The organism is Haloarcula sp. Atlit-7R (assembly GCF_003666065.1).
Classification (GTDB): Archaea; Halobacteriota; Halobacteria; order Halobacteriales; family Haloarculaceae; genus Haloarcula; species Haloarcula taiwanensis.
Genome location: NZ_QXIK01000001.1, coordinates 387,282 through 441,096 on the forward strand (window position 1 = coordinate 387,282; position 53,815 = coordinate 441,096).

The window sequence follows — 53,815 nt, forward strand, 5'->3', positions numbered from 1 at the left end:
CGGCGCGGACATGAACTACGCCTGGCCGACCGCCGAGATCGCCGTGATGGGGCCACAGGGCGCGGTGAACGTCCTCTACGACGACGAACTCGAAGACGCCGACGACGTGGAAGCCCGCCGCCAGCAACTCATCGACGAGTACCGCGACGCCTTCGCGAACCCCTACACGGCGGCCGAGCGCGGCTTCGTCGACGACGTCATCGAACCGCAGGAGACCCGCCCGCGGCTCATCGACGACCTGGACCTCCTGCGGGGGAAACGCAAGGACCAGCCCGACCGCAAGCACGGCAACATCCCACTGTGACGATGGCGGCAGACACTGACTCGGCGGTCGACGCCGAACTGGTCGCGGAGATCGCCGCACAACTCGACGACGCTTCGACGGACGAGGCGGCTGCGATCGCCGTTGCTATCGGCGCACACCTCACCGACCGCCAGCGCGCGGCGGCAGCGGCCGCGGCGGCTGCAGCGGCAGACGACGGTGACTCCTGGGACGGCAAGCAGTGGTCGTTCTCCGGGCGCGTGGAAGCCACGCAGAAACGGTCCGTTCGAGTCCGCTCGGACGCGCCGACCGACCCCTGGAGCGCCGCCGGCCGCGCCGAGCGGTTCTAATCGTGGTCAGTTCGTCTGTCAGGTATTCGGTGACGCCCTGAGCGGGTTTGTGGCCATGTTCCATACTAACATGATTATATATGTAAGATTGGCCGCTATCTGCGCATAGTTTTATGGGCCGACTCTCAGTATGAGGGCGTATGTTCGATAAGGTGCTCGTCGCTAATCGCGGGGAGATAGCGGTGCGCGTGATGCGCGCATGCGAGGAGTTGGGCATCGGCACAGTGGCCGTCTACTCTGACGCTGACAAGCACGCCGGGCACGTCCGGTACGCGGACGAGGCGTACAACGTCGGCCCGGCCCGTGCCGCCGACTCCTATCTCGACCAGGAAGCGATTATCGACGCCGCCAAACAGGCCGATGCCGACGCCATCCACCCCGGGTACGGCTTCCTCGCGGAGAACGCCGACTTCGCTGCGCGTGTTCAGCAAACGGACGGCGTCACCTGGGTCGGCCCCGAGAGCGAGTCGATGGAGGCACTGGGCGAGAAGACGAAGGCCCGCAAGATCATGCAGTCGGCTGACGTGCCCATCGTCCCGGGAACGACCGACCCGGTCGAGGACCCCGAGGAGGTCGTCGAGTTCGGCGAGGAGAACGGCTTCCCGGTCGCCATCAAAGCCGAAGGGGGCGGCGGGGGCCGCGGGATGAAAATCGTCCACGACCCGGAGGAGGCCGAGGAGCAACTCGAAAGCGCAAAGCGGGAGGGAGAGGCGTACTTCTCGAACGACTCCGTCTATCTCGAACGCTATCTGGAGAACCCCCGCCACATCGAGGTCCAGATTATCGCCGACCACCACGGCAACGTCCGGCATCTGGGCGAGCGTGACTGTTCGCTGCAGCGACGCCACCAGAAGGTCATCGAAGAGGGACCGTCGCCGGCCCTGAACGACGCCCTCCGGGAGAAAATCGGTGACGCCGCCCGCCGTGGCGTCCGCGAGTCCGACTACTACAACGCCGGGACCGTCGAGTTCCTCGTCGAGGAAGACCCCGACCGCGAGCCCGGCGAACTGCTCGGCGAGGACGCGAACTTCTACTTCCTCGAAGTGAACACCCGCATCCAGGTCGAGCACTGCGTCACCGAGGAGATAACCGACATCGACATCGTCAAGTGGCAACTGCGGGTGGCGATGGACGAGGAGATAACCTTCGCACAGGACGACGTGGAGATAGAGGGCCACGCGATGGAGTTCCGAATCAACGCCGAGAACGCCGCCGACGACTTCGCCCCCGCGACGGGCGGCAGCCTCGACACCTACGACCCGCCGGGCGGCATCGGCGTCCGCCTCGACGACGCGCTCCGACAGGGCGACGACCTCGTCACCGACTACGACTCGATGATAGCGAAGCTCATCACCTACGGCGGGGACCGCGCGGAGTGCATCGAGCGCGGGAAACGGGCGCTCAAGGACTTCGACATCGAGGGGATTCCGACCGTCATCCCGTTCCACCGCCTGATGCTCACCGACGACCGGTTCGTCGGCGGCACCCACACCACGAAGTACCTCGACGAGCAACTCGACCGCTCGCGCATCGAGGAGGCCCAGGAGCAGTGGGGCACCGTCACCGAGTCCGACGGCGACGAGGACGAGGAGGTCGTCGAGCGTGAGTTCACCGTTGAGGTCAACGGCAAGCGATTCCAAGTCGACCTCGAAGAGCGCGGCGCACCGCCCATCAACGTCGGCGACGTGGACGCCGACGGCGGTAATCAGCCACAGCGGCCACGGGGCGGCAGTAGTTCCGACAGCGGCGGCGGCAGTGCCTCTACCGCCGAGGGTCAGGAAGTCGCCGCAGAGATGCAGGGGACAATTCTGGAGGTCAACGTCGAGGAGGGCGACGAGGTCGAGGCCGGCGACGTTCTCTGTGTGCTCGAAGCGATGAAGATGGAAAACGACATCGTCGCCGAACGAGGCGGCACTGTCAACGACGTGGCCGTTAGCGAGGGCGAATCAGTCGACATGGGCGACCTGCTCTTTGTGATCGGGTGAGCCAGTGGACTGACCGTCGCGCTCTGCAGACGCCTTTTATTCCGGCCGGTCGAAGCCCCACCTATGAACGAAACACGTCATCGGGTACTCGATGCGCTGGCGGACGGCCCCGTCTCGGGGCCGGCCCTCGCCGACGAACTGGACATCTCCCGCTCTGCGGTCTGGAAACACGTTGAAGCCCTCCGCGAGGAGGGGTTCGAAATCGGGAGCAGCGACGCGGGCTACACCCTCGATTCGGTGCCGGAGTTCGGGGCGAGCGCGGTCGAGTACGGCCTGGACGCACCGTTTTCTGTCGAGTACCACGACAGCATTCCGAGCACGAACGCACGCGCTCGTGACCGTGCGGCAGATGGGGCGTCAGACACCGTCGTTCTGGCCGACGAACAGACCGGCGGCCGGGGACGGCTCGACCGCGACTGGCACTCGCCCAGCGGCGGGGTCTGGCTCTCGGTGCTGTTCCGACCCGACGTGCCGATGGCCCACGCGCCGGTGTTCACGCTCGCGGCCGCTGTCGCGGTGACCCGGGCGGCACGCGAGGCCGGGGTCGAGGCAAGCATCAAGTGGCCCAACGACGTGCTGGTCCGCCACGGCGACGCGGAGCGGAAACTGGTCGGCATCCTCACCGAGATGGAAGGTGAGGCCGACCGAGTCTCGTGGGTCGTCGTCGGCATCGGCGTCAACGCGAACGTCGATCCGGCGGACTTGCCCGCAGAGGCGGAGCCGACGAGCCTGCTCGCTGAGCGAGGCGACTCGGTCGACAGACGGCTGTTCACCCAGCGGCTGCTGGAGGAGTTCGACACGCTCCGACAGGACCCGGCGAACGTCGTCGAGGCGTGGCGGGAGTCCGCCACGACGCTGGGCAAACAGGTCCGGGTCGAGACGCCGGGTGGCACCATCGAGGGTGAAGCTGTAGACATCCAGTTTCCGGGTGCGCTCGTCATCGAGACAGACTCTGGGACAGAAATCGTTTCCGCGGGCGACTGTGAACACCTCCGCCCGATTACGGAGTGAGCGCGACGGCGAAAGACGCGTCACTGTGGGACGCCGGCAGGCTGCTCGTCTTCCGAGACATCTTGCGTCGTCGTCTCTACCGGAACAGTGACAACGGGGACGTGGGCTGACCGGACGACCCGTTCGGCGACGCTCCCCAGTAGCAGGCGGTCGATACCGCCGCGTCCGTGGGTCCCCATTACGATGAGGTCGCAGTCGTGCTGGCTTGCGTAGTCGACGATTTCTCGACTCGGGCTTCCCTCGGCCGTGGCCCGTGTGACAGTCAAATCGTCGGCAACGAGACGCTTCACCATGTCCAGCGCCATCTCGCCCTCGCGATGGAGCGAGTCGGTGACACTCTCCCACGTCGGCTCGTTCGGGAGCGTCGAAAACCGGCCGGTATCAACGACGTACAGCGCGTGAATCTCGCTGTCGTGAGTTGTTGCAAGCGTTTCAGCGTGTGTGAGCACCGCCCGTGTCCCCGGCGACCCGTCCGTTGGCACCAGTATCCTGTCGTACATACTGTACTGTTGACTGGCTGAACAGATATAGCTTGGTAACAGGTAGCACACAACAGCCGAACAGACGCTGGCTCAGTTCAACTCTCGGTTCCGCTCGGCCTCTGTTGCTCCGGAGCCGTTCAGCGACGGCTCGTCGAGAGCCTGTTCGAGCCGTCGTTCGAGTTCGGCTTCGGATATTTCCCCGTTGGCGTAGCGCTCTGAGAGCCGCTCGACGGGGTCTATCTCGCTGGCACTGGCCGCATCTGTTGCGTGTGCGGCCTGCGTTCGTGACGCGTCAGTCGCCGACGCCGTCGCCTCGTCCTGACTGAAGACGGTCGACGCGGCCCAGTATACAGCATAGCCGATAGCCGCCAGAACCCCGATGGTGGCGGCCAGCGAGAGCAGTCCCAGAACGAGACCGATGAGACCGAAGAACAGCCCGAACGCAAACCTCACAGCTGCGATAACAACGAGGAACGAGACAAGCCCTAGCAGCCCGTACAGGAGTATCTTCAGCGGTGTGCTCAGGGCGCGGTCAGTGGTGGAGGGCATTGCTCGGAAATACTATTCCCGCAGTAATAAGAATTATTCCGCACCGGGGTGGACGACGCGCTGGACATCAGCCGTTCCTGCCCGGCGGACGACAGCCCGAACGGGGTTTCGCGCCCCGGAGAGGTTGTCGGAGTCGCCATCGAGCACGAGCAGGCGTGCCGGGTGGCCGGGCTTTACGAGTCCGCCGCCGAGGCCCGCGATCTCGGCCCCGTTGACCGTCGCCATCCGCAACACCTCGCAGGCCGAGAGGTCGTACAGTTTCGCGGTAAACTCCATCTCGCGGAACATCGACGGGCTGTTGAGCATGACGTTGTCCGTCCCGAGCGCGACCGTCGTCCGGTCGGCCAGTTCCTCGACCGGCGGGCGGCCCACGTCGGTGACGACGTTCGACCGCGGGCAGACGACGACCGGGACTTCGCTGTCGGCAACCCGCTGGAGGTGCAGCGGTTCGGCGTGGACCATGTGGACGAGAAAGTCCGGGTCAAGGTCAAGCGCGGGATTGATATCGGAGCTGTCGACCTCGCCGGCGTGGATGCCGAACAGTTTGCCGGCCGCTCGGGTGGCGCGGCGCTCCGCCCCGAACTCGCTGTCGTTGGCCCCGCTCGCGCCGAACCCGTCAGCCAGTTCCATCGCGTCGGTCGTCTCGCGGCCGAGAATCACGCTCTCTAGGGACGCGTCCGCCAGCGCGTCCCGGATGGCCTCGACGCCTTCGACGCCGCCCTCGCGGAACTCGACGAACGCGCCGGTCCCGGCCTGTTGCATGAACGACAGCGACCGCGCCATCGCGGCCACCAGTTCGTCCCGGTCGGCATCCCGGAGCAGCCGGTGTTTCAGACCGTCCGGCGGCGCGACCAGTTCTTCGAGCGAGAGCCCCTCGCCGGCCTCCTTCGCAATCGAGTCGCCGATGTGGGTGTGGGCGTTGACGAACGACGGCACCACGATGTCGTCGCTGTCGACCGCCGTCTCCTCGATGGCGGCTATCTCGCCGTCCTCGACGACGACGCGGCCCTCGACGGCCTCGAACGACCGTCCCGTCAGAATCGTCCCTTCGAGAATCACACTCTCTGTTCGCCCGTTCTCTCAGTTAAACTCATCGAGGGTCGCATGGATACCGGTCCGCACGTCCCGGACCCTAGCTCCGTCGAGGTCGAGCCCCAGCTCGCGGATGGCCGCCGTGCCGACCCGCTCGCTTTCCCCCTCTGGCGCGTAGACACCGAGCCGCCACTGGTCGCGCTGGGCGGCGCGGATGGCGTTGACAAGCGTCGACTGCTCGCCGAGCCGGCGGACTTCGCCGTTGACGAGGACGCGGCTGCTCGACTCGGTCATCGACGGCTCCGGCGGGATATCGAGGATAACGGCGTCGCTGTCGACGTTCGCCTCGTCGGCGATGGCCCGTTCCATCGCGCCGACCGCCTCGTGGTCGGCCGTCAGAACCTCCTTGGGCACGGCCTGCCACTCCGCCCAGACGGCGCGTTTGTACAGGTCCCGCTGGCTCAGCCGCCGGGCGTAGGCCGCCGTTGCGTCGCACTGTCGCAGCGCCACGAGCAGGTCGTTGTCGTCCCACCGGCGCAGCGTCTTAGCGGTCGTGTCGGTCGCGGCGAGCAGTTCCTCGGTTCCGCGGCGCAGCATCGACTTGGCGATGCGGGCAACGTGGTGCTGGTAGACGGTCGGGTTCATCAGCGCCCGCGCGAGCAGGAGCGATTCGGCCGTCTGGACGTTCCCCTCGTCCAAGACGAGTTCGCCGTCGACGAAGCTCAGTTCCCGGACCAGCCGCTCGTGGTCGATAGTGCCGTAGGGGACGCCGGTGTGGTGGGCGTCACGGACCAGATAATCCATCCGGTCGACGTCCAGTTCGCCGGAGACGAGCTGGCCCAGTTCGCCCTCCCCTGCGACTAGGCCGGCGACGCGGTCGGGGTTGAGCCCGTGTTCGGACAGCACCCGCGCGACCGGGCCGTCGCCGAGGAGTTCGTCCACGTCGTCGTGGTACTTGCCCGTCCGGCGGTGGATGAGCGCCTCGACGTTGTGGCTGTACGGCGAGTGCCCCACGTCGTGGAGCAGGGCCGCGGCGCGGACCCGTTCGGCCTGCTGGCCCTCGATGCCGAGGTGGGACAGCGCCCGGTCGGCCAGGTGATAGACCCCCAGCGAGTGCTCGAATCTGGTGTGGTTCGCCGAGGGGTAGACGAGCGTCACGGTGCCGAGCTGTGAGATGTGTCTGAGCCGCTGGACCGGCGGCGTGTCGAGCAGCGCCGCCGCGACGCCCTGAACCTCGATGTGGTCGTGGACGCTGTCCTTGATTGTGGTCATCGCCGTAGTCTACGACGGCGGCCGGCAAAATCGTTCGCCACCGCACGGGCGGCGCGGGGTCGCCTACCGGGGCACCCAGCCGTAGATGTGGTTCAACATCACGTAGGTCACGAGTCCGAGGAACAGGCTCAGCCCCCAGGCGGAGACGGCGATGCGGCCCACACGAGCATGGACCGTCTCTCTGAGTTCGGCCGGGGAGTGTGTCAGCCCGAGGACGACGGCGTGAACGACGACGGGCACGGACACCGCGGACAGCAGGATGTGGATAGCCAGCATCACGATGTACGCCGTCCAGACGAACCCTTCGGCGACGATTTCCTTCTCGAAGCCGCCACCGACCTTGAGGATGTACAGCGTCAGGAACACCATGATGAGGGTAAACGCCGTCAGCATCGCCGCGCGGTGTTTCTGGACCTGGTCGTTCTTGATGAAGTAGACGCCGGCGACGATTGCCAGCAGCGCGACGCTGTTGACGACGGCGATTGCGTCACCCAGCAGGATGACGATGCCGTTCGAGAGCTCGGGGAGGGGTAATACGCCACCGAACGCGCCGAACACGAGCGCGTAGCCAACGACCGAGACGACGGCGGTGACGAGCCGCGGACGAGCGCGGGCACGCGACTGGAGTGTATCTGCGACGGCCATACTAGCAGGTCAGGACCGGAGTGGTAACTGTGTTCTGAAACGGGCGAGCACGACAGCGCAGTTGCGCGTCACAGCGGTGACTACAGACCTACAAAAGCGTGGAGAACCGGATGGAAACGCTGCCGAAATCAGGCGAACGTCCGGGAGACGTCCTCGTCGTCGGTCTCCTCCTGCTGAATCTTCTCCCAGGCGTCGTGGAAGTCCGCCATAGTGACCTCGGTTCGGTCGTCGCGGATGGCGAACATCCCAGCCTCGGTACAGATGGCTTTCACGTCAGCACCGGAGGCGTCCGTTATCTCTTCGGCCAGTGCCTCGAAGTCCACGTCGTCGGAGACATTCATGCTGCGAGTGTGGATCTGGAAGATCTGTTTGCGACCTTCGAGGTCGGGGTTCGGGACTTCGATGAGACGGTCGAAGCGACCGGGGCGGAGGATGGCGCGGTCGAGCATATCGAAGCGGTTCGTCGCCGCGATGATGCGGATGTCGCCGCGGTCGTCGAAGCCGTCCATCTCCGAGAGCAGTTGCATCATCGTCCGCTGGACCTCGGCGTCGCCGGAGGTCTTCGACTCCGTCCGCTTGGCCGCGATAGCGTCTATCTCGTCGATGAAGACGACGGCGGGCTCCTCCTGCCGGGCCAGTTCGAACAGGTCCCGGACGAGTTTCGCGCCCTCGCCGATGAACTTGTGGACCAGTTCGGAGCCGGCCATCTTGATGAACGTCGCGTCTGTCTCGTTGGCGACGGCCTTTGCCAGCATCGTCTTCCCGGTGCCGGGCGGGCCGTGCAGCAGAACACCACTCGGCGGGTCGATGCCCACGTCTTCGAACATCTCAGGGCTCTTCAGTGGCATCTCGACGGTCTCGCGGACCTCCTCCATCTGCTCTTCGATGCCGCCGATGTCGGCGAAGGTCACGTCCGGCGACTGGTCAACCTGCATCACGCGGGCGCGAACGTCGGTCTCGTCGTCCAGTTGCTTGACGATAGAGAGGGAGTTGTTGACGGCGACGCGGTCGTCGGGTTCCAGTTCCTCCCGCATCTCGTCGGTGACCTCGGTCAGGGCCTCTTGGTTGTTGCCGTGCTGTTTGATAATCACGCCATCGCTGGAGAGTTCCTGAACGGTCGCGACGAACAGCGGTGACTGTTTGAGCTTCTTGTTCTCGTGTGTGAGTCGTTCGAGCTTCTGCTGGTACTTGTTGTTCTCCGCGTTCGCGTCCAGCAGTTTGTCGCGCATCTCCTCGTTCTGCGATTCGAGCACCTCTAGCCGCTCCTGCAGCGCCTCGATCTTCTGTTGCTGAGACGCGTCATCGTCGTACGGCATATCGACCTCGTCGACGGTGTCGGTCATTACGACGCCTTTAGTGGGTGTATCGTTATGAGGCTTCGGGTCACCTCAGAAACTGTACCGCCCGGTGTGTGCCCTGTAGGGGCTGTTACTGGCCGCTCCCCGTCTATAGGTCTCAAACCGGCACGTTTCTTTGCCCCCACTGGAAACATCTGTCTATGCCAACCGACCGCGAAGAAGTCATCATCGTGGGCGGGGGCGTCGCCGGGCTGTCGGCGGCGATCTACACCGCTCGCGCCGGCCTGTCGACCCGGATCATCTCGACCGGCGAGTCGATACTGAACCGCAACGCACATCTGGAGAATTATCCCGGATTCCCGGCGGGAATCAACCCCCGGCTCCTGCTCGAACTCATGCGGGCACAGGCGCGGCGCGCCGGCGTCTGGTTCATCGACGGCGAAGCCGAGCAGGTGGCGGAGACTGCGGGAGGGTTCGACGTGACCTGTGCCGGTGGCGACTCATACAACGCGACATACCTCATCGCTGCGTCCTGGTCGGACCCGTCGTATCTGAACGGGCTGGACATCTCGCTCGTCGACCGGGGGTCGAAGCAGTTCATCTCGACCGACGAGCAGGGCCGGACCGATATCGAGGGGCTGTACGCGGCCGGCCGGCTGGCCGAGCAGCATCACCAGACCATCGTCGCCGCGGGCCACGGCGCACAAGTCGGGCTTACACTGATAGAGGACTCCGACGTCGACTTTTATCACGACTGGACCGCCCCGGAGGGGTATTTCACCGGCCGCGACCGACCGGTTCCGCCGGGCTGTGAAGAAATCGACGAGACAGAGCGCAAGCAACGTGAACAGGAGTCACTGGAGGTCATGCGGCGGTACTTCGAGGAGCCGATGCCGGGCGAGCCGACGATGCACCCGAGCGTCGATCAGGAGTCAGACTGACCCTGTTCGAGCGAGCGTGCGACCGCCTGCAGTCGCTCGATCCGCTCGGCTGTCGGTGGGTGGGACCGTGTTTCGATGGCCAGCGAGTCCGTCGGCCCGTCGGAATCGAACCCGTACGGGAGGAAACACAGGCCGCGGACGCCCGCGTGCGCCGAGCGCTTGTCGGTCCTCGGGCGGTCGTCATCTCCGTCGAGCGTCTCTAACGCCCCGACGAGCGCGGCGGGGTCGCCGGTCAACTGTGCCGCGCTCCGGTCGGCGGCGAACTCCCGAGCGCGCGACAGCGACCGCCCCAGAACAACGACGGGAGCGGTGAACACGCCCAGCGCGACGCCGCCGAACAGGACTGTCACCGCGAACAGGAACAGGAACCCGAGCGTGAACGAGAGGCTTCCGAACGGGGCCTCAAGCACCCGGGCGCTGCACACATATGCGAGACCGAGCGCGACCAATCCGGGCGCGTAACGACTCTCGCCCGGGAGCAGGTCCGCAAGCGGGTCGTACTCGCCGTTTGTCAGCGACGGGAGGAAGCTGGCCAGCGTCATGACAGTCGCGTCGCGGTTGGCGACGTGCATGAGTTCGTGGGCCAGCACGGCGTCGAGTTCGTCGCCGTCAAGAACCGACAGCAGTCCCTCGCTGACGACCACCGTCGCGCCACCGAGCGTTCCGATGGCGAAACTGTTCGGTACCTCGGCGTCTGTGACGGCAATCCGTGGCGGCGTGAGGTCGGCCAGTTGCGCGAGCCGCTGTACTCGCTCGTGGAGGGCGGGGTACTCCTCGGGGCCGACGATGCGAGCGTCGACTTCAGCCATCGTCTGGGCACTGGTGTATCGAAGCTGAGCCCAGACAAACGCCACGAGTGCGGGGACGAGAACAGCCACCCACCAGGCGATGCGTGCCGACGCCCCACCGAACGGGAGGGAGGTGGCAACGGCGTCCCGAACCGGCGCAAGCCAGGGTGTCAGAAGCACCGCCGCGGTAGCGACCACAGCGATGTCGACGGCAAGGAGGAGCAGGAGGGTCCACAGCATCCGGCGGGTCAGTGTCCGCATAGTGGTAGTTCTGCTATACCCACAGCGGATGAAAGGTTTTCTGCTCAGACAGTCTAGCAGTGAGGGAAAGTATTTACTCTGCCGCCGGGAACGGGGCCGTAGTGTCAACAAAGCTGGTACGTGCCGCCCTCGCCCTCCTCTGTGCGGTCGCTGTCCTGTTCGGCACAGCGCTGTTTCCCGGCGCGCTCGGCGTCGAATTCGAGTCGAGCGGCCCCCTCGACAGTCGAGCGAGCGAGCCGGTCACGCCCGATGGAACAGCCCCCGGCGAAGTCGACGGCGGGCCGACACCGGTAGCGACCAGTGATGGGACAGAGACGCCGCCGGGAGCGACGAGCGATACTCCATCGGCGACAGCGACGCCAACACCGACGGAGACGGCGACAGAGACGCCGGTAGCCGGTGAAGGCGAAGACAGCGGGTCTCCAGTGCTGGTGAAACTGCTCGGGCTGGCGCTTATCGGCGGGTTCGGCGTCGTCGCAGTCAGTGTTATTCGTGCCGCATCGGACGCCGAGGGTGACGGATCGACAGCGGCTGGACTCCACCTGCATCCGATTCTGGATACGCTGTTCGGGACAGTGGTCTCAGCAGTTTCGGACGGCGCGGTGGGGCGGACTCTCGCCCGGATTCCGAAGGTGACGACCGCCGCGCTACTCTCGGGATCGTCGGCGCTCGCACGAGTCGGGGCCGGTCTCGCTGCCGTCTCCGGCGGTATCCTGTCCGGACTGGCGACGGGGTTCGGGTCGGTCGGCACGATGTCACTGCGGGGCGTCGCCGGTCTGCCGAGCGCGCTCGGGTCGCTCTCAGTTGCGCCGTTCAGAGCGCTGAGCGGCTTCGGTGGGTCCAGCGGCTTCCTTGCCTCAGTTCGGAGTGGCGTCGACAGCCCGTCGCTGTTTGGGTCGTCGGATACAGCGTCCGGGCGGACAGCGGCCGCCGAATCGACGGCAGAGGCGGGGCCGGACATCGATTCACTGTCGGTGCGGGAGGCATGGGCACTGCTGGCTGACCGTGTGTCAGTCCCGGACCCCGAGACGGCGACGCCAGGGGAGTACGCTCGCCGGGCTATCGACAGCGGGCTTCCGGAAGCGCCCGTCCGCCAGCTAACGACCCTCTTCCGGGAAGTCGAATACGGCAGGCGGTCGGCGACCGGAGAGCGAACAGAATCGGCTCGGAACGCCCTCAGAGACCTCTTCAACCGAGGTGACAACTGATGAATGGCGCGGAATCGCGGAACGAGCAAGCGGGAACCGCCCGGGCGACCATCGATGTCAGCGTCGACCACCCGACACCGGGGTCCAGGTTCGTCCGATACACCCTGCTGGGACTCGCTGCACTTGCCGGCGCTGTGTTCGTCGTCACCTTCCCATCAGTACTTCCGAACGTCGGGAGCGGGTCGGCCAGGCAACTACAGCTCGTCGCAAGCGTCAGCGCCGCCGCCATCGGACTTTTTGGCCTGTACACTGTTGTTCGGACACAGGACTCGACGCTGCCGCCGGTACGAGGGAAACAACCGCGTGAGCCGTATCACGACGGTTCGGGCGACGAGTCGACAGAGCTGCTCGATGAGCTACTGGAACCGAAAGCGACACAGGCAGACTCCGGCGCGCTGGTCGGCGACGACATCGACGAATTGCTCGAAAAAATCGACGGGCGTGTTGACCCCTACAACGGCCTCGAAGCGAGTCACGCGTCGGAAATCAGGAACAGACTCCGCGAAGCCGCGCGACAGGTGCTGGTCGAAACGGCGGAGCTGTCGACAGAGGCAGCAGCCCGAGAAGTTCGGGCTGGGTCGTGGACGGACGACCGCCGGGCAATAGCCTTCCTCGGCGGCCCGGACGCACCTGCCCCACCTATCGAGATGCAGCTACGGGACTGGGCCAGCGGTGCGGGGTTCGACCGAAAGGTCGAGGCGGCGGTAACAGAGATACGACGGCTCCAGCGGGGTGAGCAGTCGTGAGCACGCGCGAGACTACACAGCGCAACGTCGGCGTCTCGGCCGCGCTGGTTGCCGGCGGAGCCGGCATCGTCACCGGGAACCCGGCGGTTTTCATGGTCGCGGCAGTGGCGCTGGTGTATGCGGCCTATCAGACGGCTATCGGCGACCCCGAACCGACGCTCACAGTCGAGCGGCGCATCGAGCCGACCGACCCGCTCCCCGGCACAGAGGTGACAGTGACGCTGACGCTCACGAACGACGGGGGCGCGACCCTGCCCGACGTTCGCGTCCTCGACGGCGTCCCGGAGCGGCTCGAGGTCATCGACGGCTCACCGCGGTTCGGGACCCACCTCGAAGCCGGTGCGTCGGATTCGGTCACCTACACCGTCGAAGCCCGGCGTGGCGACCATGCGTTCACCGACGTGGCAATCGCCTGCCGGAACCTGACCGGGACCGTCGAATTCGCCGGGCAGGTCACCGCCGAGACGACGCTCTCGTGCAGTGCCAGTGTGGACACCGTTCCGCTTTCGGGCCAGACCCTTTCACAGTCGGGGCGTGTGCCGACGGACGCCGGCGGGAACGGGCTCGCGTTCTACGCGATCCGCGAGCATCAGTCCTCGGACCCGATGAGCCGCGTCGACTGGAACCGCTTCGCGAAGACGAATGAACTGGCGACAGTCGAGTTCAAGGAGACACGAGCGGCCACCGTTGTCACGCTGGTAGATTCGAGACATCCCGTTGCAGGCAACGCAGGCGCGCCCACGGCCGTCCAGTTCTGCGTCTACGCGGCCCAGCAGGTCGGCGCGGCGCTTCTGGCGACGGACAACCGCGTCGGGGCCGCCGTCTACGACAGTTGCGAGACGCTGCAGCCATCGGCTAATCGGGCACAGGAGCAGCGATTAGAGGCGTTTCTGGAAGCGGTTGTGGACGGGTCGGCCGACAGGCCGACGGGGACCCGTAAGTCGTGGCTGCTCGACACCGACACCCGTACTCGGCGAATGCAGTCGCCGACCGAGACCGCAGACCGGTACGGTATCACTGACGGCGGGGACGCGGTGGCGACGCTCGACCGCTCGATACCGAGTGAATCACAGATCGTATTCTGTACACCCCTGCTCGACGACCGGGCGGCCGATTCGGCGAAACGACTCGCCGCGTACGGACACGCGGTTACGGTCGTCAGTCCGGATATGACGACCGGCGACAGTCCGGGAAGTACCGTCGAGCAAATCGACCGAACAGCCCGCCTCAACGCTCTTCGAGGCTCAGTTCGAGTCGTCGACTGGACGCCCACGGAACCGCTCGCTAAAGCCCTCATTCGCGCGACGGAGCGGTGGGAATGACGGAACTCGACAGTCGACCGGCGGCATCGAGCGCGGCGCTGGCCGGGACAGTCGCGGTGCTCGTTTCGCTCGTCCTCGGTCTCGCTGTCGCGGACGCGATACCAGTGCTGGCCAGCTTCGTCGGCGGACTCTGCATCGCGGCCGGAGTCTGGGCGCTCCGCAGCGATGCCCACAAGCGTATCGCCTGCGGCAGCGTCGCCATCGTCATCGGTGCGGGCGTGTTCTGTGGGACCGCGCTGCTGGCGGCTGACTACCGGTCACTCGTTGCGGCGCTCGGGTTCCCGCTGGCCGCCACGCTCGTCGTTATCGACGCGAGTAGCGGGTTAGTGCCGCCGGCTGAGGCGTCGGACGAACTCTCGACAATGCTCGACGAGAGTTTCGTGATGCTGGTGGCCGGCATCCTCATCACAATCGTCTGTGCCGTCGCGGCTGCCGTCAGGCTGCCCTGGGTGCTCGTACATGTCGTCACCGGCTTCTCTCTCCATCCGCTCGTGGGCTTCGTGACGCTACAGGCCGGGATCCTGACCGCCCTGTTGTTGCTGGACCGGGCGACGGAGACGCTGGAGTCGTGGATTCCGGCACCCGCGGCGACGACAGACCGAGCGCTTGGGCGGCTGGACCTGCTGGGACGAAGCTGGTGGGATATCGACATCTCGCTCAAAGCCGCCGTTGGCCTGCAGTTGCTCGTGGCGTTTATACCGACAGCACAGGGACTGTTCGACCGTTTTCTCCACAGTCTCCCGGTGCTCGGGCCGGCTCTGCGGGTCGCCTTCAGTGGCCTGCTCCATCTCCCCCTTGCAGTCGGGCTCCTGGCCGTACTGTGTATTCTCGTCGTCGAACGGCTCCGGCAATGGCTGCTACAGTGGCTGGGGGACAACCCCGGACGGTTGCTGGCGCGGCAGACCGGTAGTATCATGCTCCCTGTGGTGCTGTTGCTGGGCGCGCTGATCCTTACAGCCGCTGGCGTGACCCGGCGAATAGCGCCCACGTATGCCGGGGGCGGCCACTACGGCTCGGCTACTGTGTTGCTCCTCGGCGTCTTGATTTCGGTCGTCGTCCTCCGTGGACTCGTCACACTACTGGCTGAGCTGGTCGATTCAGAGTTGCTATCCCGGCAGACGGCAGGGTTCGCAGCTGGAAGCGCGCTCCTGTTCATCGTGACGTTGTTCGGGGCTGAGCGCGGACTCGCACCGATACTCGTCCTCGTCGGGAGCGCGGCGGCGCTACTGGTCTGGGACACCGGCGCGCACGCAAGCAGTATCGGAAAACAACTGGGCCGGGACGCCGACACGACCGACAGCCAGTTCGTCCACGTCACCGGAACTGCGGCGATCCTCGCCGGGGCCGTTCTCCTTGTGCTGGTCGTTCGATACGTACTCATCCCGGTCGCGGTTCCGACTCCGTCGACCGGACTCTCGTTCAGTTCGGTAGTCGCACTCGGGCTGGTTCTGCTGGCGATAGCCGCGTTCAGCCTCGCACTGAACGCGCACGACGGGAGGCCACGTATCAGCAGTGACGAGAGCGGCAATCGGAGTGAGCAGATCGCGGGCGACAGCGACTAGTGCCGCCGGAGAGACAGGGGCTTTTACCCACGCACCGCGAACCGGCAGGTATGCTGACCGGAGTCAACGTCGTTCTGGGGGTGTCGGGGTCTATCGCGGCCGTCAAGACGGTTGAACTCGCACACGAACTCCGACGACAGGGGGCGTCCGTCCGGGCGGTGATGACCGACAGCGCGACGGGTATCATCCATCCGTGGGCGCTGTCGTTCGCGACGGACAATCAGGTGATTACCGAAATCACGGGCGACGTCGAACACGTCGACCTCTGCGGGCGCTCGGGCTGGGGCGATGTATTCTTGCTCGCGCCTGCAACGGCAAACACTGTCGGCAAGGTCGCCGCGGCAATCGACGACACGCCCGTGACGACGTGTGTGACGACCGCTCTCGGCGCGGACGTGCCGGTCGTCGTCGCACCGGCAATGCACGAGCCGATGTACGACCACCCCGGCGTACTGGAGGCAATCGACCGCGTCGAGTCCTGGGGCGTCGAGTTCGTTGACCCGCGAATCGAGGAGGGGAAGGCCAAAATCGCGACCGAGGGGGCCATCGTCACGGCGACCGCCCGGGCAGCGGGCGACCGACCGCTTGCAGGCAAGCACGTCGTCGTGACTGCGGGTGCGACCACAGAGTCAGTCGATCCGGTTCGGACGCTTTCGAACCGTTCTTCGGGGCGGACCGGGCGGGCAGTCGCACGGGCTTGTTACGTTCGTGGAGCCGACGTGACGCTCGTTCACGACGGGTCAGATGTGCCGTACGCCACTGTGGAGCAGGTCGAATCCGCCGAGGAAATGACCGAGGCCGTCCGTCGAGTCGCCGACTCGGCCGACGCGCTGGTCTCCGCGGCCGCCATCTCGGATTACACCGTCGAGGAGGCCCCCGAGAAAATCAAGAGCGGGCAGGCGGAGCTGACGCTGACGCTGCAGCCGACGCCGAAACTCATCGACACCGTTCGCTCGGATCACCCCGACCTCCCTATCGTCGGGTTCAAAGTCGAGACAGAGGGCGACGACGGGACGCTAATCGAGCGCGCCCGCGAGATACGGGAGCGGGCCGGGCTGACCTTCGTGGTCGCTAACGACGCGAGCGTAATGGGTGGCGACGAGACGCGTGCCATACTTGTCGACGGAGACTCGGCCACGGAGTACATCGGGGAAAAGCAGGGGCTGGGTGCCCGTGTCGCCGACGAACTCGGTGACCATCTGTCCAGTCGTGACTGAGAGCGTAACCGATTACGAAATAGTTTTGCGTGTTCCGTTGCTCCGGTCCGATAACGATAGTACTGCCCGACGAACCGCCTATTCGGAGTTTCTAAACAGAGACTGTGACTGTACCACCACCCCGTCGCCTGCTCGTGCCAGTAGCTGATTCGGTGACGGTCCGTAACACCGTCGCCTACGCCGTTGAACAGGCCGAATCGGCGGCCAAAGAGGGACAACAACAGATATCGCTACACCTCGTCGCCGTCGCAAGCACGCGCGCTGTTGACCCTGACGCCCAGACGGAACTCGGCCAGGCAAAGGACCTGCTCGACCGAATCGAGGTCTGGCTCGACGAAGACCTGGGTGCTGTCCCGCCGTCGAATCTCGACGTTGAACTGGGCGTCATCGGTGCCGACCGCTACCTGTTCAGCCCCGGTGATTACGCCGACGCAATTCTGACCTACGCCGACGAACACAGCATCGAACGGGTCGTCCTCGATCCGGAGTTCAACCCGGGCGGCACGACGCCGATGCTTCGGCCGCTCGAAGTCGAACTCGTCCGGGGCGATATCGAGGTCGAGACCGCGCCCGTCGAGCGGCCAGCGCGGTCGACCGCGCTTGCTCGCGCCGCGACGCTCCCAAAGTATCTCACCATTTTCGGAACCTCGTATCTGTTTTACATGCTGTTGAGTTCGTACAAACCGCTGGATTTCCTCACTGGCGCGATAACGGCGACGATTGTCACTGCGTTGCTTGCACCGATCGCGTTCAGCCGCCAGCCGTCGCTGACACGGGTTACGAGACAGCTCGCACGGCTGGCGATTTACGTTCCGTACCTGCTCAAGGAAATCGCCGTCGCCAACCTCGAAATCGCCTACGTCGTCTTGCACCCGTCACTGCCCATCGACCCGAAGATGGTCGAACTGGAGGCCGCCATCTGGGGAGACGGACCAGTGACGACGCTTGCAAACAGCATCACGCTGACGCCCGGGACACTCACCGTCAGCGTCTCTGAGCAGGCGTTCGATATCCATTCGCTCACTGGCAGTGCCCGAGAGGACCTGTTCGACGGCGGCCTCGAACGAGCCGTCCGGTTCGTTTTCTACGGCCGGGAGGCAGCAGCGATTCCATCGCCACGCGAGCGAGGACAGGGGGACGACGGCGCGGTCGAGGGCGATATCGGCGACCCGGAGGTGGCCGACGATGATTGAGTTCGAAGCGGCACTGTTGGCTATCGCCGGCGCGTTCGTCCTGTTCGCTATCGTGGCGCTGTACCGTGTGTTCGCAGGGCCGACAGACCACGACAGAGTTATCGCGGTCAACGTGATGGGGACGAACACCGTCATCGCAATTGCGCTCGTCTCCGGCGCGCTCGATAAGCCGCTGTTCCTCGATATCGCGCTCGTGTACGCCTTGCTGAACTTCCTGCTCTCGATAGCGTTCTCGAAGTTCAACGTCGAGCACGGAGGTGTGCTATGACGCCGACAGAGTGGGCGATTGTCGCGCTCGCGCTTGTCGGGGCGTTCTTCGGCGGCGTCGCCTCAATCGGAATCGTGCGGCTGCCTGACGTGTACACGCGCGCTCACGCGGCATCGAAAAGCGACACGCTGGGAGCCGTCCTCAGTATTGCTGCCGCCGCGCTCGCGATTCAGACCGACCTCGCGACTATCAAGGCCGTCTTCCTGCTGGTGTTTATGTTTCTGACGAACCCCACCGCCGCCCACGCTATCGCCCGGGCGGCACAGGATCAGGGTATCGAGCCGTGGACTGCCGGCGATGAGGAGGGCAAATCATGACGCTGTCGCTCATCGAGGGATTGTTGCTGGTGTTCGTGCTGGGCTGTGCTATCGGTGCGGCCGTACTCCGTGACGTGCTGGCGTCGCTCATGGCGTTTGCCGCCTACAGCCTCGGAATCTCTATTATCTGGGTGATGCTTGAGGCCCCGGACGTGGGGCTGACCGAGGCGGCTGTCGGGGCCGGCATCATGACGATACTGTTCATTCTGGCGCTGGCAAACACCGTGCGGCCACAGGAGAACGGCCTGTTCGAGTCGATCAGCGTTCGAACCGTCGTGCTGGTCGGCGCGTTCGTCATCGTCATGGTTGCGACCGTGCCGTCGCTGCCTGCCGTCGGTGCGGATGGCGCTGCGAACCCCGTTGTCAGCGGCGACGTAACGCAGTATTACCTCGAAAACGCCTACGAAGACACGGAAGTGAAAAACGGTGTGACGGCAGTGCTCGCGGCCTACCGTGGGTTCGATACGCTGGGTGAGGCCGTGGTGGTCTTTTCGGCCGGCGTCGCGGCGCTGACCGTCCTCAGACAGGAGGTGTTCGCATGAGCGCCGACGAGCGAACCGGGCTGTACGTCGAGAGCACCATCATCATGACGACGGTCCGCGTCGTCGCGCCGTTCGTGCTCACCTTCGCCCTGTTCGTGATGTTCCACGGGGCAAACTCCCCCGGCGGTGGCTTCCAGGGTGGGGTCATCGCCGGCTCAGTCGTGATGATGCTCGCCTTCGCCTACGGCATCGACGCGGCTCGAGAGTGGCTCGACGTTCGGGTCGTCGCCGCGCTCGCGTCCGGTGGTGTGCTCACGTTCGCAGCCATCGGGCTGGGAACGATAGTTCTGGGCGGGAACTTCCTCGAGTATCACCTGTACGAGCAGTTCATCTCGCATGTGGTCGCCTACGCCATCGAGCTTGTCGAACTGGCCATCGGTGGTATCGTCGCCAGCGTTGCTATCGGCCTCTTTTTCCTGCTCGCGGCGGGATTCGGCCACGCCGTCGATTCACCGGAGGATGAGAGCTGATGTTTGAACTGCTGAACTCACATTACAACTACTTCGCGGTGATGCTGCTGCTTGGCATCGGCCTGTATATGCTCATTGAGTCTCGGAACCTGGTAAAGAAGGTCATCGGGATGAACATCTTCCAGACGGGCATTTTCCTGTTTTTCATCACGCTCGCGTTCCGGGCCGGCGGGAACCCGCCAATTATCAAGGATGGTGGTGGCCCCTACGTCAGCCCGCTCCCGCACGTGCTCATTCTGACCGCTATCGTCGTCGGGGTGAGCCTGACCGCGGTGGCGCTTGCGCTCATTATCCGCATCTACGCCGAGTACGGCACGCTGGACGAAGACAAACTCAAACAGCTCTACTATGATTGAACAAATCCCTGTGTTGCTGGTGGTCCTGCCCATCGTCGGCGGCGCGATACCTTTGGTCGCTAGCCTTGTCAGCGAGCGGGCAGGGTGGCCAGTCGCGACGCTGACGCTCGTCGTCCAGGCCGGCCTGGCCGGACTGCTCGCGTGGACCGTCAGCACGAGCGGGACCGTGTCCTACGCGGTCGGTGGTTTCGCCGCCCCGTACGGTATCGAACTCGTCGTCGACGGCCTCTCAGGGGCCGTCGCCGTGCTCGTGGCCGTCGTGTCACTGGGCGTGCTCGCGTACGCTCGACAGGCCGGCCCACATTCGGGTCCCTTCTACGGCCTGTACCTGCTTCTGGTCGCCGGCCTGACGGGCATGACGGTCACTGGCGACGTGTTCAATCTCTACGTGTTCCTCGAAATCACGGGGCTTGCGGCGTACGGCCTCGTGGCGAGCGGCCGGGACGCCAGTGCCGCCGTCGCGGCGCTGAAATACCTCATCATCGGGACCGTCGGGGCCTCACTGTACCTGCTTGGCATCGGCTACCTGCTCGCGGCGACAGGCACGCTCAACATGGCCGACCTTGCGGCGAAGCTCGGGGAGATGGCGGCGTACGACTCGACGCTCGTCCTGACCGGGTTCGGGCTGATGGTCGGCGGACTGACGGTGAAAGTCGCCCTGTTCCCCTTGCACACCTGGCAGCCCGATGCCTACGCGAACGCGCCGGACACGGTGAGTGCGTTCATTTCTGCGCTCGTCTCGACGGTCTCGGCGTACGCGCTCGCACGCCTGCTGTTCTCTGTGTTCACTGTTGAGTTCCTGGCGGCTGTGCCCGTCGCTCGCTGGGCGCTGGTCGGGCTGGCCTGCGTGAGCATCATCGCGGGGAGCGCGCTCGCCGTCTCGCAGGACAGCGTTCAGCGGATGCTGGCGTACTCCTCAGTGTCACAGTTCGGCCTCGTCGTCGCCGGGTTCGCCATCGCCACCCCGCTGGCCGTCGTCGGCGCGACTGTCCACCTGCTCGGCCACGCAGTGATGAAGGGTGGATTGTTCGCTGCGACGGGCATTATCGAGCGCAAGACGGGTGCGACGACGGTGAACGGCTACGCCGGGATGGGGAGCCGCGTCCCGGTTTCGGCGTTTGCCTTCGCCGTGCTTTCGCTGGCGATGGTCGGCGTTCCGCCAGCAGTCGGTTTCGTCGGCAAGTGGTACATCGTCCTCGGCGCGGTCAACGCCGAGAACTGGCCCGTCGTGGCCGTCTTGCTCGCGAGTACGCTGCTGACGCTTGCGTACTTCGCCCGCCTCGTCGAGCGGCTCTACTTCGCCGAGCCGACCATCCACGCGGAACCCGACGAGGCACCCGTCACAGACGGGAGCGGACAGGCGGTCTCGTTCGGGATGATCGCCGTCGTCGTTGTCGCGGCCGCACTCGCAGTCGCGCTGACCGCAGCCGTACCGGAGTTGCAGAGAGTGCTCGAAGAAACGCTTCCACCCCTTCTAAACCAATGACTGAGTCGCTACGCCCAATCCTGGCAATCCTCGTCTCGGCGGTGGCTATCCCCGTGATTCTCTCGCTCAAACGACGGCCGAATCTGCGAGAGGGGGTGACCCTGACCGTCGCGTTTGCGAAGTTCGCGATCATTGCGAGCATGGTCCCCGGCGTCCTGAGCGGAACGGAGTATGAATTCGTCATCGGACAGTTCGCTACCGGTATCGAGCTGGCGTTCACCGTCGACCCGCTGGGACTCCTCTTTGGCCTGCTCGCGAGCCTGCTGTGGATCGTCACGAGCTTCTACAGCATCGGTTACATGCGCGGGCTGGACGAACACGCCCAGACGCGCTATTTCGCCTCGTTCGCCGCCAGTCTCGCATCGGCGGTCGGCGTCGCGTTCGCGTCGAACCTGCTGACACTGTTCGTCTGCTACGAGCTACTGACGGTGTCGACGTACCCGCTCGTCACCCACGACGAGACCGACGAGGCCCGCGCCGCCGGCCGGAAGTACCTCGCGTATACCTTCGGCGGTGGGGTCGCAGTCCTCGGTGGGACTGTCCTCGTGTTCGTCCTCGCTGGGACGACCGCGTTCACGCCGGGCGGGCTCGAAGGTCTCGCGACAGCCGACCCGACGCTGGCACGGGCGGCGTTCGCCCTGTTGGCGGCCGGCTTCGGCGTCAAGGCTGCCCTGATGCCGATGCACTCCTGGCTCCCGGACGCGATGGTCGCGCCGACGCCGGTGTCGGGTCTGCTCCACGCCGTCGCAGTCGTCAAGAGCGGTGTGTTCGGCATCGCTCGCGTGGTGCTGGACGTGTACGGAACCGGGACGATGGAGCAACTCGGCGTCGGCCTCCCGCTCGCCGCGATTGCGGCCTTTACTCTCCTGACAGCGAGTATCATCGCACTCAGGCAGGACAACCTCAAGCGCCGGCTGGCGTACTCGACGATCAGCCAGCTATCGTATATCGTGCTGGGACTGGGGCTGCTCCACGGACAGGCGCTGACCGGTGGACTGCTTCACATCCCCGCCCACGCGTTCATGAAACTCACCCTGTTCTTTTGTGCTGGCGCGATTCACGTCGAGACCCACACCGACGACATCAGCGACATGGCCGGAATCGGGAAGCGGATGCCGCTGACGATGGCCGCCTTCGCCGTCGCCGCGGCCGGGATGGCCGGGATTCCGCTGGTCGCTGGCTTCGTCAGCAAGTGGTATCTCGTCATCGGTGCGCTGAGTCTCGAAAGCGGTGGGCTCGTATTCGCCGCTGCGTTGCTGGTCTCGGGCGTCCTCAACATCGCGTACTTCTGGCCCATCGTCTATCAGGCGTACTTCGAGTCGCCGGAGAGCCACGACGAGAAGCCACTCATCGAGGGACCATTCGGCGGACGAGATGAGATTCGGGCCGACGGCGGTGAGGACCACGACTCGGACGCTACCGGCGGTCACTCCGACGAGGACGAGGTGCCGAGGCCGGAACACATGGACCACCTCGGGAAACACGACGAGGAGCACGAACATCACGGCGGCCCCCCCGCAGGGGGCTGGGACGACCGTGGCTGGCGCGGCGGCGAGAGTACGTGGTTTATGCTCGGGCCAATTCTCACTGCGGCCACGCTGTCGCTCCTGCTGGGGACAATGCCGTACACCGCTGTCTTCCTGCGGATCGTCGACACCATCGTCGGTAATCTTCCGGGGGTGATGGCCTGATGTCGATGCTTACAGCGGTTCCGCCAGTCGTCGTCCTACTGGCGCTGGCAATCGTCGTGTCCCGACTCCCGCGGCGTGCCGGTCACGCGGTCGGTGCGCTCGTACCAGCGCTCGCGGTGCCGTGGGCGGTCATGGTCCCTGAAGGTGCACATCTCCATGTAGACAGCTTCCTCGGGTTCGAAGCCGTCCTGCTGAACGTCGACCCGTTCTCGCGGCTGATGGGGATCATCTTCGGGCTCATCGCCGCGGTTGCTGTACTCTACTCCTACGCCAGCGAGGCGGACACGACACAGACGGGGTACGCGCTCTCGTACGTCGCGACCAGCTTTGGAGCCGTCTTCGCCGGCGACTGGCTGACACTCATCTTCTTCTGGGAGCTGATGGCCATCACCAGTACGCTGCTGGTGTGGCATTACGGCGGTAGGGCGGTCCGGGCCGGCTTCCGGTACGCCCTGCTACACGGACTGGGCGGCACGCTGTTGATGGCCGCTATCCTCCGGCACTACGTCGCGGTGGAGACGTTCCTGTTCGCGTCAGTGCCGGGCGGTCCGGAAACGGCCGGCATCACGTCCGGACTGGCCGCCGCGCTCGCAGCCATCGGTATCGGCGTCAACGTCGGCTTCATTGGCCTGCACGCGTGGCTACCAGACACCTATCCGCGCCCGCACATCGCCGCTAGCGTCTTCCTCTGTGTGTTCACAACCAAGACCGGCGTCTACGGGATGTACCGCGCGTTCCCCAACGGCCACGAAGCCATCGCGTACATGGGCGGCGGGATGGCTATCTTCGGCGCGCTGTTCGCACTGTTCCAGAACGATATGCGGCGGCTCCTCTCGTATCACATCCAGTCGCAGGTCGGGTACATGGTCGCCGGCGTCGGGATCGGGTCGTCACTGGCTCAGGCTGGCGCGTTCGCCCACGTGTTCAACCACATCCTCTACAAGGGCCTGCTGTTCATGACCGCCGGTGTTGTTATTTACCGGACCGGGACGGAGAGCCTGAAGAAACTCGGCGGTCTCTGGCGAGAGATGCCAATCACGGCAGGTGCATTCTCCGTCGCTGCGCTATCTATCGCTGGCTTCCCCGGCTTCAACGGGTTCGTCAGCAAAGGGATTATCATCTCCGGGAGCCACTATACTTTCAGCAAAGGACCGCTCCCGCTGGGTGAGTTCTATACGCTTGAGTGGATGCTGCTGCTGGGCGGCGTCGGGACGTTCATGTCGTTCATCAAGTTCGGCTACTACGCGTTCTTCCACGGCGAGTACGACAGCGGCGTCCCGGACGCGAACCGCCTGCAGAGCGTCGCAATGGTGTCGGTAGCCGCGCTCTGTGTCATCTACGGTGTGTACGACACGGCGCTGTTCACCATCCTTCCGTTCAACGTGACAAGCGACGCTGTTGTCGACCACGTCTACGAGACCTACACCATCCCCCACCTCATCGAGGGGGTCGTCCTCGCCGTCCTCGGGCTTATTGGCTTCGCGGTGACGAAAAAGCCTCTCTCGAAGCTCGGACGCGTCCCGGATGTCGATTCGCTGTACAACCCGGCTATCTTCTACGGGTCTCGTGGTCTCGTTGTTGGAGTGACCGAACTGTACGCCGCCGTAGACCGCGTAGTGGTTCGGGCCACGAGCATCGTCACGCAGACAGTGACTTCCCCGGACAACGTTATTCAGCGGCTCCGTGACGACGATAGTCTCGTGCATCCGATGCGGGCCGGCATCGGACTCAGCATCCTCATTCTTGCAGTATTCGTTACGGTAGCGCTGCTGGCCCTTTCATGAAGATTCAAAAACATAATCTGCGATAATTGCGTACTAGATCGGCCGTACCTGGTTTCAAACACCCAAAGAATAGCTGTTAACAGACAGGGTAATTACAGTTTCTGATAATACAGGTGCAGACTTATATAGCTCCATAGCCACGATTCGGTAAGCACGGCATAACAGGGGAACCTGTTGATGCGTGCGGACAAGACAATGGAACTCAAACGATTCTTCAACGACGACGATGCTGTGTCGCCGGTCATCGGGGTCATCCTGATGGTCGCAATTACGGTCATCCTCGCGGCCGTTATCGCAACATTCGTCCTCGGTCTGGGCGATCAGGTCAGCAACACGGCACCACAGGCTAGCTTCAGTACGGAGTACGATGATGGAAATGACTGGGTTAAGTTCACGCATGAGGGTGGTGACTCAATAAAAGCGAGTAATTTATACTTCAGAGGAGATGTCGCCAGTGGGTCTGAGGGAGATACTCCTGATATGACTTCAGAGGGTACGTGGCAGGGGGGTGCCAGCGGGAGCAACAGCAAGGTTGTCGCAGGTAATAGCGTCACTGTCGGAGTTGACTCGGATAGTTTCACTATCAACCTAGTCTACCAGTCGGCCACTGGCGATAACTCCGCAACGCTCGCCACTGCGACCGGTCCTAACTCATAAACCCCGGCGTCTCGTTTTTTCCGAGTGTAAAACCCGTGAGTTTATAATTGATGGACACCCTGATGTTCGCTGTATTCCCTGCGATGGGTGGTGGGGACTGGAGAGAATAATATGAGCAAGCAGGTAGAACGGTCGGACTCCGCTGGGGACGACGATCTTTCAAAAGGCGAAATATTCGACGTACTGCAGAATGAGCGGCGTCGGTACACGCTTCAGTATCTACGAGAACACGACGGGCCAGTACAGCTCGGCGACCTTGCGTCACACGTCGCGGCACAGGAGTACGACTGCCCGAACACGGCTGTCACGAGCGCCCAACGGAAGCGTGTCTACACCACGTTACAGCAGTCTCATCTTCCGCGGATGCATGAGACGGGTATCATCGACTATGACGACGAGAACGGGACAATCTCAAAGACAGCACACACGGAGGAACTCACTGTCTATCTCGAAATCGTGCCGGGAAGCGAGTTCCCCTGGCGCGAGTACTATCTCTCGCTCGGCGCGGTCAGTCTAGCAATCGTGACGATTCTCTGGGTCGGCGTCTACCCGTTCACGGTCATTCCACCGCTGGTCTGGGCCACGCTGATCGCGATTGTGCTCAGCGTCTCCGCAGGCTATCACACCTACGCTGGTCGTGAGATGACTCTGACCGAGTATGTGGCAGAGGAAGCCGAGTCCGACAACTAAACTTCTGTTTATTTCACGGTGTTCATTGTTTCGTTTGTCTTGGTTAGCGCTGAACTATTCATGCAGCGCTATATCAAATTTCGGCGGTACAGCCACCCTTGAAGGCTTTCAAGGCAACGTTGAACGGCTAAAACGTGCTGTGTGTATAAGTGGGTCCCTCTCATGTGGTTGAAGCAGCACACCCCGCGAGCCAGTAAGGAAATCCTTCAAACTATAGGGGTTTCCTACTCGGGTCACGCTCGCGGTGTGCGTCGAACAAACCATGGATATCAAACAACTCATCCACGACGACGACGCAGTGTCGCCGGTCATCGGGGTCATCCTGATGGTCGCAATCACGGTCATTCTGGCCGCAGTAATCGCCTCCTTTGTGCTTGGTCTCGGTGACCAGGCACAGCAGGCCACGCCGCAGGCTAGCTTCTCATGGGAATATGAAGCTGGAGAAGCTGAGTCTGGGACTGCTGATGGACTTGTTACTGTCACCCACGATGGTGGAGACAGTATCGAAGTAAGCAGTCTGTACATTCGTGGAACGTTTGGCAGTAACAGTGGTACATCAAGTAATGGAGACTGGACAAGCCACGAATCATATACCAGTTCCGGCTCGGACGTCACGGCAGGCAGTAACGTAGAAGCAGACGTTGACAGTAACTACGACCTTCGAGTGATTTACGAGCCTCCGGAAGGCGATACTTCCGCAACGCTCGCTCAGGACACCGGTCCGGACGCATAATCCATCCATCAATTTTGTTTTTAATTTTTAGTTAATGAGCGGTGTCACCGCTATCTTAATTCTGGCTTTACAGAACCCAAACCTCTCACTCGCTGGGATATATACTCGTTGCTTTCTTCACTTTATTGCAGCACTTACATTTTTCTTGAGCACCGAGCGCCACTCTCTGTGATTGGATAACCAGCTGTGAGTGATCTCCTAACGTCGGAGTCGCCCATATAGAATCAGACACGAGAAGACGCCACGACACTTTTATTGCCAGATATCTAGTGACTGGTAACAATGGAAAAAACGCGGGCCATTACCACCAGTGTAATCGCCATTATACTCGGCGTTACACTGCTTTCCGGCCCGCTGGTCCCCGGCGTAACACTGGCAACGGAGCCGGAGCCAGTCGCACTAGAAACTGGCAACGTCACGGTTTCTGCAGTCGAAATGCCTGAGAAAGTAACGCTTGAGAAAGGGTCCTACGGGGCGGCGAGCTACTACCTCGATGCGCCACCGGTCCGCATACAGTTCGCGAATCGAACCGGACAGCCGACACTCGTCTACGAACTCACAATCGAGGAACTGGGGTACACGCGGACGACGAATCACTTCTTGGACGACTCGACCGGTGACACGTACGACCTGACGCTGGCGTCGGACACGTTCACCGACGGGGAGATCAAGCGCGAACAGTACAACGGCACGGTGGCCGTGAGCAAGCGCGACGGGGCGGGCCACGGCGTGGTGGCGACGCGCAACGTCACGATATCGGTGGTCAAATGACGGCAACAGAGTTTGTCGGACGTCTTCGACGGCGGACGCCCGCCCTCTCGAACACTCGCGAGACAGCGTACGCTGTGCTGTTTGGCGACCGGCTCGGCCTGACCGTGTTTCTCGCGACAGTCGTGCTGTTCGGGCTGGTGTGGCGGACGGCGTTCCTGATAAACGATTCCTACACGCTGGCGAATGGGCTGTACAGCCTCTCAAACGGACAGCTAGCGATGACTGAAGCTGCCTACGGCCCTGGACTCAACACGCCGGGGGCAAATAACTACGGCGGCCAGTGGCACGCGCGAAACTACGGCGTCATTGTCCTCTCGCTACCGCTCGTGTTCGTGCTTGACCTGCTCACCACCATCGTCGAGCTCCGCATTGCGTTGGTCGCGCTCTGGTCGCTCGCGCTGTTGGCGCTGGTGGTCCAGTGCAGTTACTACACCGACGACGACTGGATTCTCTACGGCGGTACTGTCGCCGTTCTGGGACTGTTCGGGCTGAACGTGATACTGGCACAGCCACTCGACGCCGGTCGAATCCATCTGTACGCGCTGCAACTGACGCATCTCCTTATTGCGGCGTTCACGCCGGTGGTTCTCTATCGGCTCCTCAGCCGGATGCAAACACGTCGGCAGGGGCTCCTGGGCACCGTGGTACTCACGGCCGGGACACCACTCGCGTTCTGGGCATCCGTGCCGAAGCGCCACGCCGTCACCGGGACGGTGGTGGTCTGCATCGCGTACTGCCTCTATCGGAGCCGCAAGCCAACAGACGGAGGAGTTATTACGCAGCCACAGACCTTCCGCGCGCTCGCCTACGCGCTGGTAGGACTGTACGCGTGGGTGCATGCGCCGGAAGCACTCCTGCTCTGTGTCGCCCTCGCGCTGGTCGATATCCCGACAGCACCGGACAACAGTCCGCGAACGCTCGCTCGTATCGGCGTCGTTTTCGGCCTCTCCTTGCTGCCGTTCGTTATCACTAACATCGTTATCTCGGGCTCTCCGGTTAAGCCCCCGCGATTGATTGCCCGCGGTGGCTCTCTGGGCGGCGGTACTGCGAGCAGTGCAAGCGGTGGCGGCGGTAGCGGCGGCAGTGGTGCCTCTGGTGGATTGCTTACACCGCTGGCACCTCTGCTTGGGCCCATAGAGAGCGGAATGCGTCCACTGCTGTTGCTGGGCGGCGAACTCGCGTCAGGATTCAAAGCGCTCCAGCAGCAACCAGATGACGTGTATCACGCCTTCGTCCGGTCAGGAAGTGCAGGCGGTGCGCTTGATAAGACCGGCGAGGAATCCGTCAACCTCTCAGTGCTCGAATCCGCGCCGGTTCTCGTCGCCATCGCCGGTACACTCCCGGTCGTCCGACGATTGCGTTTGCCATCGTCGATAGCTGACCGAACACTCAGTGCCGACCGCGTCGTGGACGCGTTTGCCATAGCGGCATTCGTCGGCGTTATCCTGCTGTACAACAACCGCTTGCCACTGCACGCGCAGGTGACTGCCCGGTATCTGTTCCCCCTCTACCCACTCGGCGTGTATCTGCTTGTGCGGCTTCCAGCGGTACGCCAGACTCTCGCAGACCACTGGCACATGTTCCTCTGGGCAGTTGCAGGAACAGTGTTTATCGGCGGGCAGCTGACCGTAGTGTTCGTTGCGCTGACGGTGAACGGTATCGGCGAAGCGTTCCAGTTGCACGCGCTGCTCGCGCTTGGCGTTGCTGTCCCACTCAGTATCTGGGCGCTGTGCGGTCGCTCCAAAGGTCGAGCCGGGCAGGTCGGTGCAGCGCTTCTCGGTGCTGCAACGGGTGTAGCGGCTGTGTTTCTACTCCTAACCACCGTCGAGTACTACGCACTGGGTGATGCACACCTCCTGCCGATGATGCGAGCACTCGGTGAGCTGCTGACGCTCTACTGAGTCGGTGACGGAGAATTTTAGTACGGGCTTGTAGTACCGCCAGCATGGACCGACTCAAGAAGTCCCTACTCGAAGCGCCAATCATCGAGAAGGAAGGCTATCACTACTTCGTCCACCCCATCAGCGACGGGGTCCCGATGCTTCGACCGGAACTTCTGCGTGAAATCGTCATCAAGATCATCCGGAAGGCAGAACTCGACGACGTCGACAAGATCGTCACACCGGCGGCGATGGGTATCCATATTTCGACAGCCGTCTCGCTGATGACCGATATCCCACTCGTCGTCGTCCGAAAGCGCCAGTACGGGCTTGATGGAGAAGTATCACTGTCACAGGTAACTGGCTACTCCGAGAGCGAGATGTACGTTAACGACGTGTACGAGGGCGACCAGGTGCTCGTGCTCGACGACGTGCTCTCGACCGGCGGGACGCTAGCCGGGCTCACGGGCGCGCTCGAAGACATTGGCGCTGACATCCGCGACATCGTCTGTGTCATCAAGAAGGCCGACGGGACGAACAAGCTTGACGAGGCGGGCTACGACGCCAAGACGCTGATCAACGTCCAGGTCATCGACGGCGAGGTCACTATCGTCGACGAGCACGGCGACGACTAGAACGGCTGTTGATACGGTTCCTGTAGGTCGCACCAGTACTCACAGCCGTGGGAGCGTCCCTCCAGAGCGGTGAGACACGGCGGCGGGATACTCAGAGCAGCCGACAGCGTCGTAGCGTATGACAGAAGACTTGAACCCGTTCAGGCCACACGCTCCAGCAGCTCGCGAGGCGCATCAGGCATACTGGACCACTCCAGTCGCTCACGGATTTATGAGCGACAGAATATAGCGGGAGGTAGATTTGAACAACGCGAGCCCCTCGCTACCGCTCGGCGTTCTCTCGTTCAAATCTACTGGCCAATAATTGCCGAACTCAGCGGCGCTCGGCGATGAAACGCCTCGCTGGAGGAGTGAGTTCGGCAAAATGATAGCGGGAGGTAGATTTGAACTACCGATCTGCGGGTTATGAGCCCGCCGGAATCTCCTGGCTATCCCATCCCGCTACCTTCTCGTAGTTCGGTCCCCTCATTAAGGGTTGTGATTCGAGTGCCGTCCGTGAGTTAGTAACGCGCTACGGTCACCCGTCCGCGTGGACCTGCCAGGTGAAGAGACTCTCGGCGACATAGTTGACCAGCATCGCGACCCCAATCGCGAGCGGGCTCGCGGCGATGAACCACAGGTCAGTTCCAGCGACAACGAGTTCGATCATCAGCCACTGCGTGAGTAGCCAGTAAACTGCGAGCTGGACCGCGACGCCGCCGGACCGGACCAAGTGGGACTTGCCGAGGCGCTTTGCGAACGACCGGCGACCGGTCTCACCCTGACCCGCGAACGTCCAGTGTTCGTTGACCAGAAACATCACGAGAATCGCCGTCTCGACGCCCGCGGCTTTGGCCCACATGTCGCTGACGCCGAATGCCAGGCCGAGCACGGCGAGGACGGTGTTGTCGCTTATCGCGCCGACGACGCCGACGGAGACGAACTGGCCGAACCGGACGCCCGAGACCAGCGACTCGAACCGGTCCGGGACGAGGCGTCGGACCCGCCGTTCGAGGTCCGTCATCGGTCCTTCTCGACGAGGGCGGTCGGCTCGTCGAGGTGCTCGGCCAGGGCGGTGTGGAACCCGTCGTCGCGCAGTTGCTTCGAGCGGTGGCGAGCCGTCAACAGCGCTTCGAGCAGGTCTATCGACGTTCGTATCGGCGACACCGTCGAGCCGGGCTTGTCCTCCCACTCGATGGGGACCTCCTCGATACACAGGTCCAGCGCCGCGGCGATGGCTACCAGTTCGACGTCCCACGCGAAGCCGGGTTCGTACAGATGGTCGCGGACGCGCTCCCAGGCGGCCGCATCGATGGCTTTTGCACCGCACTGGTAATCATACAGCCGTACGTCGAGCAACTGGCCGGCCAGCCACGCGAAGCCGTCGCCGAGGAATCGGCGAGCGAACGTCTGGTGGCTGGCGACGATGGCATCCGGGTGGCGACGGGAGCCAACGGCGAGGTCCGTCCGCCCCTCGGTGACCGGGGCCAGTATCCGTTCGAGCGAGGCGACCGGTGTCGATCCATCGGCGTCGACAAAGGCCAGCACGTCGGTCTCCATCCGCTCGAACCCGGCAGTGATAGCTGCACCTTTCCCGCGGCGATAGGGCACGGTGTGGACTTCGGCTGGGAGCGAGCGGAGCCGTGCGGGAACACCGTCCCGGGGTGCATCAAGTTCAACGACTATAGTCTGCGGTTCAAGAGCATCGTCGATAGCGGCGATATAGGTCCCGAACTGCTCTGTGTCGGGACGGTAGGCGGGGAGAACTACCCCGACGGAACGCGACATTGCCGAATAGTGGGACAGGCGGAACTAAAAACAGTTCGAAGCTGCCGGTTCCTAACCAGTCGATAATCGCGGGAGCAACAAAAAAGCGTATAGGCCAGCGAACCGGTCCCTTCACTGATGCAATACGGGCTCCTCGCCACCTGGCTCGCCCTCTACCTCCTGTTACTGTACGCTGGCGGAACCGTCGCTGGACTGCTGTTTCCCCGCTTTGCCGACCGCGGACTCGCCTTCGGCGTCCCGGTCGCCGTCTCGATACTATGGCTGGTCACCTACTTCGTCGGTCGCCTCTCGCTGACGCTTGGCGTCTGGCTCGGCGTCGCCGTGCTCGCGACGAGTACGGTAGCTGTCCGGCGGGTCGACGGCGCACTCGACCTCCGAACGTACGCCGAAACGGCGGGCGTGTTTACCGTCGGGTTCCTGTTTCTTGTTGGCATCCGAGCGTTCGACCCTGCAATCGTCCCCATCGGCGGCGAGAAGTTCCTCGATTTTGGACTATTACAGTCGCTCGTGCGGGCTGACAGCCTCCCGCTGGAGGACATGTGGTTCGCCGGCGAACCGGTCGCGTACTACTACGGCGGGCATCTCATCACAGCGATTCTCACCAGGATAACGGGGACCGAAGGGCAGTTCGCGTACAATCTCGCGCTAGCGGGGTTTTACGCCACGCTGGTCACAGCGGCGTACGGACTGGCGGGCGCTGTCGCGAGCGAACGCGGCCTCCCGCGACGGCTAGCGGCCGGCCTCACGGCGTTCTGTGTCGGGTTTGCCAGCAACCTATCGACACCGGTCAAGTTCGTCATCTGGCTCTTGCCCGGAGGGCTGGGCCAGAGCGTCGCCGAACGGGCCGGCTACGAATTGAAAGGGCTCGCGGCGGGGCCAGACTCGTTCAGTTACTGGGACGCGAGCCGCGTCATCGAAGACACGGCATCTGATTTCGGCACATACGAGCCCAGTGTGGCGCTAGTCATCGATGAGTTCCCGCTGTTTTCCTGGCTCAACGGCGATATGCACGCCCACATGATGAGCACGGGATTCCTGTTACTTGCTGCTGCGCTCTGTTTCAGCTACTACCAGACGCCGGCCGCCGAACGCCGGCGGCGGCTCGGACTACTTTTCGCTGCGCTCCCGGCCGTCGCGGGCATCATGGCCGTGACGAACACGTGGTCGTTCCCATCGATGGGCGGGCTGGCGCTGCTGACAGTAACCGTCGCGCCGGCCGACCCAACGACGCTCCTACCAGAGGCCATCGGACAGCGACTCCGGCTGAACGGGCCGGGTCAAGAGGGTGTCCGGATCGGAATGGGACTGGGCGTCGCTGCTGTCGTTCTGGTGCTGGGACTGCTCTGGTCGCTGCCGTTCTGGCTCGGCCCGGCGAGCGGACGTGAGATCGCCGTCCTGCCAGACCGAGCCTCGCTGCTGGAGTTGCTGGCCGTCCACGGCCTGTTCGTCGCCCCGTTCTGGCTGTACCTGTACGCCCAGACCGGGCGGGCTGTCGAGCGAAGTACGGCCCGAATCGTCGGTCTCGTGGCCGTTGGCACGGCGGCGCTGGCGTCGACGCTCGATATCGCAGCAGTCGGCCTGCTCGTCCCCTTGCTCGTCGGCGCGTGGCTGTTCGCGCGCTCGCCGACGCTCGACCGAACTGTCGATGCGGTCCCGGCGCTCGCTGACGGTGGCGACCGCCCCGTCGGCTTTGAGGCGGTACTGATTCTCGCCGGTGCGGGCCTCGTGCTGCTCGTCGAGTTCGTCTTCGTCAGGGAGAACATCGGCCGGATGAACACCGTCTTCAAGACGTACATGCAGGTGTGGGTGCTCTGGGGGGTCGCTGCCGGCCCCGTGCTAGCGTGGCTGCTCACCCGCTGGCGGCCGACCGGCAAGCAGGCACGAGAATGGACCAACATCGGCGTCCGAGCGTTCGTCGCCCTGCTTGTCTGTTCGGCATCCCTGTACGGCGTGTTCGCGCTCTCGAACCACGTCGAGTACGCCGGCGACCCGACGCTGGATGGGCTGGCGTACCTCGACGACGACCACCCCGCGGAAGCCGAGGCAATCCGGTGGCTCGACGAGACGACGACCGGACGGCCGACCATCGTCACGGCCGCCCCCGCTGACTACGAGTGGGTCGCCGACGAGGGCAAGGGCGCGAGCGCACCGTCGAGCCTGACCGGGCTGCCGACCGTCGCGGGCTGGACCCACGAAGCCCAGTACCGCAACGACACGGTGTACGACCGCCGCGTCGACGACGTGGAGACGATTTACACCGGCGACGCACCCGAGCAGCGTCGCCTCCTCGAAGCCTACGACGTGCGCTATGTCTACGTCGGCCCCGCAGAGCGGGCCCGCTACGACGACGTGACGGTCGACCAGCTACAGGGCGTTACCGTGGCGAAACGAGCCGGCGGCGTCACGATATATCGGGTCCGGCCGGAGTACTTCTGAGATTGGGAACGCGGCGAAAAGACGGGCCGTTCAGGACTCGGCGTTCGGCGGGGCGCGCTCGCGGAGGACGGTGACGGCCTCGGCCTCAATGTCGTCCGTATCCAGGTGCATCGGAATGTACTCCTGGGTTTTGAACGTCTCTTCCTCGTCCTCCGAGCCGATAGTACACCAGAGCTGTGGCCGGTCCGGGCCGTGCCAGTCGCCCTGCCGCGAGACCGAGAACACCTCGTACTCCTCGTCGTCGTACTCGATGCGGCCGCCCTTGCGCAGCCCCGGGTCGCCGTGGATAATGAGCTTCTTCATGCGCGTTCCTTTGCCAACAGCGTACTTAGTGACTTCGAAGGCGATTGCGCCACAGCGCACCAACCGACAGAGAGCGACGGCGAACCGACCTGTAACTAGAATGTCCTTATATTCTTGTCGATTGTGGTTAGATGCTTAACATCATGATAGCGGAGATTTATATATCCGAATCGATGACAGTCGTGTATGTTGAAACAACAGCAGCGGGCGTGCGAGCGGGCCTCGGTCGTCATCAGCCCGATGGACGACAACGGACGGATGGAACTCAGGGACGTCGAGACCGATGAGACCTACGAAGTCGTGGACTACATCGACGACGAACTGGCAAAGAAACTGAGGTCGCTCTCCGCTGGCGAAGCGGTGAATCTCGAACTGCTGGCGGGCTCGGATTCGGGTGTGTTCGGCGCGGTCCGAATCGAGTCCAGCGGGCCGTCGGCCCGGTTCCAGTAGCCGGCGCTGCAGCGGGGAGCGTCCGAGCCATATGTGGGGCAGGTCGTCCGAGAGGGACGTGATTGTGCGGCACACGGTGGGTCCGAACCAAACGGGTTTTAAGCGGCCACGTCAAATCGCTCGGTAAGGCCGATATCTATGCAGATGCCACGACGATTCAATACGTACTGTCCGCACTGTAACGAGCACCAGGAACACGAGGTAGAGAAAGTCCGGACCGGTCGCTCGACCGGGATGAAGTGGAATGACCGTCAAGAGGAGCGCAACTCCGGTATCGGGAACGACGGCAAGTTCTCGAAGGTCCCGGGTGGCGACAAGCCCACCAAGAAGACGGACCTCAAGTACCGCTGTGGCGAGTGTGGGAAGGCCCACCTCCGCGAGGGATGGCGCGCCGGCCGACTGGAGTTCCAGGAGTAACGATGGCAGGAAGCTTCATTACCGTCGAATGCCCCGACTGCGAGAACGAACAGACTCTCTTCGAGAAGGCCGCGAGCGAGGTCTCGTGTGCCGTCTGTGGCCACACCATCGCCCGCCCAACCGGCGGGAAGGCCGACATCGAAGGCGAAGTGACCGCCGTCGTCGAGGCCCGATAGGATGAAATACAGCGGCTGGCCCGAACCGGGCGAACTCGTCGTCGGCAAGATCGACGAGATCGAGGACTTCGGCGTGTTCGTTGACCTCGACGAGTACGAGGGCAAGCGCGGCCTCTGTCACATCTCTGAGGTCGCCAGCGGATGGATCAAGAACGTCCGCGACCACGTCAACGAAGGGCAGACAGTCGTTGCCAAGGTGCTTGACGTCGACGAGAGCGCCCAGCAGATCGACCTCTCGATCAAGGACGTCAACGACCACCAGCGAAAGGAGAAGATTCAGGAGTGGAAAAACGAGCAGAAGGCCGACAACTGGATGGAACTGGCCTTCGGCGAGGACTTAGACGACGAGACCTACGCCGCCATCGCAAACGAACTGCTGGCTGAGTTCGGCTCGATGTACGACGGGTTCGAATCAGCGGCAATCCACGGCAACGACGCCCTCGAAGAGGTCGACCTCTCCGAGGAGGAAATCGACGCCATCGTGCAGACGGCTCGGAACAACGTCTCTGTGCCGTACGTTCAGGTCACCGGCTATGTCGACCTGTCCTGTCCCGAAAGCGACGGCGTCGACATCATCAAGGAAGCACTGCAGGCCGCCGAGGGCAACGGCGAGGTCCCCGACGAAATCGAACTCGAAGTGACCTACGTCGGCTCACCTGAGTACCGCATCCAGGTGCAAGCGCCCGACTACAAGACCGCCGAGGACGCGCTCGAAGAGAGCGCGGACCGCGCCGCGGCGGTCGTCCAGCAACACGGTGGAACGGGACAATTCCACCGTGAGCGCAGCGAAGACGACGAGTAAGCCGGTTGTCGTTCAGTGAGTCACTACCGATGAAATCGGATATCCGCGTCTGCACTGCCTGGAAGTCCGAGCACGCCCGGCCGGTGTACACGCTGGACAACACCTGTCCGGACTGCGGGGCCGAAGCAGTCAACAGCGTACCCGCGCCGTTCTCGCCTGAAGACAGCTACGGCGAGTATCGACGTTCTCTTAAGCGCCGCAGCCGCGAATAAGCCGTATGGACGAATTCGACATCGAGACTGTAGCGGACCCCGACCTCGACGACCCGGTACTGGTCGAGGGGCTGCCCGGCGTCGGCCACGTCGGCAAACTCGCCGCCGAACACCTACTGGAGGAACTCGAAAGCGAGCTCGTTCGGCGTGTCTACTCAACACATTTCCCGCCACAGGTCAGCATTGACGACGGACAGGCGGAACTTGCCTGCGCAGAGTTCCACGCCGTGACGCCGGAGGAAGGCCAAGACCTGCTCGTGCTTTCCGGGAACCATCAGGCCCAGGACAACCAGGGCCACTATGGCCTGACCGACACGTTCCTCGACATCGCCGACGAGTTCGGCGTTCAGCGGGTGTTCGCTCTCGGCGGCGTCCCGACCGGCGAACTCATCGAGGAGTACGACGTGCTCGGCGCGACGACAACCGAGGATTTCAAGGAAACGCTGGAAGACGCTGGCGTGGCCTTCCGCGAAGACGAACCTGCGGGCGGCATCGTCGGCGTCTCCGGCCTGCTGCTGGGCCTGAGCAAGCGCCGCGACGTGCCGGCCAGTTGCCTCATGGGCGAGACCTCGGGCTATCTGGTCGATCCCAAGAGCGCGCAGGCCGTTCTCGAAATCCTCCAAGACGTCATCGGGTTCGAGGTCGACTACAGTTCGCTGGAGGACCGCGCCGACGAGATGGAGGAGGTCGTCCGGAAGATTCAGGAGATGGAACAGCAGAACTCCCCGTCGCCCACCGACGAGGACCTCAGATACATCGGTTAAGACGGATTTCTGTCCCCGTGTCTCGGCTGTCACCGACGGCGGAGCCGGTACCCTCCGAAACTGATTGGTGGGAGTCCGCCTGAAGCAGTCACCTGTTGCCGGAGAGCGGGAATTTCTTTACCACTGGACCCTAATTCGTGGCCGTGCAGACACAACCGGGTATGCCGCCGGAGTGGCTGGTCCTCGGGCTCGCCCTCGGCATCGCCGGAACCCTCGTTGTCGCCGGCCTATTCGTCCTCGCGAACCGCGTGTTTCCGGCCGAGCGGCCGAACCGGCAGGCGACAGACGGCGGGGAGATGCGACGCCGGGCGGAGCTGCGCGAGTACCTCACCGCTATCGACGAGCAGTTCGCCGAGAACCACTTCGTCGAGGGGCAACACGTCGCCTTCTATCTCCCCAAGCGGGACGTGGCAATCACGTTCGACGCCCGAGCGTACTACCGCATCGAGCGGTCCCCGACTATTCCCGTACTGGTCGAACACGAGATGCCGGGCGTCTATCTCGGCGCACGCCTGCCCTTCGAAACGCCCGAAGTTGACCTCGGCCCGGACCCCGAAGAGGAACCACACCCGACAGTCCAGGCGTTCAGCGAACTGGGACTGACACAGAGCGCGTCGCTGGACGACGTGAAATCGGCCTACCGCGAGCGCGTCAAGGAGGTCCATCCGGACCACGGCGGCAACGAGGACGAGTTCAAGCGCGTCCGGGAGGCATACACCACTGCGAAACAGCACGCGTCCGGGGCATCGCGACAGCGAGCGTCGTAAGCGGAGACTGAAGGCCACTCACTGCATCGGGACACAGCAGACCGGGACAGACGCATTACGGACAACGGTCTCGGTGACGCTTCCGGTCAGGTATCGCGTGAGGCCGGAGCGGCCGTGTGTTCCCATCGCGATGAGGTCGATATCGTGTTCCTCGCTGTAGGAGAGAATGGCGCGTGCAGCCGGGCCGCTTGCGATGTTACCTGCGACACTGACATCTGCGTCGCTGGCACGCTCATGGACCGCCGCAAGTGCCTTCTGGCCAGTTTGCTCAAGCGCCTCGTGAATCTCTGCTGATCCTTCAGCGCCGCCGAATCGGCTCGTGTCGACAGAGTAGAGCGTGTGTACGGTTGCGTCATACAGCTCCGCTAGCGTGATACCCCATTCGATTGCGAGTGTTGCCCCCTCGCTGCCGTCAGTCGGGACGAGAATGTTTTCGTACCGTTGCTCGCCGATTTCGACGATATCCCCATCCGGAGTGACCGTGACGATTGGGACAGCGGCAGTCCGCAGCGTCTTTTCTGCAACACTCCCGAGTGCAACCCGTTCGAACCCTGTCCGTCCCTGCGTCCCCATAACAATGAGATCGATGTCGTGAGCATCGACGTAGTCGTTGACCGCCTGAAACGGAATCCCTGACTCGACGGCGGTAGTGATTTGCCCGGAGAGATGCGCCCTGGCGAGTCTCGCGATGGAGTCTACCGCCCGTTCAGCCGCCTCCGTGAGGAGACGCTCCCGGTCGGTCTGCCCGTCAGAATTCAGCTCCGGTTCGATGTCACGGGCGTCAACTGCTGACAGTACGTGGAGGTCGGCACCGATTGTAGCTGCGAGATCGATAGCTCGCCGAGCCCCTATTCGTGCCCCGTCACTGCCGTCGGTCGGCACGAGAATCGAGTTGATCGTGTGGCTCATAGCCACGGTTTGACAGGCTATTGATTTAACACTACGTTCGATTCCCGCCACGTTGCAGAGTGAGTTTACGACCGCTCTGTGCTCGCAGGTGTACTGCATCTTGCACGCCTCGGTCAACGGACGGCGAACCGACCAGCTGCCGCCGGCAAGACCGAGAGGCGTTCACAGCCGACGGGACTGCGTCGCGTCTCCGAACAAGGCGCACCACCATTTTATCCACAGGCTGACCGTAGTCACGATATGATCGCACGGATTCTCGTTCCGATGGACGATTCGGAAATGGCCCGGCGAGCGCTTGGGTACGCCCTTGAGAACCATCCTGACGCGGAGATTACTGTCTTACACGTCGTGGGCGGACCGTCGCCGTTGGGGGGAGCGGCCACCTCACTTGCTCTTGAGGATGATGTCGAAGCGGCTGCCGAGAGGCGTGCGGAAGGAGTATTCGACGAGGCTCGTGAGCGCGCCGCCGAGTACGATGTCGAAATAACCACTGAAGTGCAACTGGGCCACCCGGTCCGGGCGATTCTGAATAGAGCTGACGACTTCGATGCGGTCGTACTCGGAACGCACGGCGGCTCCTTAGCCGATCGGCTGGTCGTCGGGAACGTCGCTCAGAAAGTGTTCCGTAACTCGCCTGTTCCAGTCATTATCGCCCGATAAGTGGTGGCAGCTGCGACCGATGGACAGACTGCCCTAAGCACCGACAGCGACGGGACACCGGCCGTCTGTGCCAGAGTTAGTTTCGAAAGTCTCTGCGGGTCGCAAGGGTGACTACGGCGTCACGACGAGCTTGCCAACGCTATCGCGATTCTGCATTGCCACAAACGCCGTACCGGTCTCTTCAAGCGAGTACGTCTCCTCGATTTCGGGGGAGAGCGAGCCGTCAGCAACGAGGCCGACGAGTCGCTCTAGGTCGCCCTGCGTCCCCATCGTACTCCCGATGACGCGTTTATGCCCGAGGAACAGGTCCGGGATGTCGATTTCGGACGTGCCGCCGGCCGTCCGCCCACAGACCGCCATCCGTCCGCCGCGTCGCAGCACGTCAAGGCCGACCTGCGTGTACTCACCACCGAGGTGATTGAGCACGCCGTCGACTGTGCCGACATCGTCGACTGCCGCCCGAATCTCGTCCGGGTCGATGCTCTTGATTGCGTGGTCCAGACCGAGCGATTCGACGCGGTCCAGTTTGTCCTGAGAGGAGGAGGTGCCGACAGTGTCAGCGCCGAGCGCGTCGGCGAGTTGCACGCCCGCGACACCGACGCCGCCGGTGACGCCCGGGACGAACACCAGGTCGCCCGGACCGGCCTCGACCCGCCGGAGCATGTGGAAGGCCGTCATGTAGGCCGTCGGCAGCGCGGCCGCCTCGACCGTGTCCACGCCGTCGGGGAGCGCGACGAGGCGGTCGGCCTGCACGCGGGCAGCCTCGGCGAGGCCGCCGTGGTACAGCGAGAAGTTCGCACAGAGGTTCTCCGGCCCCTCCCGACAGTAGCGGCAGGTCCCGCAGGTCTCGTTCGGGCAGAGTACCACCCGGTCTCCGGGTTCGACGGCGGTGACGCCCTCGCCCACGGCGTCGACGGTCCCAGCGACATCGAGACCGGTGACAAAGGGCAGGTCGTCCGCGTCGACCATCGCGGAATCGCCTTCGAGAATCCAGAGGTCGTGGCGGTTAATTGCGCACGCCTCGACGGAGACCACCGCCTCGCCGCGTCCGGGTCCGGGGGTCGGTCGGTTGACAATCGAGACGCCGTCCGGGCCAGTGAGTTCGCTGAACGCTGCGGCGCGCATCAGGCCAGTGTTGTGCCACGACGGGCTAAACGACACCGAAGTATGCGGTGCTGTGTCACGGCGGCCCCCACTCCGGCCGACGGCGGCCTCAGATACCCTGGCTCATGAGGTGACTGCGCAGCAGGTCCGCCTCCTTGCTGCCGGCGACGGGGTTCACGAGGACGACCACGTCGTCGCTGTCGAAGGCACCGTCGTCAGCCAGCGCCCGCGCGCCAGCGACGGCCGTCCCGCCGGTCGCGCCCGTTTCCGGCCCCATCTCGCAGCCGTCGACGGCACCGGCCAGGATGTCCGTGTCCGGGACGGCGACGCCGCCCCCGCCCGAGCGCTCCAGCGAGTCGAGCGCCGCAGCGCCGGCGGCGGGGTCTGGGACTTCGAGCGGGCCGACGATGGTGTCGGGGTGTTCGACCGTCGCCGGCTCGTCGTCGCCCTCGCGTGCGGCGTCGGCGATGGCGGCCGCCGAGTCGGGCTGTGCGGCGTAGATTCGCGGGACCGCGTCCGCGAGGCCGCTGTCGACCGCCGCCTGGAATCCACGTTCGAGGCCGACGACCGTCTCGCCGTGACCGGTGGGGTGGACCACCGCGTCGGGGGCCGCCCAGCCGAGGTCGTCGGCGGTCTCGAAGGCGACGGATTTGGCCCCCTCGACGCGGAAGGGGTGGCCGGGCGCGACCGGGGCCCAGCCCTCGGCGGCCTCGGCCAGTTCCTCGTCGAAGGCCGAGACGGCGTCGTCGTATCGGCCCTCGACGACGCGCATGTCACCGCCGTGGACGTTCACCATCGCCTTGTTGAGGAACGGGCACCGCGAGGGGACGAAGCCCTTCGACTCGACGCCGGCGCGGGCCGCGTAGGCGGCGCTGGCCTGTGCACCGTTGCCCGTCGAGGGCGTCACGACGCGCTCGGCTCCGCGTTGTGTGGCGGCAGTGACCGACAGCGAGAGCTTGCGGTCGCTCAGCGAGGCCGTCGGATTGCGCCCCTCGTCTTTGACGTACACCGATTCGACGCCGAGTTCGTCGGCGAGGTCCGGGACCAGGACCAGCGGCGTCGCCCCCTCGCCCAGCGTCACCGTCTCGCTCCGCGGGAACGGCCGCAGCGACTCGTACCGGGCCGGCCCCGTCGCGTCGGGCAGCGCTTCGGGCGTCAGCGCCGGAACGTCGTAGTCACCGACGAGGACCCCGCCGCAGTCGGGACAGCGGTCGGCCGTGCTGTCGGTTTCTGCGCCACACGCCGTGCAGATGAGGCCGCGAAACGCCGCAGTCGTCTTCATGTCTTCCTCTGTGGACGGGACGACCAAGTGTGGTCCGGTCCCGCTTCAGCACGCTCTTGTCCGGGGCGGTCGAACCTGAGGGTATGACAGATGTCGTCGTCGCCGGAGGCGGACTCGCCGGGCTGGTCGCCGCCCGGCACTTGGCGGAGTCGGGCCGAGACGTGACCGTCTTCGAACAGGCCTCAGAGGTCGGGGGTCGCGTCCGGACGGTCCACGAGGACGGTTACACGTTCGACCGCGGGTTCCAGGTGATGTTCACTGCGTACCCCGCGGCCAAGCGTGAACTCGACATCGAGGCGCTCTCGCCCCGGACATTCACGCCGGGGGCCACTATCGCTAGTCCGAACCACCGTTCGGTGCTGTCGGACCCGCTTCGCAACCCCACGGCCGCGCCACAGACGCTGCTCAACACCGACGTGCGCACGGCCGACAAGCTCAGGCTGTTTCGGCTCCAGCGCGAACTGGCCCGCGTCGAGCCGGTCGAACTGCTCTCTCGCGGCGGGCAGACCATCCGGGAGTACCTCGCCGACTACGGGTTCTCGCGGCGGTTCGTCGAGCGGTTCGCCGCACCCTTTTACGGCGGCATCACGCTCGACCGCTCGCTGGGGACCGACAGCAGCATCTTCGAGTACACATACAAGATGCTGAGCGAGGGCGAGATATTCGTCCCGGCCGACGGGATGCAGGCGATGCCGCGACAGCTCGCCGACCGCGCTCGTTCAGCGGGTGCAACCATCGAGACCGACGCGGCCGTAACTGACTTAGATACCCACGACGGCGAGGTCACTGTCAAGATGGGCACGGAGACGGTGACGGCCGAGAGTTGCGTCGTCGCGACGGACCCGGAGACAGCGGCAGAGCTGACGGATATTGATGCGATTCCGACTGCGCCGGTCGGCTGTGTCACGCAGTACTTCGCGCTCCCGACGAACCGCGCGCCGACGACCGGCCAGCGCATCATCCTCAACGCGGCCGACGACCGGCCCAACACCGTCGCGCCGCTGTCGGCGGTCGCCAGCGAGTACGCGCCCGCTGGCATGGAGCTATACAGCGCCACATTCCTCGGGACGCCGGAGGAAAGCGATGCGGAACTGGCCGCCGAAGTCCGGGCGGCGCTGCAGTCGTGGTATCCGAACGCGAGCTTCGAGGCGCTGGAACTGCTCCGGACTGACCGCGTCCCGCTCTCACAGTTCGCTCAGCCGCCGGGGTATCGGGACGCGCTCCCGGACCCGACAGCGCCAGAGGGCAACGCCGTCCTGGCGGGCGACTACACCCGCTGGTCGGCGATACAGGGTGCGCTGGAAAGCGGCAAGGTCGCCGCCGATCTGCTTCGATAAGAGAAACGCCGATACGACTGCAAAAGAGGGCCGGCGGCCTATGCGGCCGGACCGCCGCTATTCGTGTTTCCCTCTTGTTCGTGCCCCTCTCCTTCGAGGACTTCAGAGACGTACTTTATCGTCGCGAAGTACAGCAGCAGTAGCGAGAGCAGCGTAATCGCGATGAGACCCAGCGCGATTTCTGTCTGAACCATATTCCAGCGTCCACCGTCGTGGCTCAAATACTTACCGTTATAGCATGCGTCGGAACTCACCCAGCGGCGGGAACGACAGCGTCTCGCGCCCGCTCTCGTCCCAGACCACTGGCTCAAGTCGGTCGGCGTCGGTGACCAGCGGGGACTGGAAGTCGCTGGCTCGCATCTCGTTGACCTCGACACCGGCGTTCAGCCTGTTGAACGACGGGAGCATCACCATGTCACTGCCACGGTACTGGCCGGACCCGACAAGGTAGCAGGGCCGGCGCTGGCCCTCGATGGCAATGGTGGGGTGGTCGTGCCCGACGACGTAGCGGTCGGCGTCGGCCTCGGGGGCCTCGTGGCCGTGGCAGACAACGGTGTCGCCGACCCGGTAGGCCGTCTCGGTCGGCCCGTCCCACACGCTGTCGAGCATCGTGTCGTGGTTGCCCGGCGTCACGAGCAGCCGTGCACCGGCCGTCCGGCAGGCCTCCCTGAGGCCGGCGACGGTGCTCTCGACCGACCGGGGGACGGTCCGGAACGAATGCAGCAGGTCGCCCGCGACGACGACCTCGTCGGGATCGTGGCGCTCGACGAGCGACTGGAACCGCTGGACCATGTCCGAACCGGAGCCGACCGGGAGTTCGAGGGTCCCGCCGGTGCCCCGGCCGACGTGGAGGTCTGCGACGACGAGCGTGCCGTCGAGCAGGAGCGACCGGTCGTCGTAGCTGGCTGTCATCGCCGTGAGGTCGGCGCTGGTGACGCTTATATTGTCGGTCACGCGGATGGTCGGTGCGGAACCGCCCGTGTATCCGGGCCTGACAGTGTCGGTGGTATTTTTACCTGCGACTCCCGTGACTCCTGTATGGTCGACGTCCTGGAGAACAAGCGGGCCGCGACGCGGTTTCGGGTCCTCGTGGAGATCGCCGAGCGCCAGCCCGCAGTGAGTCAGGGCGAAATAGCCGATGCCGTCGGCGTGACGAGCCAGGCCGTCAGCGAGTACATCCGCGAACTCGTCGACGACGGACTCGTTGAGAAGGAAGGCCGGTCCCGCTACCGGGTCACCAAGGAGGGCGTCGACTGGGTGTTCCAGTCTGCGACCGACGTTCGGCGGTTCGCCGACCACGTCACCGACGACGTACTCGGGAGCGTGCAAGAGGACGCCGCCATCGCCACAGCGGATCTGGAAGAAGGAGAGACGGTGACACTCTCGCTGTCGGACGGGCTGTTGCACGCCCATCCCGGCGGCGGCGACGCGACGGGCGTGACGACGACGAGCGCCGCGGCGGGCGATGTCGTCGGCGTCACCGGCTTCGAAGGCGTCATCGACCTCGACCCCGGCCACGTCAGCGTCATCCAGGTCCCGCCAGTCCGGTCGGGGCCAGTCGAGAACATCGACGAGATCGCCACAGCCTGTGCAGATGTCCCCATCGTCACCGCAGCGGGCGTCGAGTCCGTCGTCGCGCTCCGCGATGCCGACATCGAACCGACGACACATTTCGCGGCTGGCGAGGTAGCTGCCGCCGCCGCATCACGGGGACTCAATGCCGTCGTCGTCGCGACACAGGACACTGTCGGCCGTGTGACCGACGCGCTTCGCGACGCGAGCGTCGACTACGACGTGACGCAGTGACCCGCGAGTAGCGGGACTTTTCCGCTCGGCTGCCGTCAGGACACCCATGAGCGACCACGATATCCATGATGCTGTCGAGGCGTTCCTGAACGAAGCCGACGACGCCTACAGCGAGTACGAGCAAGGGTACACCGACGCTGATGCGACGCTCCGCCGGCTGGAAACGGCTATCGAGGAACTGCGGGCGGCGGCCGAGGAGTAGGACGCCGTCCATCGTCGGGCGAACAGTATTGTAGTCTCAGATTCATGTAGTCCGTATGACGGATGTGGTTCTGGTAGACGGCGCACGCACTGCACACGGTGAACTGCTGGGTGGCCTCGCAGAACGAAGCGCGATAGAGCTAGGTACGGCAGCCGTCGAGGGACTGCTCGACCGAACCGCCATTGATAAACACAGTGTCGACTGGGTCGGCCTCGGAAACGCGGTACAGGCGGGCGTCGGCCAGGTTCCGGCCAGACAAGTCGTCGTCGAGTCGCCGCTCCCTGACGATGTCGCCGCCACGACGCTCAACGAGGCATCGGGGTCCGGGTTGCGGGCGATCACGACCGCCGCCGACCGTATCGAGGCCGGTCGGGCGTCGGTGTGTTTCGCCGGCGGTATGGAGTCGATGTCGAACGCGCCGTATCTCGTTCGGGATATGCGCGGCGGTCGCCGACACGGGAACAGCGAACTTGTCGACGCTATGATATGGGACTCGCTGTGGGACAAACACTGCGACGCCCACATGGGGACGTTGACGGAGGAACTCGCCGCCGGGCACGATATCAGCCGCGCTGCCCAGGACGAGTACGCTCGGCGGAGCAACCACCGGGCCGGCGACGCCATCGAGTCGGGGAAGTTCACCGAGGAGTTGGTCCCCGTCGAGACGGCCGACGGGCTCGTGACCAGGGACGAGGGGCCGCGTCCGGAGACGACCGTCGAGCAGTTGGCGACGCTGCCGCCGGCCTTCGTCGAGGGCGGCACCATCACCGCCGGCAACGCCTCAAAGCTCTCGGACGGAGCGGGTGCAGTGGTGCTGGCCGACGCCGAGACGGTCGAGCGCGAAGGGCTTGGACCGATGGCCCACGTCGAAGATTACGCGGTTGCCTACCGTGACCCGTCGGAATTCTCTATCGCCGTCCGCGACGTCGTCGAAAAACTGCTTGAGCGCAACGACCTCACCGTCGCCGACGTTGACCACTTCGAACTCAACGAGGCGTTCGCCGCGCAGATGGTGTACGTCGCTGACGAACTCGACATCCCCGCCGAGAAACACAACCCGCTCGGCGGCGCGGTGGCGCTCGGCCACCCTATCGGGGCCAGCGGCGGCATCCTCACGACCACGATGCTGTACGCGATGGAACGAGAAGACCATCACCGCGGCATCGTGGGGATGAGCGTCGGCGGTGGCGGCGCGATCGCGATGTCTGTGGTTCGGTAAGGACTCGCCAGCGACGAGGCGAGTGAGCGTCGGCGGTGGCGGCGCGAAACGCCACGAACTGAAAGCGGAATGGCAAGCGGGCACGCCGCACGAAATCAGCCGAAAGGAGAGGATAACAGCTAGATTACGAGCTTGTTTTTCCGATTTCCTCCAGTGAGAGTGTGTAGTCTCCGCGTCCGCTGTAGACATACACGAGGATACCGATCTCGTTGACCTGTGAGAAGTCGTCGATGATTATCTGTTCGTTGCTGTCCTGCGTGTAGGACGCGCGGTCGTAGTCGTTCGGCGTGGGTATGCGACCGTCGAAGGAGACATAGAGGTCGAAGTCAGCATCAGACGGCCCATTGAGGCTGAGGATCAGTTGCAGCGGCGAGTCCGTCTTCAGGGAGTACGTGTACGTATCATAGTCAAGCATCCCGCTGAGCGAGCCGGACGAATCAGTGGTGATGCGGTCTTTTGCTTCAGAAGAGACAGAGACGTTGACTGACGTGGTTGCCTCGGCACCGTCATTATCGGTCACAGTGACGGTAACAGTGTAATCGCCAGTGTCGGTGTACGTATGGCTGACCTCTGCTGCGTCCGACCCCTCAACAGGGTCAGAGCCGTCGCCGAACTCCCAGCGGTAGTTCGTTATCGAGCCGTCGGGGTCACGGGAGCCGCTGGCATCGAAGATAATCTCTCTGTTGACAGTGACAGTTCGCGAGTCGTCGTTGAGCGTCATGATTGGCGGTTCGTTTTTCGAGCCGCCGCCGGCAGTGACGAAGTTGTATGCATCCGCGAGACCGACACCGACGAACTGGCTGTCCTCACTCAGTGGCTGGGCAGTGTCCAGAAGGTTCTGTCGGGTCTGACTGACGGGCCATTCGTGTCTGTCGAGTCCGAGCGCCGCAACGCCGGCGACGGCAGGGCACGCCATTGACGTTCCGGGGAACTGCGCGTAGTCTCCTCCCGGAACGGATGAGAGGACATCATTGCCCGGAGCTGCGATGTCGACTTTCTCACCGTAGTTCGGGAACTCGGTGGGACTCTTGTTCTGATCGACGGCACCGACGGCGACACATTCTTCGTAGGCTGCTGGGTACGACACGTCCTGCTGACTTGGCGGGTCACCGTCCTTGTGGTTACCGGCTGCACAGATGAGGAGGACACCCTGATTCCATGCGTACGAGACGGCGTTTTTCATCGTCTGGTTGTAGCCGCCACCACCGAGAGACATGTTGATAATGTCCGCCCCCTGATCAGTCGCCCACTCGACAGCGTTAGCGATATCGGCGGTTCGGCCCCCGTTTGTGCCGAGTGCACGACAACTCAGAAGCCGTGAGTTACTGACACCTGCGATACCGGTTTCGTCATTCGTTTCGCCGGCAGCGATGCCGGAAACGTGTGTCCCATGCTGAGCGGATTGTGGTGCGGGGTCGCTGTCGTTGTCGACGAAGTCCCGTCCTTTCTGGTTCCCGAACTGTCCGTCAAGGTCGGGATGAGTGTAATCCGTACCGGTGTCTATGACAGCGATGGTGACATCCTTGCTGCCGAAGGTAACATCCCAGGCTTTCGGAGCATGACAAGTTGTGGCGCGTACTGGCTGTCGAACTTCGGATCGTTCGGAATCGTGGCGATCGGCTCGCGAACGTGGTTGAATTCCGTGTACTTGACTCCCTCGATTGCTTCGACCGTCGGAAGGAGTTCTTCCGTGAATTTCTGTGGGACTGCTGAGCGAAGGTACGAAAGCGACTCGTTCACGTCGATAATATCGAGCTGCTCGAGGTCGGATCGCTCCTTTATTTTGCTATGAACATCTGACATGTTTTATCATTTGAAACACCGATCAGATGTTTTTGTATCAGAATCTTGTTATTCACTGGCTTCTCCACCAAAGGCTGCGACCGTTACAGCGGAACCGAGCATCTTGATGACTGATCTTCTGGACGGTTTCGGCAGAGTATGTCGAGACATCCGACTCCCACTAAATATGTGTAAGTTATAAAACTAATATATAATTCCTCATGCAGCCCGATATTCAATAAACCGAATAACATAAACTGCATTATGAATACGTGTTTATTCTGATATCTGATGTATGATGTAATAGAAATAAACTTGTCACTAGTTTTCTTTAGTCAGTGGGTCCAGCAGAACAGACGGACGATTCCAATGCTACCGAGGCACAAGGAAGAATTATCGGGCCAGCCGCCCCGAAACAGAGTATGACCGAATTCTCTAAACGAGTAGAGCAGGTATCAATTTCGGGCATCCGTGAAGTGTTCGAGGCGGCCGGCGAAGACGCGATTAACCTCGGCCTCGGCCAACCGGATTTTCCGACGCCGGAGCACGCACGCGAAGCGGCCGTCGAGGCAATTCAAACGGGGGAAGTCGACGCCTACACGTCGAACAAAGGGACCGAGGAACTCCGAGACGCCATCGCCGCCAAGCACGAGCGGGATAACAACCTCGACGTCGACCCCGGAGACATCATTGCCACGTCGGGCGGGAGCGAGGCGCTGCACATCGCCTTGGAGGCCCACGTTGATGCAGGACAGGAGGTTATTTTTCCGGACCCGGGGTTCGTCTCCTACGACGCGCTGACCCACCTCGCCGGCGGGACGCCGCGGCCGGTCCCGCTGCGCGAGGACCTCACGATGGCCCCCGAGACGGTCGAGGAAGCAATTACCGACGACACGGCGGCGTTCGTCGTGAACTCGCCTGCCAACCCGACCGGCGCGGTTCAGACCCCCGAGGACATGCGGGCGTTCGCCCGTATCGCCGACGAGCACGACGTGCTGTGTATCTCCGACGAGGTGTACGAACACCAGGTCTTCGAGGGCGAGCACCGGTCACCAGCGGAGTTCAGCGACTCGGGCAACGTCGTCGTGGTCAACGCCTGCTCGAAGGCGTACTCGATGACGGGCTGGCGGCTCGGCTGGGTCACCGGCGCGACGGACCGAATCGAGCGAATGTTGCGCGTTCACCAGTACGCACAGGCCTGTGCGTCCGCGCCGGCCCAGTACGCCGCCGAGGCGGCGCTGACCGGCCCTCAAGAGCCGGTCGCGGAGATGCGCGAGGCCTTTCAGGAGCGCCGCGACGTGCTGCTGGACGGCCTCGAGGAGATGGGACTGGACTGCCCGACGCCCAAGGGCGCGTTCTACGCGATGCCGAAGGTCCCCGACGGGTGGGTCGACGAGGTCATCGATCGCGGGGTCGTGGTCGTCCCCGGCGACGCCTTCGGCGAACACGGCGCGGGCTACGCTCGCATCTCCTACGCGACGGACACGGAGACGCTGAAAGAGGCCATCGATGTCATGGCCGACGCGACGGCGGCGCTCCGCTGAGCGGGGGTCAGCGCGGCCGACGCGGACACTCGCAGGTGTCGTCGGACCGGACCAGTCGCCCCGAAATTGGAACAGTCTCGGGGGAGAGTGCGAAGAAACCCTTTATCGGTCGGCCGTCTGGACTCCGGTATCCCATCGTGGCACATGCATCCGAGTCCAGCGCGCCCGTCGGCGGGGAGAGACAGGACTATACGACCGGCAGACGCAGGTCCCGGGAGGACAGTGGGATGGAGAAAGCGCTCTGGTACCTGTTGACGGCGACGCGTGGCGGCGCCAACCGGGCGCGTATCATCGACGCTCTCTCGGACCGACCGATGAACGCAAACGAACTCGCCGACGAACTCGACGTGGGCTACAAGACGATCAGACATCATATGGAACAGCTAGAAGAACACGGCGTGGTCGAATCCGGCGACGAGGAGTACGCCAAACTCTACTTCCTGACCGACCGGTTCGACAACTACCGCGACACCTTCGAGGAGATCGTGGAGAAAATGGACGAATGAGGGAACAAATCACCCGGGCCGCGACCGGCCGACGGGAGGGGCGGCGCTGATGGCGATGGGACCGCTCATCACCGCCGCGGCGGCGCTCGCGGGGCTGAACGTCCTGCTGTTGCTCCCGCTGCTGGGCGTCTGGGTCCGTAATTACGCGACGTTCCGGACGGGACTCGTCGCCGGCCTCATCGCCTTCGCCGTCGCGATGCTCGCCGAGAACGCCATCGCCGTCTACTTCTTTTTCTCGATGCAGAGCTTCTACGCCGGCGACCCACACGTCCAGCAAGCCGTACTGGTCCTGCGCTCACTGCAGTTTATCGCCATCGCCGGACTGAGCTACACGACGCTTCGGTAACCGCGGGTGGCAGCGACGGCCCGTTTCCGGACTGTCCGTGAGTGACACTGTGCTGTCGCCCGAACAGGTTCGGGACAAACGCCTGACTGGCGTGGACCATCATCGGACGTATGAGCACAGATCAGCAGGACGCGGTCCGCGAACTCGACGTTCGAGACATCGACGGGGAACCGTTCGAGCACATCATGGACGCGCTCGACTCGGTCAGCGAGGACGAGGCGCTCCGGCTGGTGAACAGCTTCGAGCCGGTGCCGCTGTACGACGTTCTCACGAAGAAGGGGTATCAGTACGCCGCGGAGCAGGTCGCCGACGAGAAGTGGCACATCACGATACGGCCGGACTGAGATGCGGACCGAGCGCGCCTCGCGGTGGTTCGTCGCCACCAGCGCGCTGTTTTTCGTCGGCTTTCACGCCGCGATGGCGGTCGCCGCCCCCCGGCGAGTCGTCGTCACGCTCGGTCTCTACGGGTTCGTCCTGCACGTCCTGTTCGGGAAGGCCTACGCGCTCGTGCCGCCGTACTTCGAACGGGACCTCGCGTGGGAACTGGGGCCAGCCGTCCAGTTCCCGCTGTCCGTCCTCGGCACAACAGGGCTGGCGCTCGCGCCGCTTGGCCCGTCGTGGCTCCGACCAGTGGGAACCCTTCTCTGGGTCGGCGGCGTCGGGGTCTTTCTCGGGACGCTTGGGTGGACGATTGCCGGAAACGTCACCGGCACCGCGACGGGGACCGGCGGCGCGAACGCCCACCGGGAGCCGGTCGACCGAACCGCCAACGTCGCGGTCCCGATTGCGCTCGGCTACCTCGCGCTCGCCGCGGGGAGCGCGCTCGCCACGACCGCCGGCTTCGGGTCGGTCCACCCCCAGCAACTGTCGCACCTGCTGGCCGCGGGGACGGCCGCGCTGTTCGTCTTCGGCGTCGGCTTCCGGCTGTTCCCCCGGTTTCTGGTCGCGGCAGTGCCGCGCCCGGTCGTCGCCGTCGTCGTCGCGGCCGGTGCCGTCGGTCCCGCGCTGCTCGGGTTCGGGCTGTTCGACCGCACGCTCCTCCTCATTGGTGGCGTCGTCGAGGCCGTCGCAGTCGCTGGGTTCGCGCTGTCGTATCTGGCCCTCTTTCTGCGGTCGGAGCGCCGCCGCGTGGGGTTCTACGCGGTCCTGTTGGCGGTCGTGGCCGGAGTCGTCGGTATCGGACTCGGGTTGACTGTCGCCGTAACCGGTCGGAGCCCGGCGCTGGTCACCGCGCACTATCGGGCGATGCTGGCGGGCTTTCTCGGACTCACTGTGGTCGGGGCAGCGTTCCAGTTCTACCCGCCGGCAGTCGGCGTCTGGCCCTGTGCAGATGACCGGACGGCACTGCTGTCGATTGCACTGCTTGGGAGCGGACTCGGCATACAGCTACTCGGTCTTGTCGGCCGTATCGGCTGGATGAGACCAGTCGGCACAGCGGCTGGCGGTCTCGGCGCGCTCCTCTATACGTATCTCCTGGTAGCAGCGTTCGCTCGCCGCTGGCAGTAGTGGCGACCCACCAGAGACCTATTCCGTGATGATGCTGTCAAGCAGTTTCGTCTGGGCGGCGGCGAGGTGTTCCGCGAACGTCGAAACGGAGATGTCCAGTTCCGTCGCCACGTCGCCGGCGTTGGCCCCTTTGGGGTATTCGAAGTACCCCATCTCGACGGCCGTTTCGAGCACTTCCTGTTGCCGGTCGGTGAGCTTGCTCCGGTCGACCAGTATCGAGTCCGCCGGGTCCACGTCACCGTTTCGACGCATCGACCGGAGCGAGACGCCGTCGTACAGTTCTTTCAGCCGCGTCACGATGGCGCGCACCCGATCGACATCGGGAGCGTGAAATGTCAGGTGGAGCTGTCCGCCCTCGGCGCGGATATCTGCCACCGGACAGTCATACGTTTCGACCGCTTCACAGACGCACTCGGTTCGGGACCGAGAGAACTGGTAGCGGGCGCCGGTGCCCGTCGAGAACACCTTGTCCATGTCTTCCCGTGTCTCGATTTCCCCTCCGTCAGTGCCCGTCGCGGTGAACTCTTCGATGACCTGCCCGTCTGCATCTGGGCTGCTTCGGGCAACATCGGTCACGGCCGCGCCCGCCTCGTCCGAGACGCTCGCCACCGGACAGGCCCCCGGGGCATCGACCGATAGCTCCACTCTGATGCCGGAGTCGCTCATACCGAATACTGTGACACCGTGTTACAAAACGGGCGAGGCGCGTTCCCACGGAGTGAAAAATCCCCTCAATCTGCCGGGTGCTGGTCGGGAACCGTCCCGTCGAACCCATCGGGCTGGTAGTCACACAGCGGGTCCGCCGCCAGCGGGTCCCCCGTCGTCGCGTAGGCCCGCGACCGGCTGCCGCCACAGACCGACCGGTACCGGCAGGCGCCGCACTTGCCCGTCAGCGCGTCGTCGTCTCTGAGTTGCTGGAACAGCGACGACTCCCGGTAGATGTCGACGACGCTTTCCTCTCGAACGTTGCCGGCCGACTCAGGCAAGAATCCGGACGGATACACCTCGCCGGTGTGGCTCACGAAGGCGAACCCCTTGCCAGCGCGGATACCCATCCGCCGTTTGAGCCCGGCAGCACCCTCGTCCTGATTCTGCATCGCGACGCGCCGATAGT

General features: G+C 64.0%; 62 protein-coding genes and 1 tRNA gene (2 of these 63 only partly in view). 43 read left to right on the forward strand and 20 right to left on the reverse strand.

The window, feature by feature from the left end; all coding sequences use genetic code 11:
* The 4 genes from D3D01_RS02000 to D3D01_RS02015 all read left to right on the forward strand — a co-directional run.
* A protein-coding gene (locus D3D01_RS02000; protein ID WP_121511070.1) for an acyl-CoA carboxylase subunit beta crosses the window boundary here: on the forward strand, window positions 1-304 show its 3' end. It extends 1,247 nt beyond the left edge of the window; 304 of the gene's 1,551 nt are visible here — the last part of the coding sequence; the start codon falls outside the window, past its left edge; the stop codon is at window positions 302-304.
* Window positions 305-306: 2 nt separating this feature from the next.
* Window positions 307-612 (forward strand): acc operon protein, encoded by a 306-nt coding sequence (locus D3D01_RS02005; protein WP_101349462.1) that lies wholly within the window; start codon window positions 307-309, stop codon window positions 610-612.
* Window positions 613-752: 140 nt separating this feature from the next.
* On the forward strand, window positions 753-2,597 hold the full coding sequence (locus D3D01_RS02010) for an acetyl-CoA carboxylase biotin carboxylase subunit (RefSeq protein ID WP_121511071.1): 1,845 nt from the start codon (window positions 753-755) through the stop codon (window positions 2,595-2,597).
* A gap of 63 nt (window positions 2,598-2,660) precedes the next feature.
* Window positions 2,661-3,608, forward strand: coding sequence for a biotin--[acetyl-CoA-carboxylase] ligase (locus D3D01_RS02015; RefSeq protein ID WP_121511072.1), 948 nt, complete (start codon window positions 2,661-2,663; stop codon window positions 3,606-3,608).
* A 20-nt stretch (window positions 3,609-3,628) separates the two neighbouring features.
* Here D3D01_RS02015 and D3D01_RS02020 read toward each other — a convergent pair whose 3' ends face one another.
* From D3D01_RS02020 to D3D01_RS02045, 6 genes are all read right to left on the reverse strand, one after another.
* Entirely contained in the window at window positions 3,629-4,108 is a 480-nt protein-coding gene (locus tag D3D01_RS02020; protein WP_121511073.1) for a universal stress protein, read from the reverse strand.
* A gap of 72 nt (window positions 4,109-4,180) precedes the next feature.
* On the reverse strand, window positions 4,181-4,639 hold the full coding sequence (locus D3D01_RS02025; protein WP_121511074.1) for an SHOCT domain-containing protein: 459 nt from the start codon (window positions 4,637-4,639) through the stop codon (window positions 4,181-4,183).
* 33 nt (window positions 4,640-4,672) lie between these two features.
* The gene (locus D3D01_RS02030) at window positions 4,673-5,698 is read right to left on the reverse strand and encodes an amidohydrolase family protein (protein WP_121511075.1); all 1,026 of its coding nucleotides are present in this window, start codon (window positions 5,696-5,698) and stop codon (window positions 4,673-4,675) included.
* A 21-nt stretch (window positions 5,699-5,719) separates the two neighbouring features.
* Entirely contained in the window at window positions 5,720-6,943 is a 1,224-nt protein-coding gene (locus D3D01_RS02035) for an HD domain-containing protein (protein WP_121511076.1), read from the reverse strand.
* A gap of 63 nt (window positions 6,944-7,006) precedes the next feature.
* A complete protein-coding gene (locus D3D01_RS02040) occupies window positions 7,007-7,588 on the reverse strand; it encodes a DUF420 domain-containing protein (RefSeq protein WP_121511077.1) in 582 nt (193 codons plus the stop codon).
* A gap of 128 nt (window positions 7,589-7,716) precedes the next feature.
* The gene (locus D3D01_RS02045) at window positions 7,717-8,931 is read right to left on the reverse strand and encodes a proteasome-activating nucleotidase (RefSeq protein ID WP_101349454.1); all 1,215 of its coding nucleotides are present in this window, start codon (window positions 8,929-8,931) and stop codon (window positions 7,717-7,719) included.
* 155 nt (window positions 8,932-9,086) lie between these two features.
* Here D3D01_RS02045 and D3D01_RS02050 point away from each other — a divergent pair, with 155 nt between their 5' ends.
* The gene (locus tag D3D01_RS02050) at window positions 9,087-9,827 is read left to right on the forward strand and encodes an NAD(P)/FAD-dependent oxidoreductase (protein ID WP_121511078.1); all 741 of its coding nucleotides are present in this window, start codon (window positions 9,087-9,089) and stop codon (window positions 9,825-9,827) included.
* Here D3D01_RS02050 and D3D01_RS02055 read toward each other — a convergent pair.
* A complete protein-coding gene (locus D3D01_RS02055; RefSeq protein WP_101349452.1) occupies window positions 9,812-10,876 on the reverse strand; it encodes a M48 family metalloprotease in 1,065 nt (354 codons plus the stop codon). The two genes, D3D01_RS02050 and D3D01_RS02055, sit on opposite strands and share 16 nt — an antisense overlap.
* 101 nt (window positions 10,877-10,977) lie before the next feature.
* Between D3D01_RS02055 and D3D01_RS02060 the strand changes: the two genes are divergently transcribed.
* The 20 genes from D3D01_RS02060 to hpt all read left to right on the forward strand — a co-directional run bounded on the left by D3D01_RS02060 (window position 10,978) and on the right by hpt (window position 30,404).
* Window positions 10,978-12,084 (forward strand): DUF4129 domain-containing protein, encoded by a 1,107-nt coding sequence (locus D3D01_RS02060; protein ID WP_121511079.1) that lies wholly within the window; start codon window positions 10,978-10,980, stop codon window positions 12,082-12,084.
* Entirely contained in the window at window positions 12,084-12,830 is a 747-nt protein-coding gene (locus tag D3D01_RS02065) for a hypothetical protein (protein WP_121511080.1), read from the forward strand. Before D3D01_RS02060 ends, D3D01_RS02065 begins: the two co-directional genes overlap by 1 nt.
* A complete protein-coding gene (locus tag D3D01_RS02070) occupies window positions 12,827-14,152 on the forward strand; it encodes a DUF58 domain-containing protein (protein ID WP_121511081.1) in 1,326 nt (441 codons plus the stop codon). Before D3D01_RS02065 ends, D3D01_RS02070 begins: the two co-directional genes overlap by 4 nt.
* Window positions 14,149-15,714 (forward strand): hypothetical protein, encoded by a 1,566-nt coding sequence (locus tag D3D01_RS02075; RefSeq protein WP_121511082.1) that lies wholly within the window; start codon window positions 14,149-14,151, stop codon window positions 15,712-15,714. The genes D3D01_RS02070 and D3D01_RS02075 overlap by 4 nt, the downstream gene beginning before the upstream one ends.
* 50 nt (window positions 15,715-15,764) lie before the next feature.
* Window positions 15,765-16,931, forward strand: a complete 1,167-nt coding sequence (coaBC, locus tag D3D01_RS02080; RefSeq protein WP_121511083.1) for a bifunctional phosphopantothenoylcysteine decarboxylase/phosphopantothenate--cysteine ligase CoaBC — start codon at window positions 15,765-15,767, stop codon at window positions 16,929-16,931.
* A 152-nt stretch (window positions 16,932-17,083) separates the two neighbouring features.
* Window positions 17,084-18,124 (forward strand): monovalent cation/H+ antiporter subunit E, encoded by a 1,041-nt coding sequence (locus D3D01_RS02085; protein WP_233563210.1) that lies wholly within the window; start codon window positions 17,084-17,086, stop codon window positions 18,122-18,124.
* Window positions 18,117-18,392, forward strand: a complete 276-nt coding sequence (locus D3D01_RS02090) for a cation:proton antiporter (protein ID WP_004518724.1) — start codon at window positions 18,117-18,119, stop codon at window positions 18,390-18,392. Before D3D01_RS02085 ends, D3D01_RS02090 begins: the two co-directional genes overlap by 8 nt.
* Window positions 18,389-18,709 (forward strand): monovalent cation/H(+) antiporter subunit G, encoded by a 321-nt coding sequence (gene mnhG / locus D3D01_RS02095; RefSeq protein WP_121511084.1) that lies wholly within the window; start codon window positions 18,389-18,391, stop codon window positions 18,707-18,709. Before D3D01_RS02090 ends, mnhG begins: the two co-directional genes overlap by 4 nt.
* Window positions 18,706-19,251: a DUF4040 domain-containing protein gene (locus D3D01_RS02100; protein ID WP_101349445.1), complete on the forward strand. Its 546-nt coding sequence runs from the start codon at window positions 18,706-18,708 to the stop codon at window positions 19,249-19,251. The genes mnhG and D3D01_RS02100 overlap by 4 nt, the downstream gene beginning before the upstream one ends.
* Window positions 19,248-19,721: a Na(+)/H(+) antiporter subunit B gene (locus D3D01_RS02105; RefSeq protein WP_121511085.1), complete on the forward strand. Its 474-nt coding sequence runs from the start codon at window positions 19,248-19,250 to the stop codon at window positions 19,719-19,721. The genes D3D01_RS02100 and D3D01_RS02105 overlap by 4 nt, the downstream gene beginning before the upstream one ends.
* Complete coding sequence (locus D3D01_RS02110; RefSeq protein ID WP_053966163.1) at window positions 19,721-20,077, forward strand: cation:proton antiporter subunit C; 357 nt, start codon at window positions 19,721-19,723, stop codon at window positions 20,075-20,077. Before D3D01_RS02105 ends, D3D01_RS02110 begins: the two co-directional genes overlap by 1 nt.
* Complete coding sequence (locus D3D01_RS02115) at window positions 20,070-21,563, forward strand: monovalent cation/H+ antiporter subunit D family protein (RefSeq protein WP_121511086.1); 1,494 nt, start codon at window positions 20,070-20,072, stop codon at window positions 21,561-21,563. The genes D3D01_RS02110 and D3D01_RS02115 overlap by 8 nt, the downstream gene beginning before the upstream one ends.
* Complete coding sequence (locus D3D01_RS02120; protein WP_121511087.1) at window positions 21,560-23,254, forward strand: cation:proton antiporter; 1,695 nt, start codon at window positions 21,560-21,562, stop codon at window positions 23,252-23,254. Before D3D01_RS02115 ends, D3D01_RS02120 begins: the two co-directional genes overlap by 4 nt.
* Window positions 23,254-25,038, forward strand: coding sequence for a Na(+)/H(+) antiporter subunit D (locus D3D01_RS02125; protein ID WP_121511088.1), 1,785 nt, complete (start codon window positions 23,254-23,256; stop codon window positions 25,036-25,038). Before D3D01_RS02120 ends, D3D01_RS02125 begins: the two co-directional genes overlap by 1 nt.
* A 195-nt stretch (window positions 25,039-25,233) precedes the next feature.
* Window positions 25,234-25,695 (forward strand): type IV pilin, encoded by a 462-nt coding sequence (locus D3D01_RS02130; protein ID WP_121511314.1) that lies wholly within the window; start codon window positions 25,234-25,236, stop codon window positions 25,693-25,695.
* Between the two features lie 111 nt (window positions 25,696-25,806).
* A complete protein-coding gene (locus D3D01_RS02135) occupies window positions 25,807-26,385 on the forward strand; it encodes a hypothetical protein (protein WP_101349440.1) in 579 nt (192 codons plus the stop codon).
* A 262-nt stretch (window positions 26,386-26,647) separates the two neighbouring features.
* Window positions 26,648-27,118 carry a type IV pilin gene (locus D3D01_RS02140; protein WP_101349439.1) on the forward strand — a complete coding sequence of 157 codons (471 nt, stop codon included), beginning with the start codon at window positions 26,648-26,650 and terminating at the stop codon, window positions 27,116-27,118.
* A gap of 282 nt (window positions 27,119-27,400) precedes the next feature.
* The gene (locus D3D01_RS02145) at window positions 27,401-27,889 is read left to right on the forward strand and encodes a hypothetical protein (RefSeq protein ID WP_121511089.1); all 489 of its coding nucleotides are present in this window, start codon (window positions 27,401-27,403) and stop codon (window positions 27,887-27,889) included.
* Window positions 27,886-29,790: a hypothetical protein gene (locus D3D01_RS02150; RefSeq protein WP_121511090.1), complete on the forward strand. Its 1,905-nt coding sequence runs from the start codon at window positions 27,886-27,888 to the stop codon at window positions 29,788-29,790. Before D3D01_RS02145 ends, D3D01_RS02150 begins: the two co-directional genes overlap by 4 nt.
* 44 nt (window positions 29,791-29,834) lie before the next feature.
* Window positions 29,835-30,404, forward strand: a complete 570-nt coding sequence (hpt, locus tag D3D01_RS02155; protein WP_004518711.1) for a hypoxanthine/guanine phosphoribosyltransferase — start codon at window positions 29,835-29,837, stop codon at window positions 30,402-30,404.
* 368 nt (window positions 30,405-30,772) lie between these two features.
* Here the strand turns inward: hpt and D3D01_RS02160 are convergent.
* The 3 genes from D3D01_RS02160 to D3D01_RS02170 form a co-directional block, all read right to left on the reverse strand.
* Window positions 30,773-30,847: transfer RNA gene (locus tag D3D01_RS02160), tRNA-Met, on the reverse strand.
* 74 nt (window positions 30,848-30,921) lie between these two features.
* Entirely contained in the window at window positions 30,922-31,407 is a 486-nt protein-coding gene (locus tag D3D01_RS02165) for a GtrA family protein (RefSeq protein WP_101349436.1), read from the reverse strand.
* A complete protein-coding gene (locus D3D01_RS02170) occupies window positions 31,404-32,171 on the reverse strand; it encodes a glycosyltransferase (RefSeq protein WP_101349435.1) in 768 nt (255 codons plus the stop codon). The genes D3D01_RS02165 and D3D01_RS02170 overlap by 4 nt, the downstream gene beginning before the upstream one ends.
* 117 nt (window positions 32,172-32,288) lie before the next feature.
* On the opposite strand from D3D01_RS02170, the gene D3D01_RS02175 reads away from it, so the two are divergent.
* Entirely contained in the window at window positions 32,289-34,607 is a 2,319-nt protein-coding gene (locus D3D01_RS02175; protein ID WP_121511091.1) for a DUF2298 domain-containing protein, read from the forward strand.
* A gap of 30 nt (window positions 34,608-34,637) precedes the next feature.
* Here the strand turns inward: D3D01_RS02175 and D3D01_RS02180 are convergent, their stop codons facing one another.
* Complete coding sequence (locus tag D3D01_RS02180; RefSeq protein ID WP_064288282.1) at window positions 34,638-34,910, reverse strand: HAH_0734 family protein; 273 nt, start codon at window positions 34,908-34,910, stop codon at window positions 34,638-34,640.
* 186 nt (window positions 34,911-35,096) lie between these two features.
* Here D3D01_RS02180 and D3D01_RS02185 point away from each other — a divergent pair, with 186 nt between their 5' ends.
* The 7 genes from D3D01_RS02185 (at window position 35,097) to D3D01_RS02215 (ending at window position 38,498) form a co-directional block, all read left to right on the forward strand.
* Complete coding sequence (locus tag D3D01_RS02185) at window positions 35,097-35,360, forward strand: hypothetical protein (RefSeq protein ID WP_121511092.1); 264 nt, start codon at window positions 35,097-35,099, stop codon at window positions 35,358-35,360.
* A 138-nt stretch (window positions 35,361-35,498) separates the two neighbouring features.
* Entirely contained in the window at window positions 35,499-35,777 is a 279-nt protein-coding gene (locus D3D01_RS02190; RefSeq protein WP_121511093.1) for a 50S ribosomal protein L44e, read from the forward strand.
* 2 nt (window positions 35,778-35,779) lie between these two features.
* Window positions 35,780-35,953: a 30S ribosomal protein S27e gene (locus D3D01_RS02195; protein ID WP_004518703.1), complete on the forward strand. Its 174-nt coding sequence runs from the start codon at window positions 35,780-35,782 to the stop codon at window positions 35,951-35,953.
* A gap of 1 nt (window position 35,954) precedes the next feature.
* Window positions 35,955-36,755 carry a translation initiation factor IF-2 subunit alpha gene (locus D3D01_RS02200; RefSeq protein WP_064288280.1) on the forward strand — a complete coding sequence of 267 codons (801 nt, stop codon included), beginning with the start codon at window positions 35,955-35,957 and terminating at the stop codon, window positions 36,753-36,755.
* A gap of 29 nt (window positions 36,756-36,784) precedes the next feature.
* Window positions 36,785-36,967, forward strand: coding sequence for an RNA-protein complex protein Nop10 (locus D3D01_RS02205; protein WP_101349432.1), 183 nt, complete (start codon window positions 36,785-36,787; stop codon window positions 36,965-36,967).
* Window positions 36,968-36,972: 5 nt separating this feature from the next.
* Window positions 36,973-37,731: a proteasome assembly chaperone family protein gene (locus D3D01_RS02210; protein ID WP_101349431.1), complete on the forward strand. Its 759-nt coding sequence runs from the start codon at window positions 36,973-36,975 to the stop codon at window positions 37,729-37,731.
* 143 nt (window positions 37,732-37,874) lie between these two features.
* Window positions 37,875-38,498, forward strand: a complete 624-nt coding sequence (locus tag D3D01_RS02215; protein WP_101349430.1) for a J domain-containing protein — start codon at window positions 37,875-37,877, stop codon at window positions 38,496-38,498.
* A gap of 18 nt (window positions 38,499-38,516) precedes the next feature.
* Here D3D01_RS02215 and D3D01_RS02220 read toward each other — a convergent pair whose 3' ends face one another.
* Window positions 38,517-39,407: a universal stress protein gene (locus tag D3D01_RS02220; RefSeq protein WP_121511094.1), complete on the reverse strand. Its 891-nt coding sequence runs from the start codon at window positions 39,405-39,407 to the stop codon at window positions 38,517-38,519.
* A 240-nt stretch (window positions 39,408-39,647) separates the two neighbouring features.
* On the opposite strand from D3D01_RS02220, the gene D3D01_RS02225 reads away from it, so the two are divergent.
* The gene (locus tag D3D01_RS02225; protein ID WP_101349428.1) at window positions 39,648-40,067 is read left to right on the forward strand and encodes a universal stress protein; all 420 of its coding nucleotides are present in this window, start codon (window positions 39,648-39,650) and stop codon (window positions 40,065-40,067) included.
* Window positions 40,068-40,178: 111 nt separating this feature from the next.
* On the opposite strand, the gene D3D01_RS02230 is transcribed toward D3D01_RS02225, so the two are convergent.
* Both D3D01_RS02230 and D3D01_RS02235 read right to left on the reverse strand, forming a co-directional pair.
* Window positions 40,179-41,192, reverse strand: coding sequence for an alcohol dehydrogenase catalytic domain-containing protein (locus tag D3D01_RS02230; protein WP_121511095.1), 1,014 nt, complete (start codon window positions 41,190-41,192; stop codon window positions 40,179-40,181).
* An 88-nt stretch (window positions 41,193-41,280) separates the two neighbouring features.
* Window positions 41,281-42,453, reverse strand: coding sequence for a pyridoxal-phosphate dependent enzyme (locus D3D01_RS02235; RefSeq protein WP_121511315.1), 1,173 nt, complete (start codon window positions 42,451-42,453; stop codon window positions 41,281-41,283).
* 83 nt (window positions 42,454-42,536) lie between these two features.
* On the opposite strand from D3D01_RS02235, the gene D3D01_RS02240 reads away from it, so the two are divergent.
* A complete protein-coding gene (locus D3D01_RS02240; RefSeq protein ID WP_199725361.1) occupies window positions 42,537-43,790 on the forward strand; it encodes an NAD(P)/FAD-dependent oxidoreductase in 1,254 nt (417 codons plus the stop codon).
* 38 nt (window positions 43,791-43,828) lie between these two features.
* Here the strand turns inward: D3D01_RS02240 and D3D01_RS23940 are convergent, their stop codons facing one another.
* Complete coding sequence (locus D3D01_RS23940) at window positions 43,829-43,984, reverse strand: hypothetical protein (protein WP_004593663.1); 156 nt, start codon at window positions 43,982-43,984, stop codon at window positions 43,829-43,831.
* A gap of 37 nt (window positions 43,985-44,021) precedes the next feature.
* Entirely contained in the window at window positions 44,022-44,702 is a 681-nt protein-coding gene (locus D3D01_RS02245; protein WP_121511316.1) for a metallophosphoesterase, read from the reverse strand.
* 126 nt (window positions 44,703-44,828) lie between these two features.
* Here D3D01_RS02245 and D3D01_RS02250 point away from each other — a divergent pair, with 126 nt between their 5' ends.
* Genes D3D01_RS02250 through D3D01_RS02255 form a run of 3 tightly spaced genes read left to right on the forward strand, consistent with a single transcriptional unit; the run spans window position 44,829 to window position 47,017 of the window.
* Window positions 44,829-45,596 (forward strand): MarR family transcriptional regulator, encoded by a 768-nt coding sequence (locus tag D3D01_RS02250; RefSeq protein ID WP_101349424.1) that lies wholly within the window; start codon window positions 44,829-44,831, stop codon window positions 45,594-45,596.
* 46 nt (window positions 45,597-45,642) lie between these two features.
* Window positions 45,643-45,798, forward strand: coding sequence for a hypothetical protein (locus D3D01_RS23945; RefSeq protein WP_199725362.1), 156 nt, complete (start codon window positions 45,643-45,645; stop codon window positions 45,796-45,798).
* A 55-nt stretch (window positions 45,799-45,853) separates the two neighbouring features.
* On the forward strand, window positions 45,854-47,017 hold the full coding sequence (locus D3D01_RS02255) for a thiolase family protein (RefSeq protein WP_121511097.1): 1,164 nt from the start codon (window positions 45,854-45,856) through the stop codon (window positions 47,015-47,017).
* 124 nt (window positions 47,018-47,141) lie between these two features.
* On the opposite strand, the gene D3D01_RS02260 is transcribed toward D3D01_RS02255, so the two are convergent.
* Window positions 47,142-48,530 carry a S8 family serine peptidase gene (locus D3D01_RS02260; RefSeq protein ID WP_342764837.1) on the reverse strand — a complete coding sequence of 463 codons (1,389 nt, stop codon included), beginning with the start codon at window positions 48,528-48,530 and terminating at the stop codon, window positions 47,142-47,144.
* Complete coding sequence (locus D3D01_RS24900) at window positions 48,518-48,820, reverse strand: hypothetical protein (protein ID WP_304999828.1); 303 nt, start codon at window positions 48,818-48,820, stop codon at window positions 48,518-48,520. Before D3D01_RS24900 ends, D3D01_RS02260 begins: the two co-directional genes overlap by 13 nt.
* 401 nt (window positions 48,821-49,221) lie before the next feature.
* Here D3D01_RS24900 and D3D01_RS02270 point away from each other — a divergent pair, with 401 nt between their 5' ends.
* The 5 genes from D3D01_RS02270 to D3D01_RS02290 all read left to right on the forward strand — a co-directional run bounded on the left by D3D01_RS02270 (window position 49,222) and on the right by D3D01_RS02290 (window position 52,701).
* Window positions 49,222-50,343: a pyridoxal phosphate-dependent aminotransferase gene (locus D3D01_RS02270; protein WP_101349421.1), complete on the forward strand. Its 1,122-nt coding sequence runs from the start codon at window positions 49,222-49,224 to the stop codon at window positions 50,341-50,343.
* 227 nt (window positions 50,344-50,570) lie between these two features.
* Complete coding sequence (locus D3D01_RS02275; RefSeq protein WP_101349420.1) at window positions 50,571-50,849, forward strand: winged helix-turn-helix domain-containing protein; 279 nt, start codon at window positions 50,571-50,573, stop codon at window positions 50,847-50,849.
* A 49-nt stretch (window positions 50,850-50,898) separates the two neighbouring features.
* Window positions 50,899-51,195, forward strand: coding sequence for a hypothetical protein (locus D3D01_RS02280; RefSeq protein ID WP_053967003.1), 297 nt, complete (start codon window positions 50,899-50,901; stop codon window positions 51,193-51,195).
* Between the two features lie 110 nt (window positions 51,196-51,305).
* Window positions 51,306-51,539 carry a DUF2249 domain-containing protein gene (locus D3D01_RS02285; RefSeq protein WP_121511099.1) on the forward strand — a complete coding sequence of 78 codons (234 nt, stop codon included), beginning with the start codon at window positions 51,306-51,308 and terminating at the stop codon, window positions 51,537-51,539.
* A 1-nt stretch (window position 51,540) separates the two neighbouring features.
* On the forward strand, window positions 51,541-52,701 hold the full coding sequence (locus D3D01_RS02290; RefSeq protein ID WP_121511100.1) for a hypothetical protein: 1,161 nt from the start codon (window positions 51,541-51,543) through the stop codon (window positions 52,699-52,701).
* An 18-nt stretch (window positions 52,702-52,719) separates the two neighbouring features.
* Here D3D01_RS02290 and D3D01_RS02295 read toward each other — a convergent pair whose 3' ends face one another.
* Entirely contained in the window at window positions 52,720-53,367 is a 648-nt protein-coding gene (locus D3D01_RS02295; protein WP_101349417.1) for a helix-turn-helix domain-containing protein, read from the reverse strand.
* 65 nt (window positions 53,368-53,432) lie between these two features.
* On the reverse strand, window positions 53,433-53,815 hold the 3' end of the coding sequence (locus D3D01_RS02300) for a radical SAM protein (protein ID WP_121511101.1). Its footprint extends 691 nt past the window's final position; the window shows 383 of its 1,074 coding nt (coding positions 692-1,074); its start codon lies beyond the right edge, outside the window; the stop codon is at window positions 53,433-53,435.

What these genes read in the sequence shown, in the direction of transcription:
- D3D01_RS02005 (WP_101349462.1), top strand. Translation starts at nt 307, where the DNA reads ATGGCGGCAGACACTGACTCGGCGGTCGACGCCGAACTGGTCGCGGAG.
- D3D01_RS02010 (WP_121511071.1), top strand. Translation starts at nt 753, where the DNA reads ATGTTCGATAAGGTGCTCGTCGCTAATCGCGGGGAGATAGCGGTGCGC.
- D3D01_RS02015 (WP_121511072.1), top strand. Translation starts at nt 2,661, where the DNA reads ATGAACGAAACACGTCATCGGGTACTCGATGCGCTGGCGGACGGCCCC.
- D3D01_RS02020 (WP_121511073.1), bottom strand. Translation starts at nt 4,108, where the DNA reads ATGTACGACAGGATACTGGTGCCAACGGACGGGTCGCCGGGGACACGG.
- D3D01_RS02025 (WP_121511074.1), bottom strand. Translation starts at nt 4,639, where the DNA reads ATGCCCTCCACCACTGACCGCGCCCTGAGCACACCGCTGAAGATACTC.
- D3D01_RS02035 (WP_121511076.1), bottom strand. Translation starts at nt 6,943, where the DNA reads ATGACCACAATCAAGGACAGCGTCCACGACCACATCGAGGTTCAGGGC.
- D3D01_RS02040 (WP_121511077.1), bottom strand. Translation starts at nt 7,588, where the DNA reads ATGGCCGTCGCAGATACACTCCAGTCGCGTGCCCGCGCTCGTCCGCGG.
- D3D01_RS02045 (WP_101349454.1), bottom strand. Translation starts at nt 8,931, where the DNA reads ATGACCGACACCGTCGACGAGGTCGATATGCCGTACGACGATGACGCG.
- D3D01_RS02050 (WP_121511078.1), top strand. Translation starts at nt 9,087, where the DNA reads ATGCCAACCGACCGCGAAGAAGTCATCATCGTGGGCGGGGGCGTCGCC.
- D3D01_RS02055 (WP_101349452.1), bottom strand. Translation starts at nt 10,876, where the DNA reads ATGCGGACACTGACCCGCCGGATGCTGTGGACCCTCCTGCTCCTCCTT.
- D3D01_RS02065 (WP_121511080.1), top strand. Translation starts at nt 12,084, where the DNA reads ATGAATGGCGCGGAATCGCGGAACGAGCAAGCGGGAACCGCCCGGGCG.
- D3D01_RS02075 (WP_121511082.1), top strand. Translation starts at nt 14,149, where the DNA reads ATGACGGAACTCGACAGTCGACCGGCGGCATCGAGCGCGGCGCTGGCC.
- coaBC (WP_121511083.1), top strand. Translation starts at nt 15,765, where the DNA reads ATGCTGACCGGAGTCAACGTCGTTCTGGGGGTGTCGGGGTCTATCGCG.
- D3D01_RS02090 (WP_004518724.1), top strand. Translation starts at nt 18,117, where the DNA reads ATGATTGAGTTCGAAGCGGCACTGTTGGCTATCGCCGGCGCGTTCGTC.
- mnhG (WP_121511084.1), top strand. Translation starts at nt 18,389, where the DNA reads ATGACGCCGACAGAGTGGGCGATTGTCGCGCTCGCGCTTGTCGGGGCG.
- D3D01_RS02100 (WP_101349445.1), top strand. Translation starts at nt 18,706, where the DNA reads ATGACGCTGTCGCTCATCGAGGGATTGTTGCTGGTGTTCGTGCTGGGC.
- D3D01_RS02105 (WP_121511085.1), top strand. Translation starts at nt 19,248, where the DNA reads ATGAGCGCCGACGAGCGAACCGGGCTGTACGTCGAGAGCACCATCATC.
- D3D01_RS02110 (WP_053966163.1), top strand. Translation starts at nt 19,721, where the DNA reads ATGTTTGAACTGCTGAACTCACATTACAACTACTTCGCGGTGATGCTG.
- D3D01_RS02115 (WP_121511086.1), top strand. Translation starts at nt 20,070, where the DNA reads ATGATTGAACAAATCCCTGTGTTGCTGGTGGTCCTGCCCATCGTCGGC.
- D3D01_RS02120 (WP_121511087.1), top strand. Translation starts at nt 21,560, where the DNA reads ATGACTGAGTCGCTACGCCCAATCCTGGCAATCCTCGTCTCGGCGGTG.
- D3D01_RS02125 (WP_121511088.1), top strand. Translation starts at nt 23,254, where the DNA reads ATGTCGATGCTTACAGCGGTTCCGCCAGTCGTCGTCCTACTGGCGCTG.
- D3D01_RS02130 (WP_121511314.1), top strand. Translation starts at nt 25,234, where the DNA reads ATGGAACTCAAACGATTCTTCAACGACGACGATGCTGTGTCGCCGGTC.
- D3D01_RS02135 (WP_101349440.1), top strand. Translation starts at nt 25,807, where the DNA reads ATGAGCAAGCAGGTAGAACGGTCGGACTCCGCTGGGGACGACGATCTT.
- D3D01_RS02140 (WP_101349439.1), top strand. Translation starts at nt 26,648, where the DNA reads ATGGATATCAAACAACTCATCCACGACGACGACGCAGTGTCGCCGGTC.
- D3D01_RS02145 (WP_121511089.1), top strand. Translation starts at nt 27,401, where the DNA reads ATGGAAAAAACGCGGGCCATTACCACCAGTGTAATCGCCATTATACTC.
- D3D01_RS02150 (WP_121511090.1), top strand. Translation starts at nt 27,886, where the DNA reads ATGACGGCAACAGAGTTTGTCGGACGTCTTCGACGGCGGACGCCCGCC.
- hpt (WP_004518711.1), top strand. Translation starts at nt 29,835, where the DNA reads ATGGACCGACTCAAGAAGTCCCTACTCGAAGCGCCAATCATCGAGAAG.
- D3D01_RS02165 (WP_101349436.1), bottom strand. Translation starts at nt 31,407, where the DNA reads ATGACGGACCTCGAACGGCGGGTCCGACGCCTCGTCCCGGACCGGTTC.
- D3D01_RS02170 (WP_101349435.1), bottom strand. Translation starts at nt 32,171, where the DNA reads ATGTCGCGTTCCGTCGGGGTAGTTCTCCCCGCCTACCGTCCCGACACA.
- D3D01_RS02175 (WP_121511091.1), top strand. Translation starts at nt 32,289, where the DNA reads ATGCAATACGGGCTCCTCGCCACCTGGCTCGCCCTCTACCTCCTGTTA.
- D3D01_RS02180 (WP_064288282.1), bottom strand. Translation starts at nt 34,910, where the DNA reads ATGAAGAAGCTCATTATCCACGGCGACCCGGGGCTGCGCAAGGGCGGC.
- D3D01_RS02185 (WP_121511092.1), top strand. Translation starts at nt 35,097, where the DNA reads ATGTTGAAACAACAGCAGCGGGCGTGCGAGCGGGCCTCGGTCGTCATC.
- D3D01_RS02190 (WP_121511093.1), top strand. Translation starts at nt 35,499, where the DNA reads ATGCAGATGCCACGACGATTCAATACGTACTGTCCGCACTGTAACGAG.
- D3D01_RS02195 (WP_004518703.1), top strand. Translation starts at nt 35,780, where the DNA reads ATGGCAGGAAGCTTCATTACCGTCGAATGCCCCGACTGCGAGAACGAA.
- D3D01_RS02200 (WP_064288280.1), top strand. Translation starts at nt 35,955, where the DNA reads ATGAAATACAGCGGCTGGCCCGAACCGGGCGAACTCGTCGTCGGCAAG.
- D3D01_RS02205 (WP_101349432.1), top strand. Translation starts at nt 36,785, where the DNA reads ATGAAATCGGATATCCGCGTCTGCACTGCCTGGAAGTCCGAGCACGCC.
- D3D01_RS02210 (WP_101349431.1), top strand. Translation starts at nt 36,973, where the DNA reads ATGGACGAATTCGACATCGAGACTGTAGCGGACCCCGACCTCGACGAC.
- D3D01_RS02220 (WP_121511094.1), bottom strand. Translation starts at nt 39,407, where the DNA reads ATGAGCCACACGATCAACTCGATTCTCGTGCCGACCGACGGCAGTGAC.
- D3D01_RS02225 (WP_101349428.1), top strand. Translation starts at nt 39,648, where the DNA reads ATGATCGCACGGATTCTCGTTCCGATGGACGATTCGGAAATGGCCCGG.
- D3D01_RS02230 (WP_121511095.1), bottom strand. Translation starts at nt 41,192, where the DNA reads ATGCGCGCCGCAGCGTTCAGCGAACTCACTGGCCCGGACGGCGTCTCG.
- D3D01_RS02235 (WP_121511315.1), bottom strand. Translation starts at nt 42,453, where the DNA reads ATGAAGACGACTGCGGCGTTTCGCGGCCTCATCTGCACGGCGTGTGGC.
- D3D01_RS02240 (WP_199725361.1), top strand. Translation starts at nt 42,537, where the DNA reads ATGACAGATGTCGTCGTCGCCGGAGGCGGACTCGCCGGGCTGGTCGCC.
- D3D01_RS23940 (WP_004593663.1), bottom strand. Translation starts at nt 43,984, where the DNA reads ATGGTTCAGACAGAAATCGCGCTGGGTCTCATCGCGATTACGCTGCTC.
- D3D01_RS02245 (WP_121511316.1), bottom strand. Translation starts at nt 44,702, where the DNA reads ATGACAGCCAGCTACGACGACCGGTCGCTCCTGCTCGACGGCACGCTC.
- D3D01_RS02250 (WP_101349424.1), top strand. Translation starts at nt 44,829, where the DNA reads ATGGTCGACGTCCTGGAGAACAAGCGGGCCGCGACGCGGTTTCGGGTC.
- D3D01_RS23945 (WP_199725362.1), top strand. Translation starts at nt 45,643, where the DNA reads ATGAGCGACCACGATATCCATGATGCTGTCGAGGCGTTCCTGAACGAA.
- D3D01_RS02255 (WP_121511097.1), top strand. Translation starts at nt 45,854, where the DNA reads ATGACGGATGTGGTTCTGGTAGACGGCGCACGCACTGCACACGGTGAA.
- D3D01_RS24900 (WP_304999828.1), bottom strand. Translation starts at nt 48,820, where the DNA reads ATGTCAGATGTTCATAGCAAAATAAAGGAGCGATCCGACCTCGAGCAG.
- D3D01_RS02270 (WP_101349421.1), top strand. Translation starts at nt 49,222, where the DNA reads ATGACCGAATTCTCTAAACGAGTAGAGCAGGTATCAATTTCGGGCATC.
- D3D01_RS02275 (WP_101349420.1), top strand. Translation starts at nt 50,571, where the DNA reads ATGGAGAAAGCGCTCTGGTACCTGTTGACGGCGACGCGTGGCGGCGCC.
- D3D01_RS02280 (WP_053967003.1), top strand. Translation starts at nt 50,899, where the DNA reads ATGGCGATGGGACCGCTCATCACCGCCGCGGCGGCGCTCGCGGGGCTG.
- D3D01_RS02285 (WP_121511099.1), top strand. Translation starts at nt 51,306, where the DNA reads ATGAGCACAGATCAGCAGGACGCGGTCCGCGAACTCGACGTTCGAGAC.
- D3D01_RS02290 (WP_121511100.1), top strand. Translation starts at nt 51,541, where the DNA reads ATGCGGACCGAGCGCGCCTCGCGGTGGTTCGTCGCCACCAGCGCGCTG.
- D3D01_RS02295 (WP_101349417.1), bottom strand. Translation starts at nt 53,367, where the DNA reads ATGAGCGACTCCGGCATCAGAGTGGAGCTATCGGTCGATGCCCCGGGG.